The 54,687-nt window shown below is 63.7% G+C and carries 45 protein-coding genes and 2 pseudogenes; 15 read left to right on the forward strand and 32 right to left on the reverse strand.

Annotated features, from left to right (window positions below; genetic code table 11):
- Positions 1–30 precede the first annotated feature (30 nt).
- Genes ACF8MI_RS06820 through ACF8MI_RS06840 form a run of 5 tightly spaced genes read right to left on the reverse strand, consistent with a single transcriptional unit; the run spans position 31 to position 5,363 of the window.
- Complete coding sequence (locus tag ACF8MI_RS06820) at positions 31–1,095, reverse strand: 2,3-butanediol dehydrogenase (RefSeq protein WP_223625067.1); 1,065 nt, start codon at positions 1,093–1,095, stop codon at positions 31–33.
- A 53-nt stretch (positions 1,096–1,148) separates the two neighbouring features.
- Positions 1,149–2,255, reverse strand: a complete 1,107-nt coding sequence (locus tag ACF8MI_RS06825) for an acetoin dehydrogenase dihydrolipoyllysine-residue acetyltransferase subunit (protein ID WP_200929052.1) — start codon at positions 2,253–2,255, stop codon at positions 1,149–1,151.
- Positions 2,252–3,274, reverse strand: a complete 1,023-nt coding sequence (locus ACF8MI_RS06830) for an alpha-ketoacid dehydrogenase subunit beta (RefSeq protein ID WP_010951829.1) — start codon at positions 3,272–3,274, stop codon at positions 2,252–2,254. The genes ACF8MI_RS06825 and ACF8MI_RS06830 overlap by 4 nt, the downstream gene beginning before the upstream one ends.
- A gap of 33 nt (positions 3,275–3,307) precedes the next feature.
- On the reverse strand, positions 3,308–4,285 hold the full coding sequence (locus ACF8MI_RS06835) for a thiamine pyrophosphate-dependent dehydrogenase E1 component subunit alpha (RefSeq protein WP_060499574.1): 978 nt from the start codon (positions 4,283–4,285) through the stop codon (positions 3,308–3,310).
- A 22-nt stretch (positions 4,286–4,307) separates the two neighbouring features.
- Complete coding sequence (locus ACF8MI_RS06840) at positions 4,308–5,363, reverse strand: ATP-NAD kinase family protein (protein ID WP_060499517.1); 1,056 nt, start codon at positions 5,361–5,363, stop codon at positions 4,308–4,310.
- A gap of 283 nt (positions 5,364–5,646) precedes the next feature.
- On the opposite strand from ACF8MI_RS06840, the gene ACF8MI_RS06845 reads away from it, so the two are divergent.
- A complete protein-coding gene (locus ACF8MI_RS06845; RefSeq protein WP_060499516.1) occupies positions 5,647–7,500 on the forward strand; it encodes a sigma-54-dependent Fis family transcriptional regulator in 1,854 nt (617 codons plus the stop codon).
- Between the two features lie 71 nt (positions 7,501–7,571).
- On the opposite strand, the gene accC is transcribed toward ACF8MI_RS06845, so the two are convergent.
- The 6 genes from accC to ACF8MI_RS06875 form a co-directional block, all read right to left on the reverse strand.
- Positions 7,572–8,927 (reverse strand): acetyl-CoA carboxylase biotin carboxylase subunit, encoded by a 1,356-nt coding sequence (accC, locus tag ACF8MI_RS06850; protein WP_016715394.1) that lies wholly within the window; start codon positions 8,925–8,927, stop codon positions 7,572–7,574.
- Positions 8,928–8,944: 17 nt separating this feature from the next.
- Positions 8,945–9,409 carry an acetyl-CoA carboxylase biotin carboxyl carrier protein gene (gene accB / locus ACF8MI_RS06855; protein WP_016715395.1) on the reverse strand — a complete coding sequence of 155 codons (465 nt, stop codon included), beginning with the start codon at positions 9,407–9,409 and terminating at the stop codon, positions 8,945–8,947.
- Between the two features lie 99 nt (positions 9,410–9,508).
- A complete protein-coding gene (gene aroQ / locus ACF8MI_RS06860; RefSeq protein ID WP_003255330.1) occupies positions 9,509–9,964 on the reverse strand; it encodes a type II 3-dehydroquinate dehydratase in 456 nt (151 codons plus the stop codon).
- Positions 9,965–10,143: 179 nt separating this feature from the next.
- The gene (locus ACF8MI_RS06865) at positions 10,144–11,916 is read right to left on the reverse strand and encodes a protein-disulfide reductase DsbD (RefSeq protein WP_200929053.1); all 1,773 of its coding nucleotides are present in this window, start codon (positions 11,914–11,916) and stop codon (positions 10,144–10,146) included.
- 210 nt (positions 11,917–12,126) lie between these two features.
- On the reverse strand, positions 12,127–14,088 hold the full coding sequence (locus tag ACF8MI_RS06870; protein WP_200929054.1) for a methyl-accepting chemotaxis protein: 1,962 nt from the start codon (positions 14,086–14,088) through the stop codon (positions 12,127–12,129).
- 129 nt (positions 14,089–14,217) lie between these two features.
- Positions 14,218–15,576, reverse strand: coding sequence for a diguanylate cyclase (locus ACF8MI_RS06875; RefSeq protein WP_060499513.1), 1,359 nt, complete (start codon positions 15,574–15,576; stop codon positions 14,218–14,220).
- Between the two features lie 248 nt (positions 15,577–15,824).
- Between ACF8MI_RS06875 and ACF8MI_RS06880 the strand changes: the two genes are divergently transcribed.
- The 4 genes from ACF8MI_RS06880 (at position 15,825) to speA (ending at position 20,094) form a co-directional block, all read left to right on the forward strand.
- On the forward strand, positions 15,825–16,892 hold the full coding sequence (locus ACF8MI_RS06880) for a DUF2333 family protein (protein ID WP_060499512.1): 1,068 nt from the start codon (positions 15,825–15,827) through the stop codon (positions 16,890–16,892).
- A gap of 2 nt (positions 16,893–16,894) precedes the next feature.
- Entirely contained in the window at positions 16,895–17,431 is a 537-nt protein-coding gene (locus ACF8MI_RS06885) for an NUDIX hydrolase (RefSeq protein WP_060499511.1), read from the forward strand.
- Positions 17,432–17,657: 226 nt separating this feature from the next.
- The gene (locus ACF8MI_RS06890; protein WP_025754639.1) at positions 17,658–18,029 is read left to right on the forward strand and encodes a translation initiation factor Sui1; all 372 of its coding nucleotides are present in this window, start codon (positions 17,658–17,660) and stop codon (positions 18,027–18,029) included.
- A gap of 151 nt (positions 18,030–18,180) precedes the next feature.
- The gene (gene speA, locus ACF8MI_RS06895) at positions 18,181–20,094 is read left to right on the forward strand and encodes an arginine decarboxylase (protein ID WP_016715402.1); all 1,914 of its coding nucleotides are present in this window, start codon (positions 18,181–18,183) and stop codon (positions 20,092–20,094) included.
- 80 nt (positions 20,095–20,174) lie between these two features.
- Here speA and ACF8MI_RS06900 read toward each other — a convergent pair whose 3' ends face one another.
- Entirely contained in the window at positions 20,175–21,512 is a 1,338-nt protein-coding gene (locus tag ACF8MI_RS06900) for an MATE family efflux transporter (RefSeq protein WP_060499510.1), read from the reverse strand.
- 182 nt (positions 21,513–21,694) lie between these two features.
- Between ACF8MI_RS06900 and ACF8MI_RS06905 the strand changes: the two genes are divergently transcribed.
- On the forward strand, positions 21,695–26,596 hold the full coding sequence (locus ACF8MI_RS06905) for an alpha-2-macroglobulin (RefSeq protein WP_200929055.1): 4,902 nt from the start codon (positions 21,695–21,697) through the stop codon (positions 26,594–26,596).
- A 104-nt stretch (positions 26,597–26,700) separates the two neighbouring features.
- On the opposite strand, the gene ACF8MI_RS06910 is transcribed toward ACF8MI_RS06905, so the two are convergent.
- A complete protein-coding gene (locus tag ACF8MI_RS06910; RefSeq protein WP_016715405.1) occupies positions 26,701–26,994 on the reverse strand; it encodes a hypothetical protein in 294 nt (97 codons plus the stop codon).
- Between the two features lie 77 nt (positions 26,995–27,071).
- Between ACF8MI_RS06910 and pbpC the strand changes: the two genes are divergently transcribed.
- Positions 27,072–29,426, forward strand: coding sequence for a peptidoglycan glycosyltransferase PbpC (gene pbpC / locus ACF8MI_RS06915; RefSeq protein ID WP_164524099.1), 2,355 nt, complete (start codon positions 27,072–27,074; stop codon positions 29,424–29,426).
- A gap of 60 nt (positions 29,427–29,486) precedes the next feature.
- Positions 29,487–30,142 (forward strand): annotated as a pseudogene (locus tag ACF8MI_RS06920) (ShlB/FhaC/HecB family hemolysin secretion/activation protein); the annotation flags it as partial.
- Between the two features lie 38 nt (positions 30,143–30,180).
- Here the strand turns inward: ACF8MI_RS06920 and ACF8MI_RS06925 are convergent.
- From ACF8MI_RS06925 to ACF8MI_RS06960, 8 genes are all read right to left on the reverse strand, one after another.
- Positions 30,181–30,954, reverse strand: a complete 774-nt coding sequence (locus ACF8MI_RS06925) for a response regulator transcription factor (RefSeq protein WP_060499507.1) — start codon at positions 30,952–30,954, stop codon at positions 30,181–30,183.
- Between the two features lie 119 nt (positions 30,955–31,073).
- Positions 31,074–31,544: a prepilin peptidase gene (locus tag ACF8MI_RS06930; RefSeq protein WP_104833519.1), complete on the reverse strand. Its 471-nt coding sequence runs from the start codon at positions 31,542–31,544 to the stop codon at positions 31,074–31,076.
- 204 nt (positions 31,545–31,748) lie between these two features.
- The gene (locus tag ACF8MI_RS06935; RefSeq protein ID WP_060499505.1) at positions 31,749–32,318 is read right to left on the reverse strand and encodes a DUF4136 domain-containing protein; all 570 of its coding nucleotides are present in this window, start codon (positions 32,316–32,318) and stop codon (positions 31,749–31,751) included.
- Positions 32,319–32,337: 19 nt separating this feature from the next.
- Positions 32,338–32,973, reverse strand: a complete 636-nt coding sequence (locus tag ACF8MI_RS06940; protein WP_104833518.1) for a DUF4136 domain-containing protein — start codon at positions 32,971–32,973, stop codon at positions 32,338–32,340.
- Between the two features lie 21 nt (positions 32,974–32,994).
- On the reverse strand, positions 32,995–33,744 hold the full coding sequence (locus ACF8MI_RS06945; protein ID WP_060499503.1) for a methyltransferase domain-containing protein: 750 nt from the start codon (positions 33,742–33,744) through the stop codon (positions 32,995–32,997).
- The gene (locus tag ACF8MI_RS06950; RefSeq protein WP_060499502.1) at positions 33,741–34,046 is read right to left on the reverse strand and encodes a MazG-like family protein; all 306 of its coding nucleotides are present in this window, start codon (positions 34,044–34,046) and stop codon (positions 33,741–33,743) included. The genes ACF8MI_RS06945 and ACF8MI_RS06950 overlap by 4 nt, the downstream gene beginning before the upstream one ends.
- A 55-nt stretch (positions 34,047–34,101) precedes the next feature.
- Positions 34,102–34,953, reverse strand: coding sequence for a MaoC/PaaZ C-terminal domain-containing protein (locus ACF8MI_RS06955; RefSeq protein ID WP_060499501.1), 852 nt, complete (start codon positions 34,951–34,953; stop codon positions 34,102–34,104).
- Between the two features lie 2 nt (positions 34,954–34,955).
- Positions 34,956–36,308 (reverse strand): 3-oxoacyl-ACP reductase, encoded by a 1,353-nt coding sequence (locus ACF8MI_RS06960; RefSeq protein WP_104833516.1) that lies wholly within the window; start codon positions 36,306–36,308, stop codon positions 34,956–34,958.
- Positions 36,309–36,426: 118 nt separating this feature from the next.
- Here ACF8MI_RS06960 and ACF8MI_RS06965 point away from each other — a divergent pair, with 118 nt between their 5' ends.
- On the forward strand, positions 36,427–37,707 hold the full coding sequence (locus ACF8MI_RS06965; RefSeq protein WP_060499499.1) for an acetyl-CoA C-acetyltransferase: 1,281 nt from the start codon (positions 36,427–36,429) through the stop codon (positions 37,705–37,707).
- Between the two features lie 54 nt (positions 37,708–37,761).
- Positions 37,762–38,541 (forward strand): helix-turn-helix transcriptional regulator, encoded by a 780-nt coding sequence (locus ACF8MI_RS06970; RefSeq protein ID WP_060499498.1) that lies wholly within the window; start codon positions 37,762–37,764, stop codon positions 38,539–38,541.
- Between the two features lie 64 nt (positions 38,542–38,605).
- Here ACF8MI_RS06970 and ACF8MI_RS06975 read toward each other — a convergent pair whose 3' ends face one another.
- The 5 genes and pseudogenes from ACF8MI_RS06975 to ACF8MI_RS06995 form a co-directional block, all read right to left on the reverse strand.
- Positions 38,606–39,373, reverse strand: a complete 768-nt coding sequence (locus tag ACF8MI_RS06975) for a methyl-accepting chemotaxis protein (protein ID WP_371058977.1) — start codon at positions 39,371–39,373, stop codon at positions 38,606–38,608.
- Between the two features lie 90 nt (positions 39,374–39,463).
- Positions 39,464–40,549, reverse strand: a pseudogene (locus tag ACF8MI_RS06980) (cache domain-containing protein); the annotation flags it as partial.
- A gap of 167 nt (positions 40,550–40,716) precedes the next feature.
- A complete protein-coding gene (gene cueR, locus ACF8MI_RS06985) occupies positions 40,717–41,127 on the reverse strand; it encodes a Cu(I)-responsive transcriptional regulator (protein ID WP_060499496.1) in 411 nt (136 codons plus the stop codon).
- Complete coding sequence (locus ACF8MI_RS06990; RefSeq protein ID WP_200929056.1) at positions 41,124–43,523, reverse strand: heavy metal translocating P-type ATPase; 2,400 nt, start codon at positions 43,521–43,523, stop codon at positions 41,124–41,126. The genes cueR and ACF8MI_RS06990 overlap by 4 nt, the downstream gene beginning before the upstream one ends.
- Before the next feature lie 52 nt (positions 43,524–43,575).
- Positions 43,576–43,962, reverse strand: coding sequence for a hypothetical protein (locus ACF8MI_RS06995; protein ID WP_060499494.1), 387 nt, complete (start codon positions 43,960–43,962; stop codon positions 43,576–43,578).
- Between the two features lie 131 nt (positions 43,963–44,093).
- Here ACF8MI_RS06995 and ACF8MI_RS07000 point away from each other — a divergent pair, with 131 nt between their 5' ends.
- Together ACF8MI_RS07000 and ACF8MI_RS07005 are read left to right on the forward strand one after the other, a co-directional pair.
- The gene (locus ACF8MI_RS07000; RefSeq protein WP_060499493.1) at positions 44,094–44,291 is read left to right on the forward strand and encodes a heavy-metal-associated domain-containing protein; all 198 of its coding nucleotides are present in this window, start codon (positions 44,094–44,096) and stop codon (positions 44,289–44,291) included.
- A gap of 104 nt (positions 44,292–44,395) precedes the next feature.
- Positions 44,396–45,577, forward strand: a complete 1,182-nt coding sequence (locus tag ACF8MI_RS07005) for a multidrug effflux MFS transporter (protein WP_200929057.1) — start codon at positions 44,396–44,398, stop codon at positions 45,575–45,577.
- On the opposite strand, the gene ACF8MI_RS07010 is transcribed toward ACF8MI_RS07005, so the two are convergent.
- On the reverse strand, positions 45,528–45,725 hold the full coding sequence (locus ACF8MI_RS07010; RefSeq protein WP_082426406.1) for a hypothetical protein: 198 nt from the start codon (positions 45,723–45,725) through the stop codon (positions 45,528–45,530). The two genes, ACF8MI_RS07005 and ACF8MI_RS07010, sit on opposite strands and share 50 nt — an antisense overlap.
- A 458-nt stretch (positions 45,726–46,183) precedes the next feature.
- Between ACF8MI_RS07010 and ACF8MI_RS07015 the strand changes: the two genes are divergently transcribed.
- Positions 46,184–46,897, forward strand: coding sequence for a helix-turn-helix transcriptional regulator (locus tag ACF8MI_RS07015; RefSeq protein ID WP_104833513.1), 714 nt, complete (start codon positions 46,184–46,186; stop codon positions 46,895–46,897).
- Positions 46,898–46,916: 19 nt separating this feature from the next.
- Here the strand turns inward: ACF8MI_RS07015 and ACF8MI_RS07020 are convergent, their stop codons facing one another.
- From ACF8MI_RS07020 to ACF8MI_RS07040, 5 genes are all read right to left on the reverse strand, one after another.
- Positions 46,917–47,864, reverse strand: coding sequence for an adenosine deaminase (locus tag ACF8MI_RS07020; RefSeq protein WP_104833512.1), 948 nt, complete (start codon positions 47,862–47,864; stop codon positions 46,917–46,919).
- An 86-nt stretch (positions 47,865–47,950) separates the two neighbouring features.
- Positions 47,951–48,637, reverse strand: coding sequence for an SDR family oxidoreductase (locus tag ACF8MI_RS07025; protein WP_060499489.1), 687 nt, complete (start codon positions 48,635–48,637; stop codon positions 47,951–47,953).
- A gap of 369 nt (positions 48,638–49,006) precedes the next feature.
- A complete protein-coding gene (locus tag ACF8MI_RS07030; RefSeq protein WP_060499488.1) occupies positions 49,007–49,591 on the reverse strand; it encodes a YigZ family protein in 585 nt (194 codons plus the stop codon).
- Between the two features lie 9 nt (positions 49,592–49,600).
- Entirely contained in the window at positions 49,601–50,263 is a 663-nt protein-coding gene (locus ACF8MI_RS07035; RefSeq protein WP_019099774.1) for a TetR/AcrR family transcriptional regulator, read from the reverse strand.
- A gap of 90 nt (positions 50,264–50,353) precedes the next feature.
- Positions 50,354–51,271: a LysR family transcriptional regulator gene (locus tag ACF8MI_RS07040; RefSeq protein ID WP_016715426.1), complete on the reverse strand. Its 918-nt coding sequence runs from the start codon at positions 51,269–51,271 to the stop codon at positions 50,354–50,356.
- A gap of 118 nt (positions 51,272–51,389) precedes the next feature.
- Here ACF8MI_RS07040 and ACF8MI_RS07045 point away from each other — a divergent pair, with 118 nt between their 5' ends.
- Positions 51,390–52,736 (forward strand): aspartate aminotransferase family protein, encoded by a 1,347-nt coding sequence (locus tag ACF8MI_RS07045; protein ID WP_060499487.1) that lies wholly within the window; start codon positions 51,390–51,392, stop codon positions 52,734–52,736.
- Between the two features lie 73 nt (positions 52,737–52,809).
- Positions 52,810–54,303, forward strand: a complete 1,494-nt coding sequence (locus tag ACF8MI_RS07050; protein WP_014861053.1) for a CoA-acylating methylmalonate-semialdehyde dehydrogenase — start codon at positions 52,810–52,812, stop codon at positions 54,301–54,303.
- Positions 54,304–54,687 lie beyond the last annotated feature (384 nt).

Below are 54,687 nucleotides of genomic sequence, written 5' to 3' on the forward strand. Positions count from 1 at the left end.
AGTACCTGTGGGAACAAGGTGTTGCAGCAGTCAGCGCACGCCAGGCGAAACGATGATCTTCACGTTCTCCTCTTTGTTGTTCACCAGTTCCTCGAAGCCCAGTTCGACAATCTGCTCCAACCCGATCCGCCCGGTCACCAGCGGGCGAATATCCAGCCGGCCATCCGCAATGAAGGCAATCACATCGGCAAACTCGCCGTTGTACGCCAACGCTCCCAGTACCTGCTTCTCGGTGGATACCAATTCGAAGAAGTTGAACTCGCTAGGCTCTTCAAAAATACCCACCAGCACGCACTTACCCGCCTTGCGGATGGTGTCGATGGCCAGCTTGGCCGTGTGCTTGTTGCCGATGCACTCAAAGCTCACATCGGCCCCCAGCCCGGCGGTCAGTGCACGGATTTCCGCCAGCGCGTCGCACTGGCTAGGGTCCAGCACCACGTTGGCGCCTACCTCTTTGGCCTTGGCCTTGCGCGCCGAGGACATTTCCAGCGCAATCACTTGCGCCGCGCCCGCAGCCTTGGCGCACATGATGGTACACAGGCCGATGGTGCCTGCACCCACCACCACAACCGTTTGCCCAAGCAGGCTGCCGGCCTTTTTCACCGCGTGCATACCCACCGCCAGCGGCTCGATCAGTGCCCCCGCCTCTGGCGGGAAGCCTTGCGGCAAGCGGTACAGCAGGTTGGCGGGTACGTTGACCAGCTCGGCAAAGGCGCCATTGTTCATCAGGCCGGTGAACGCCAGGCGCTCGCAGATGTTGTACAGGCCGTGGGTGCAGTAATAGCAAGTACCACAATGCTGGCAGGCGTCCGCCGCCACCGGGTCACCTACCGCAAAACCCTCCACGCCTTCGCCAAGCTTGGCGATCTGGCCGCAGAATTCGTGGCCGAGGATGCACTGGCCCTGGATGCCGGTCAGCGGGTGCGGTGCCTCCACCGGGATGAACACCGGGCCGGCGACGTATTCGTGCAGGTCGGAGCCGCAGATGCCGCACCAGTCCACCTTGATCTGCACCCAGCCGGGTGCCGGGTCGGCTGGTAGGGGTACCTGTTCGACGCGAATGTCATTGCGGCCATGCCAGACGGCGGCGCGCATGTGGGTGTGGCTCAGGTCATTCATTGTTGTTCTCCAGGCTCACGGGAAAGGGCTTAGTGCTTTCGCAGGAATGCGAGCACCTGCTGGTTGACCTGTTCGGCCGCCTCCATCTGCACCATATGCCCGGCCTCTGGCAGCACCAGCACTTCGGCCTCCAGGCCCTCTGCGTGGCTGGCCGGGATAATCGCGTCCTTGCCGCCCCATACCACCAGTGCCGGATGCTGCCCCAGCACGCCGCGCAGTTCATGGCGCTGGCGGTCACCCTCGGCAATGGCCGATGCCAACTGGCGCAAGGCGTTATCAACACCTTCCAGGCGCTTGAACTTGAGCATGTCTTCCAGCATCTGCCGGGTGACCAGTGCCGGGTCGGCGAACAGCTGCACCATCTGCGGTTTGAGGGCGTTGCGGTTTGCGGCGGCAACAAAGCCTTGCAGGTACTGCCCATTGATTGCCTCACCCAGGCCGGCACTGGCGATCAGGCTCAGGCTGGCCACCCGCTGCGGCGCCAGGCGCGCCACGTTCAGGCTGACCGCGCCACCCATGGAGTGGCCGGCCAGGTGGGCTTTGGCGATATCCAGGTGGTCGAGCAGGGCCAGTACGGTTTCGCTCAGTTCATCCAGGTCGCCCCGTTGCAGGGCCTTGGCCGACTCGCCGTGCCCCGGCAGGTCGAGGGCGATCACCCGGCGGTCGGCTGCCAGCGCCGGGTGGTTGAACAGCCAGTTGTTGAGGTCGCCGCCGAAGCCGTGTACCAGTATCAGCGGCGTACCGCCTTCGCCCAGTTCGAACCAGCGCAACAGGCGGCCGCCCACTTCAGCCTTCTGCGGGGCCGGCCCTTGTGCCTGATCGGCGCCTCCTTCGGCGACGAACTCGGCCTGGAAGCGCTGTACCACCGCGTCGATCTCGGCGTCCTCGGCTTCGCCTTCCACCACCACCGCCAGTAGCGCGCCGACCGGCAAGGTTTCATCCGGTTTGGCCACCTGGCGGCGCAGTACGCCACTGAACGGGGCTTCGACGCTGCTGCTGATCTTGTCGGTCTCGACGTCCAGCACCTCGTCGCCCTTGTTGATTTCGTCGCCTTCCTGCTTGAGCCAGGCGTCCACCCGGCCCTCGGTCATCGAAAGGCCCCACTTGGGCATGGTCAGGGTATGGATCTGGCTCATGCGGCACTCCTTGCAGCTTCGATCACCTTGCGCACGGCAGCTTCGATCTTCGCCGCGTCAGGGATGTACAGGTCTTCCAGGGCATCGGAGAACGGCACCGGGGTGTGCGGTGCGGTGACCATTTCGATCGGGCCCTTGAGCGCGCCGAAGGCCTTCTGCGCCACCAGCGCGCTGATGTCGGTGGCCATGGAGCAACGCGGGTTGGCTTCGTCGATCACCACCAGGCGGCCGGTTTTTTCCACGCTTTCCAGAATGCTGTCTTCGTCCAGCGGGCTGGTGGTGCGCAGGTCCAGCACCTCGCAGTCGATGCCCTGGCGGGCCAGGTTGTTGGCAGCCTCCAGCGCCACATGCACCATGCGCCCGTAAGTGACCAGGGTCACATCGTCACCATCGCGCAGGAAGTTGGCCTCGCCGAACGGTACGGTGTACACCTCTTCCGGCACCTCCCCCTGCATGCTGTACAGCAGCTTGTGCTCGCAGAAGATCACCGGGTCGTTGTCGCGGATCGCCTGGATCAACAGGCCTTTGGCATCGTAAGGCGAGGACGGGCACACCACTTTCAGGCCCGGGATGTGCGTCCACAGCGAGGTGAGCATCTGCGAGTGCTGGGCCGCCGCACGCAGGCCGGCGCCATACATGGTGCGCATCACCAGCGGGGTGACTGCCTTGCCGCCGAACATGTAGCGGAACTTGGCGGCCTGGTTAAGGATCTGGTCCAGGCAGCAGCCGGCGAAGTCGACGAACATCAGCTCGCACACCGGGCGCAGGCCCTGGGTGGCGGCACCGACGGCGGCCCCGACATAGCCGATTTCCGATAGCGGCGCGTCCAGCACGCGGCCCGGAAACTGGTGGTACAGGCCTTTGGTCACGCCCAGCACGCCACCCCAGGCGTCATCCTCGCCCGGGGCGCCGGCACCGCCGGCCACGTCTTCGCCAATGATGAACACCGTACTGTCGCGCCGCATTTCCTGGGCCAGGGCTTCGTTGATGGCCTGCTGGTAGCTGATCTTTCTTGCCATGGTGGTTCTCCTGTTGTTCTTGTAATCCGCGGCTCAGGGGTAGGCGACGTAAACGTCGGTGAGCAGGTCGGCGGGCTGTGGCTTGGGATCGGACTTGGCGCGGCGCACGGCGTCCTCGATAAGGTCTTCGATGCGGGCGTCGATGGCGTCCAGTTGCTCGGCAGTGAGCAGGCCGGCTCGGGTGGTCTTGTTGCGGAACTGCATGAGGCAATCGCGGGATTCGCGCAGGTTCTTCACTTCATCCGGGGCGCGGTAGGTTTGCGCATCGCCTTCGAAGTGGCCGTAGTAGCGGCTGAGCTTGACCTCGATCAGCGACGGGCCTTGCCCGGAGCGTGCGCGCTCGATGGCCGCGCCAGCGGCCTCGTACACCGCAAAAAAGTCGAAACCATCGATGGTGACACCCGGCATGCCGAAACCGGCGGCGCGGTCGGCAATATGGTCGCAGGCTACGGACCAATTGGAGGCAGTTGCCTCGGCATAGCCGTTGTTTTCGGCCACGAAGATGCAGGGCAGGTTCATGATCGACGCCATGTTCATGGCCTCGAACACCGCACCTTCGTTGGAGGCGCCATCGCCGAAGAAGGCCACCGATACATCGTCGCGGCCTTTGATCTTGGCGGCCAGCGCCGCCCCGGCTACCAGCGGGGCGCCAGCGCCGACGATGCCGTTGGCGCCGAGCATGCCTTTTTCCAGGTCGGCAATGTGCATCGAGCCGCCCTTGCCGCCACATACGCCGGTCTTCTTGCCGTAGATCTCGGCCATCATGCCGTACACGTCCACGCCCTTGGCGATGCAGTGGCCATGACCACGGTGGGTTGACGCGATGCAGTCGCTGTCGCGCAAATGGGCCATGACCCCGGCGGCCGAGGCCTCTTCGCCAGCGTACAAGTGGACAAAGCCTGGGATCTCGCCGGTGGCGAATTCCACATGCAGGCGTTCTTCGAAGGCACGGATGGTGCGCATCACTTCATAGGCATGCAGCAGTTGTTCGGGACTCAGTTGATTGGACATCTTGTTGTTCTCCAGGGTTGTCTCAACGCGGGGATGCAGGGTGCAGCCGGTGGCCGCGCGGTACGGCCAGCAGGTGATGGCGGGCGGCATGCGCCAGTACGGCCTCGACATCCACGCTCAACGGGCCTTGGTGGTCGAGGGTGACGGTGGGCGTGTCGTGCTCGGCGAATTCGATCTCGCGTTCGCCGTCCAGGGCCAGGGTGCCGCTGGTCAGGCTCAGGCGATGGGCAACGCCAGGTGTCAGCGGGCCGCTGGCGGTGATGCCGCAGGCTTGCAGCAGGCCGGGCGCCAGCGGCGCGAGCAATGCTTGTTCGGCGCCGGGGTAAAGGCGTACCCAGGCGCCGTGCGGGTCTTGGCGTGACACTGGGCACCACAGGCCGCACAGGGCCGAGAGGCCGATGGCATGGGGTTCGGCGAAGCAGGCGAAGACTTCGCTCAGGTCCTCGCTGCGGCTGAGCGCACGGGCGCCGATGAAGCGCTGTGGCGACACGGCCACTTCGACCAAGGCCCATTCGGCCAGCTGTTGCTCGGGCACGCTTACCAGCAGGCGCTTGTTACGGCGCAGGCCGATGCTGGCGGGTACCAGGCCGCTGGCGAACAGGCCACCGGCAAGGCCAGCGCTGGTGGCTTCGCGCAGTTCGGGGAACGCATTGTTGGTGCCGGTGGACAACGTCAGCAGCGGCACGTCACCGGCCTCGGCAGCGACTGCCTTGTGGGTGCCATCGCCACCGAGCACGGCGATCATCGCCACGCCGCGCTCGACCATGCACCGGGTGGCCAGGCGAGTGTCGGCAACGGTCTGGTTCAGCGGCAGGTCGAGTATTTCGAGGTCAGGCCAGTGCTGGTTTCGGGCGCCCGGGCCCTGGCTGGCCTTGAGCACGGCAGCGGCGATGCCGGTCATGTCGCTGGGCAACAGCACCTGGCCGATACCGGTGGCACCGAAGGCCGCCAGCAGGCGCTGGATGGCCGAGGCCTTGTCGGTGCTGGAATAGAGCCCGGCATTGGCGGTCAGGCGGCGCAGGTCGCGGCCAGAGGCAGGGTTGGCAATGATCCCGACAATCGGGGCGGGTAGCGGCATGGCGCACCTCGTATTTTTGTTTGCCAAGGCAGGAGCAAGCGCGGTGCCAGCTTTCTTTTATTTGGCTGAAGTGGCCGGGATAGAAGGCTTTGATTGCGTTCTGGCATGCCTGTGCCACGGTGCTGGCGAGACGCCGGGTGCCAGTGCCAGGCCGGCATTGCCGAGACGCTGAGACGCGGCGTCTCAAGCCAGCCGGTAATCACACAGTGCTTGTCGGGGCATGCCCAGAGGCGCTTAATGGCCGGACAACGATAAAAACAGCAACGAGAACCGGAGGGCCTGAATGCTTGCCGCGAACTCCCGAGCCCATGTCGACTGCGTCAGCAGGGTGTTGAAGAATGCCGACCGCCTGCCGCAGGCGCCGGTGCCACCGCTGATTCTCGATTCATGGCGCCGCTCCATGGACCTTTACCGCCTCGACCCGGGGTCCCAGCAGGGGCCGCGTATCCTTTCCCAAAGCCTGCTGAACGAGTGCCGCGAACGCGCCGAACTGTTCCTGCGCATCGCCAGCGATGCTGTGGCTCGCCTGCACGAACGGGTACGCGGTGCCGACTACTGCGTACTGCTGACCGATGCCCAGGGGCGCACCATCGATTACCGGGTCGAGTCGGCCATCCGCAACGACTGCCGCAAGGCCGGGCTGTACCTGGGCACCTGCTGGTCGGAAGGCGAGGAGGGTACCTGCGGCGTGGCGGCGGTGTTGACCACCAAGGCCCCGGTCACCGTGCACAAGCGCGACCACTTCCGCGCTGCGTTCATCGGCCTGACCTGCACGGCGGCACCGGTATTCGACCCGCTGGGCGAGTTGTTGGGCGTGGTGGATGTGTCAGCCTTGCAGTCGCCAGACGACCGCCGTAGCCAGCACCTGATCCGCCAACTGGTTGAGCAGACCGCCCGCGAGATCGAAAACGCCTTTTTCATGCACAGTGCCCAAGGCCACTGGGTGATGCGCGCCCACGGCACGCCGGGTTATGTGGAAAGCCAGCCGGACTACCTGCTGGCCTGGGATGCCGATGGCCGCCTGCAGGCGATCAACAGCCTGGCGCGGCAACGGCTGGTGGAGCGCCTGGGGCGCTTGCCCGAGCATATCGGTGAGCTGTTCGACATCGACCAGCTACGCCGGGTGAGCGCGGCGTCGGCCCAGCGCCTGCCGGGTCTGGGGGGGCTCTATGGTCGGGTCAGCGCCCCACGGCAACGCCAGCGCGCGCAGCCGTTGCGCCAGGCCCAGGACGCACGCATCGAACAGCACCTGCGCCTGGCCACGCGGGTCAAGGACTGCAATCTGGCGGTACTGGTGCAAGGGGAGACCGGGGCTGGCAAAGAAGTGTTCGCCCGCCAACTGCACCAGCAAAGCCAGCGCCGGGATGGCCCGTTCGTCACGCTGAACTGTGCGGCCATTCCGGAAAGCCTGATCGAGAGCGAGCTGTTTGGTTACGTGGCTGGGGCCTTTACCGGGGCCTCCAGCAAAGGCATGCAAGGGCTGTTGCAGCAGGCCGATGGCGGCACGCTGTTCCTCGACGAAATCGGCGACATGCCGCTGAACCTGCAAACGCGCTTGTTACGGGTGCTGGCCGAAGGTGAAGTGGCGCCGCTGGGCGCCGCACGGCGTGAGCGTGTGGACATCCAGGTGATCTGCGCCACCCATCGCGACCTGGCCGCGATGGTTGAGGACGGGCGTTTTCGTGAAGACCTGTACTTCCGCCTGGCCAATGCCCGCTTCGAGTTGCCGCCGCTGCGGGAGCGTGAGGATCGGTTGGGGCTGATTCATCAGCTGCTGGCCGAGGAGGCCGATGCGTGTGCTGTCGAGGTGGTGTTGGCAGATGATGCGCTGCAAGCATTGCTGGTTTACCGTTGGCCGGGAAACTTGCGCCAGCTGCGGCAGGTGTTGCGCTATGCCTGCGCGGTGAGTGAAGGCGGGCAGGTGCAATTGCAGGACTTGCCGCAGGAGGTGCGCGGTGAAGCGGTTGCTTCGCCTGAAAGCAGCGTGTCTTGCCCGGCCCGGCAATTGTTGCTGGATGCACTGATTCGCCATCGCTGGAAGCCGGCCGATGCGGCGCGGGCGTTGGGGATATCGCGGGCGACGCTGTATCGGCGGGTGCATGAGCACCGCATCGAAATGCCGCGCATGAAGGGATAGGCCCTCAGGCCCTGACAGGCAATAAAAAACCCCGGCGCAAGGCCGGGGTTCTGGTGCATCACACTACTCGATCAATGCTCGTTGGCCAGCTTGTGTTCGAGGTAATGAATGTTGACGCCGCCTTTGCAGAAACCTTCATCACGCACCAGGTCGCGGTGCAGCGGGATGTTGGTCTTGATGCCGTCGACGACGATTTCGTCCAGGGCATTGCGCATGCGCGCCATGGCTTCGTCGCGGTCCTTGCCGTAGGTGATCAGCTTGCCGATCAGCGAGTCGTAGTTCGGCGGAACCGAATAACCGCTGTACAGGTGCGAATCGACGCGTACGCCGTTGCCGCCCGGGGCGTGGAAGTGCTTCACCTTGCCTGGGCTCGGGATGAACTTCTTCGGGTCTTCGGCGTTGATACGGCATTCCAGCGAGTGGCCACGAATCACCACGTCTTCCTGGCGGTACGACAGCTTGTTGCCAGCGGCGATGCTCAGCATCTCCTTGACGATGTCGATACCGGTCACCATCTCGGACACCGGGTGCTCAACCTGCACACGGGTGTTCATCTCGATGAAGTAGAAGCGGCCGTTTTCGTACAGGAACTCGAACGTACCCGCACCACGGTAGCCGATCTCGATGCACGCATCGACGCAGCGCTTGAACACTTCCTGACGGGCTTTCTCGTCGATGCCCGGGGCTGGTGCTTCTTCCAGTACCTTCTGGTGACGGCGCTGCAGCGAGCAGTCACGGTCGCCCAGGTGAATGGCGTTACCCTGGCCGTCGGACAGTACCTGCACTTCCACGTGACGTGGGTTGGTCAGGAACTTCTCCAGGTACACCATCGGGTTGCCGAAGGCTGCACCGGCTTCGGTACGGGTGAGCTTGGCCGAGGCAATCAGGTCCTCTTCCTTGTGCACCACGCGCATGCCGCGACCACCACCACCACCGGCGGCCTTGATGATCACCGGGTAGCCGACGTCACGGGCGATCGCCAGGGCGACTTCTTCGTCTTCCGGCAGCGGGCCATCGGAGCCCGGTACGGTCGGTACGCCCGACTTGATCATCGCGTCCTTGGCCGAAACCTTGTCGCCCATCAGGCGAATGGTGTCGGCTTTCGGGCCGATGAAGGCGAAACCGGATTTTTCAACCTGCTCGGCGAAGTCGGCGTTTTCTGCCAGGAAGCCGTAGCCCGGGTGAATCGCGGTGGCGCCGGTGACTTCGGCGGCAGCGATGATTGCCGGGATATGCAGGTAGGAATCCTTGGACGATGCAGGACCGATGCAGACCGACTCGTCTGCCAGGCCCAGGTGCATCAGTTCACGGTCGGCGGTGGAGTGCACAGCGACGGTTTTGATGCCCAGCTCTTTGCAGGCACGCAGGATCCGCAGGGCAATTTCCCCGCGGTTGGCGATCAGGACTTTTTCGAGCTTCCCAGACATCGTTGGCTCTCCGCGATTCAAACGACGGTGAACAGCGGCTGGTCGAACTCAACCGGCTGGCCGTCTTCTACCAGGATGGCGTCGATGACACCGCCAACATCGGCTTCGATGTGGTTCATCATCTTCATGGCTTCGACGATGCACAGGGTGTCGCCTTTCTTCACGGTCTGGCCCACTTCAGCGAAGTTTGGCGAGGTTGGCGAAGGCTTGCGGTAGAAGGTACCTACCATTGGCGAGCGGATCACGGTGCCTTTCAGGGCCGGGGCGGCGGCAGCGGCTTCGGCGGCTGGAGCGGCAGCGGCAACCGGGGCGGCAACAGGTGCAGCAGCGGCTACCGGAGCCGGTGCGAAGTACTGTTGGGCAGCCGGGGTTTTGCTGTGACGGCTGATACGGACCGACTCTTCGCCTTCCTTGATCTCCAGTTCGTCGATGCCAGACTCTTCCAGCAGCTCGATCAGTTTCTTGACTTTACGGATATCCATTAATCATCAACTCCCAAAGGTTCGGTCAGGGGGCGAAATACAAAAAAACGTAACTGAACGTTTCTCTAGAACCCTGGCCCACTGAGGCCAGGGTTTTCATCATTTGGGCTGTGCGTTGGCAGCCAGTTGTTCCAGCGCGGACTCCAGGGCCAGGCGATAACCGCTGGCGCCCAGGCCGCAGATCACCCCTACGGCAACATCAGAAAAGTAGGAGTGGTGACGGAACGGTTCGCGTTTGTGCACGTTGGACAGGTGCACTTCGATGAATGGGATGCTCACCGCAAGCAATGCGTCACGTAATGCGACGCTTGTGTGGGTGAAAGCAGCCGGATTGATCAGGATGAAGTCCACACCCTCGTTGCGTGCGGCGTGAATACGGTCGATCAGTTCGTACTCGGCATTGCTCTGCAGGTATTGCAAATGGTGGCCTGCGGCGCGGGCACGTTGCTCCAGGTCCTGGTTGATCTGGGCCAGGGTCACGGCGCCGTAGTGGCCTGGCTCGCGGGTACCGAGCAGGTTGAGGTTGGGGCCGTGGAGCACCAGTAGCGTTGCCATCTGCGGATTCCTTGGATTTGTAGGGCAATTCGACACAGCGCGGCGAGTGTGCCGCAAAGCGACGGCAGGTGTCCAGTTCCCGGCAGTAGCCAGCACGATGTCCGAGATTCGCGCGAAGTATGTGACCAAATAATTAAATCTGGTCACCTATTTCAGGATTTTTCCCGGCACGGGGGAAGTTATAGACCGACTTTGCTGCGCACGCGTGTCAGAATTTGCGCAAATTCACCGGCGTTTATCTCGCCAATCACCCGATCGGCGGTCATTTCGCTGCCGTTCGCGGCAAAGAAGAGCAAGGCGGGGGGGCCGAACAGCTGATAGCGGTCGAGCAGCGTGCGTTGCTCGGCATTGCTCTCGGTGATGTCGAAACGCAGCAACTTGAAGCCGGTCAGCTGCGTTTGCACCTGTGGCGCGTTCAGCACTTCATGCTCGATCACCTTGCAGCTGATGCACCAGTCGGCGTACCAGTCCAGCAGCACGGGCTGGCCGGCCGCTTTGGCTTGGGCCAGCGCCGCGTCCAGTGCGGCGGGGGTGGTGATGGTTTGCCAGGCATCCGCCTTTGCCGCCGGGTTGTTGCCGCTGGCCGCCAGTGTTGCAACCGGCAGCGGGCGTAGCGGGTCGCCTTGGCCACTCAGCGCGCCATACCAGCACGCCAGGGCGTAGACCAGCAAGCCCAGGCCGAGCAGTTGGGCCAGGCGCTGGCGTGGGCTTTTTACGACGAACTCCAGGGCGCCGAGGAACAGCGCTACGCCAGCGGCGAGGAAGCCGACCAGCAGCAAGGTCACCGGGCCCGGCAGCACGCGGCTGAGCAAGCCGATGGCCAGCCCCAGCAGCAGGACACCGATGGCGTTTTTCACGGTATTCATCCAAGGGCCGCTTTTGGGCAGCCAGGCTGCGCCACCGGTGGCTACCAGCAGCAATGGCGCGCCCATGCCGAGGCCCAGGGCAAACAGCTTGAGCGCGCCGCCCACGGCATCGCCGCTGGCGCTGATGTATAGCAGGGCACCGGCCAAGGGGGCGGACACGCAAGGCGAAACCAGCAGGCTGGAAAGCACGCCGAGCACGGCCGCGCCGAGCAGCGAGCCACCCCGGGTGTGGTTGGCGACGTTGTTCAGGCGGTTGCTCAGGGCCTGCGGCAGCTTGAGTTCGAACAGGCCGAACATGGCCAGGGCGAACACCACGAAGAACAGCGCGAACGGCACCAGCACCCAGGCCGATTGCAGGCGCGCCTGCAGGTTAAGGCCGGCACCGAACAGGCCCATCAGCGCGCCAAGTACGGCGAAGCTGGCCGCCATCGGCAGCACGTAGGCCAGCGACAGTGCCAGCCCGCGCAGGCCGCCGACCTGGCCACGCAGCACCACGCCAGACAGGATCGGCAGCATCGGCAGCACGCACGGGGTGAAGGTCAGGCCAACCCCGGCAAGGAAGAACAGCAGCAGTGATTTCCAGTTCCAGGCGTGTTCCGCAGCGCCCGGCGTATTTGCGCCGCTTTCGCCCTCGATGCTCAGGCGTTCGGTTTCCGGTGGGTAGCACAGGCCCTTGTCGGCGCAGCCCTGGTAGCCCACCAGCAGGGTGAAGGCACGTGGGTCGGTGCGCGGCAGTTCGACGTCGACCACGCCGTGGTAAACCTCGACGTCGCCGAAGAACTCATCGTGTTTGGCCTCGCCTTTGGGGATATTGGGCGTGCCCAGGGCAATGTCGGCCGGCTCGGTGCGGAACTGGAAGCGGTGGCGGTAAAGGTAGTAGCCCTCGGTGGCGACGAAGCGCAGCTTGAGGGTGTGCGCATCGGCCTGGATCAGGCTGAGCTTGAAGGCCTCGTGCACCGGCAGGAAGTCGGCGTTATTGGACAGCGAAGCGGCCCCGAGGGTGGCGCTGGGGCGGTTGTCGAGCAGGCCCGTGGCGAAGGCAGGGCTGGCCAGCAGCAGGAACAGCAGGAAAAACAGGCGGCGCATGGCGGACTCGCGAGGTGGAACGTGCCGGGCATGATAGCGGAGTTGGTGGGGGATGGGGCCATGTGGGCTTAGGGGGCGACACATGGCCGCTGAAGATACTATGCCTGTGTCGGCCGTTTCACGATCCCTGTGCGGGCGACGCGATGGATGGCACCGGCTGCGCCGGTGTTCCCGGGCATGCCCGCTCCCACAGGTATCGCGCATGCTTCCTCATACCCTGAACGCCCCCACCGCCCGGTTCAGCTCGCCGCCCAGGCTCAGCAACTGCTCCCCTTGCTCACGCCCCTCGCCAATGCGCTGCAGGTTGTCTTCACCCAACTCATGAATCCGTTCGCTGTGGTCACGAATCTCACTCACCGCGCCGCTCTGCTGCGCCGTGACATCGGCAATCCGCACGGCAGTATCCGAGATGGTGCGAATGGCACAGACAATCTCATCCAGCGCGCCATCCGCCGCTTGGGCCTGGTTGGCTGTGGCCTCGGCATGCTCAAGCTGCGCACGCATCCCTGCCACCGAACTTCTCGCGGCTTGCTGCAGGCGGTCGATCAGTGCCTGAATCTCGCCGGTAGCCCCCGTGGTGCGTTGCGCCAGCGAGCGCACCTCATCGGCAACCACGGCAAAGCCACGGCCCATCTCACCCGCACGCGCCGCTTCGATGGCGGCGTTCAGCGCCAGCAGGTTGGTTTGCTCGGCAATCGAGCGGATCACCGTCAGTACCCCGCCGATGGTGGCCGACTCTTCCGCCAGTTGCTCGATCATGCGGGCGTTGCCTTGCACTTCATCAACCAGTTCACGCAAACCTGACAGGCTCTGGCCGATCACCGCCTGGCCTTGCTCCACCGCACGCCCGGCATCGCGGCTGGCGTCGGCGGCGGCGCTGGCATCACCTGCCACTTGCTGGATGGTCGCTTCCAGTTCGCCCAGGGCGTCGCGGATCTGCCCGGTATCGCCCGCCTGGCGTTCGGCGCCGTCGTGCAGGGCGGCGCTCATACCGGCCAGCGCGTGGCTGCTGCCCGCCACCTGTTCGGCGTTGTGGCGGATGGTGCCGACCAGTTCCACCAGGTACTGGCGCAGGCGGTTGAGCGACTCCTGGATGTCGCGCAGTTCGCGGTTGGTCTTGCCCAGGGTGATACCTTGGGCGAAGTCGCCTTCGGCCCACCGTGACAAGGCGGGTGCCAGGCCGGTGAGGGTACGCGTCAGACGGCGCTGCAGGGTGTCGATCAACAAGGCGATCAGCAGGATCAGGCCAATCATCAAACCCTGGATGATGCGCACCTCGGCGGCAATTTTCGCATGCTGGCCACGCACTTCGGGTTCCAATGCTGCGATGGCTAGCTGCACGGCCTCCAGGCGTTGATGAGTGCTGGCGGCCAGGGCGCCGCGGCGTTCGATTTGTTCGCGGGTACGCTGCAATTCAGCCGGGTAGCGGCTCAGCAGGCTTTGCAGTTCACGCTTTAGGCCAACCGCGATGTCTTCCTGCTGGGCATTGGCCTGGGTCTCAAGGCCCATCATCGCGGCGAAGTCGTCGGCACCGGACTCGGCGGCGCGGGTTACGCCAAGCAAGGGCAAGGCATCGATGGCTTGAGCCTGGGCGCGGATCAGTTGCAGCTCGCGCTCCACCTCGTCGGCAAGCTCCGGGCGGCCGCTGTTGACCAGTTTGTCCCGGGCCAGCGAAAGGCGGCTCAGGTGCACAGTGGCATCGAGCAATGGCAACAGGTAGCGGTTGGCATCGGCGTTGCCGCTGTCGCGAGCGTAGCCGGCCAGTTGTTCGACGTTGGCTCCCAGCTCCCGCTCGGCCTGCAGCAGCAGGGCTTGTGGGTCGCCGGCCAGTTTGCCAGCGGCCAGCAGCTCATTGGCAGTAAAAGCCTGCAGGCTGTCCAGGCTGGGGCGCAGTTTTTCGGCCAGCTCAACGGGCCAGTCGGCCAGGGCGGCCTGCAATTGCTGGTCGCCCTCCATGGCGGCGGCATGGCGAAGTGCGTCGCCGCTGGCCAGGTACGCCTGGATGTTGCGTGCCGTCTGGTTCTGAAACTGCTGAGACAGGCCCAGGTAACGCTCCATCATCTGGTAGGGGCGCTCGAGGGCGCGCTGCGACCACCACAAGGTGGCGCCCAAGGCGAGACACACGGTCACCAGCAACAGGGTGTTGAAATTGGTCAGCCACTTCAGGCGCATAGCCGCGAACTTCCTGCGCAGGTGAGTAGAGGTAGGCGCCTGAAGTTATTGCGATTTTGTGACCGGGTGATGACGACAAGGGGCTGGCGTCAGAAAAAAGTGGCACAGTGCCTGTATTGCTAAAACTGCTCAGGGTTCTACCCGCACTACACAGTTACGCCCGGCATGCTTGGCCCGGTACAGCGCCTCGTCCGCCGCACTGGCCATGGTCAGCGCATCGAGCCCGTCATCCAGCTGCACCACGCCGGCACTGAACGTGCACTGCAAATCCCGGGGTTGCGCCGGGTAGAGAATCTCGGCAAAGCGCCGGCGGATTTCGTCCAGCACCTTGTGTGCTGCGTCCAGCGCGGTGTTGGGCATGACAATGGCGAACTCCTCGCCACCGTAGCGGCCGATGAAATCGGTCTTGCGCAAACGCTGCTTGAGAAACAGGGCCAGGCTCTTGATCACCCGGTCGCCCATGGGGTGGCCATGGCGGTCGTTGATCTTCTTGAAATGGTCGATGTCGAGCATGGCAAAGCTCAACGGTTGCTGTTCACGGCGGGCGCGGAAGCTGCAGTCTTCCAGCAGTTGCAGGATGTGGGTGTGGTTGTACAGCCCGGTCAGGCTGTCGCGCACCATACGCGCCTTCAGGTGCCGGGCACGGGCGGCGCGGTTGCGCACGGTGGTGATCAGGTGGCGTGAGCGAAACGGTTTGGTCAGGAAGTCATCACCACCTTCGCTCATGGCGTCCAGCTGTTTGTCCAGGTCGTCTTCGGCAGACAGGTAGATGATCGGCACGCTCACGTAGCGGTCGCTGTGGCGAATCACCTTGGCCAGCTCCGGGCCGGTACAGGCTGGCATGTACAGGTCGAGAATGATCAGGTCGGGCTGGAAGTCGGCAAGCTCCGCCATGGTACGGATCGGGTCGGTCAGGCTGCGGGTCACCATACCGGCACCGGCCAGCACGCGCTCGGTGTACAGGGCCTGGGTGCGTGAGTCGTCGATGATCAGCACGCGCAGCGGGTCTTGCTGGGTGATGTGGGTCAGTAGTTCGACTTTTTCCAGCAGGCTGGAAGCTTCAAGGCTGCCGGTCAGAAAATCCTGGCCACCCGCGCGCACGGCGGCCAGGCGGGTCGGAGTGTCGGCTTCGTGGTGGCTGAAGAACAGCAGCGGAACAGGTTGCGCCAGCGCCTGCTGCACCCGGGCGGCCAGCAGCAAGCCTTGGCCTGCACCGGTGAAGTCGACGTCCATGATGATGGCCGAGGGTGGATATTCGTTGATTGAAGCGCAGAGCGCCGCAGCGCTGGGCAGCGCTTGCACCACCAGGCCGAAGAATTCCAGCTGCTGGGCCAGGCGCTGGGCGCGCTCGTGGTCCTGCAGCAGGATGTACACCGGTTTGCGCAGGGGCGGCAGCAGCACCTGGTCGAGCGGGTCATCCTTGCGCAGGCCGCTACGCGTCAGCTGCTGGGCGGGGCACTGCGGGCTCGGCTCGACTGCTTTGCTCATGTCCTGGCTACTTATAGGTTGGGGTGTGCAGGGGCAATGATGGCTCTATGCTAGCAGCTCTTTCCGAATACGTGAGTGCCCTGCATCAACAAAGCGGCCAGAACGAATATTCAGTTGCTGACCGATTGGTCGCTTATGCGTACGGGGGTGTCTGCTTTATAGTGCTGCCACACGGGCTTGCCGTGGCACCCTGGCGCAGGCCTGTGGTCCAAGCCCCTGAACCGTCGTGACTGATTAAGGACAAAGCCATGCTGGACTGGAAAAACCGCGAGGCCAAAGCCGAGCCCCGCGAGCGTGTCGATGGCCGCGGCGCTGCTGCCCGTAGCTACCTTGGCGGCCTTTGGAGCCGTGCCCTGGGGACCCTGATCGGGTTGTACCTGCTGGTGTGTATCGGCCTGGGCTGGTACTGGAGCCAGGAGCCTGCGCTGTTCCCGGTGCAGCAGAATGCCCAAGCCGCTGCCGAGCGCACCGGCCAGCAGATGGTGGTGGGTTATACCACCCTCGAAACCCTCAAGACCGTGGCCGGCACCTTGCTGAACAAGCCGGGCGGCTACATTTCCAACGACCGCTTCCCGCCCGGGCTGTGGATGGACAACATGCCGAGCTGGGAATACGGCGTGCTGGTCCAGGTACGCGACCTGTCCCGCGCCTTGCGCAAGGACTTTGCCCGTTCGCAGTCGCAGTCCACCGAAGACGCCGACCTGGCCAAGGCCGAGCCGCGCTTCAACTTCGACAACAAGAGCTGGATCTTGCCATCGAGCGAGTCGGAGTTCGAAGAGGGCATCAAGTCGCTGGGCCGCTACCAGACCCGCCTGGCTGCCGGCGACAAGGGCGCGATCTTCTACACCCGTGCCGACAACCTGAACAACTGGCTGGGTGACGTGGCCACCCGCCTGGGCTCGCTGTCGCAGCGCCTGTCGGCCAGCGTTGGCCGGGTGAAGCTGAACTCCACGCTGAAGACCGAGTCGGTGGTTGCCGGCCAGGCGCCGCAGGTGGATGAAGAGCTGGTGGAAACCCCATGGCTGCAGATCGACAACGTGTTCTACGAAGCCCGTGGCCAGGCCTGGGCGCTGTCGCACCTGCTGCGCGCCATCGAGGTGGACTTTGCCGACGTGCTGGCGAAGAAGAACGCCACAGTCAGCGTGCGTCAGATCATTCGTGAGCTGGAAGCCTCGCAAGAGCCACTGTGGAGCCCGATGGTGCTCAACGGCAGTGGCTTCGGCATGTGGGCCAACCACTCGCTGGTCATGGCCAACTACATTTCCCGGGCCAACGCTGCGGTCATCGACCTGCGTCAGCTGCTGTCGCAGGGTTGATAATGGCCATCAGCCCAAACGAGGCCGCCCACCGGGCGGCTTCCGACCGCGAACTGGTCACCTGGGTGGACGAAGCCGACCAGGTGCTAGGGGCGTTGCCGCGTGCTGAGCTGCGCGAGCGGGTTTTGATCGGGCGTTGCACGTTCATTCTGCTGTTCAACAGTGCCGGTGAGTTGTGCGTGCACCGGCGGACCTTGAGCAAAGCGCTGTACCCGGGGTACTGGGATGTGGCGGCGGGCGGCATGGTGACTGCCGGTGAGGGTTATGCCGAGTCGGCGGCGCGTGAGCTGGCCGAGGAGTTGGGCATTGAAGGGGTGGAGCTGCGGTTTCACGAGCGGTTCTATTTTGACCAGCCCGACAACCGTTTGTGGTGTGCGGTGTATTCGGCGGTGTCGGATGCGCCGTTGCGTTTGCAGCCGGAAGAGGTCATCGAGGCGCGTTTCGTCAGCCTTGAGTTGGCTGAAGAGGAAAGCCTGACGAAGCCTTACTGCCCGGACTCCTTGGCGGCGCTACAGCGCTACAAGGCCAGCCTGAAGTAAAGTTGGGGCTGAAAAGCAGCCCCATTGGCCGGATGGTCGCAAAACATTCGCAAAATGCCGCAATCCAGTACTTAGCAACCGCCCCATTTATCGTTAAACTGCGCGCCCTTTTCGGGCTGTCGCAGGATCTTGCGGCAGTAGCGCCGCCCCTGCCAGAGTGGGGCTTCGCGGTCGGCCTCTACCCCAAGGCACGACCAGTTTTTGTCCTCAGCACAGAGGAACAAAAGTGGCCAAGAAAGCTTCTTCCTTTTCCGCCCTTGGCGGTCTCGTGTACTCCACCGATGCCGGTCGACACTGCCCCGACTGTGGCCAGCCGGTGGACGCCTGCATCTGCAAGCAACAAATCATCCCCGAAGGCGACGGCATTGCCCGTGTGCGCCGTGAGAGCAAAGGCCGTGGCGGCAAGACCGTGACCACCGTCACCGGCGTGCCGCTGCCGCTCGACCAGCTCAAGGAGCTGGCGACCACGCTCAAGCGCCGCTGTGGTACCGGTGGCGCCCTGAAGGACGGAGTGATCGAGATCCAGGGCGACCATGTCGAGCTGTTGATCGGCGAGCTGACCAAACAGGGTTTCAAGGCGAAAAAGTCCGGCGGCTGAGGCCATCGGGCGATTTTTTGCCCAGCGCTTTCTAAACTCGTTCCCGTGGTCAAGGTCTATGCCTGGGCACGGATGAATCGTCATTTTCAGCTTTTACACTCGCTCCGCTGCCTGCGGGGCAGTGTCTTCGACTTATCTATAGGGGACTTGAATGTCCGTACGACGCACACGCAAAGACGATGGTAGCCAATGGACCGTGGCCGACAGCCGCAGTGTTTATGGCATCCGCCATTGGGGCGCTGGTTATTTCGCCATCAATGAAGCCGGGCGCGTCGAAGTGCGCCCCAACGGCCCCAAGAGCGCGCCGATCGACCTGTTCGAACAGGTCGACGAACTGCGTCAGAGCGGCCTGTCGCTGCCACTGTTGGTACGCTTCCCCGACATTCTGCAGGACCGCGTTCGCCAGCTGACCGGCGCGTTCGACGCCAACATCGCGCGCCTGGAATACCAGAGCAAGTACACCGCGCTGTACCCGATCAAGGTCAACCAGCAAGAAGCCGTGGTGGAAAACATCATCGCCACGCAGAACGTGTCGATTGGCCTGGAAGCCGGCTCCAAGCCCGAGCTGCTGGCCGTGCTGGCGCTGGCGCCAAAGGGCGGCACCATCGTCTGCAACGGCTACAAGGACCGCGAGTTCATCCGCTTGGCACTGATGGGCCAGAAGCTGGGCCACAACGTGTTCATCGTCATCGAGAAAGAGTCGGAAGTGGCTCTGGTGATCGAAGAAGCCGCCGAGCTCAAGGTGAAACCCCAGGTCGGCCTGCGCGTGCGCCTGTCGTCACTGGCTTCGAGCAAGTGGGCCGACACCGGTGGTGAAAAGTCCAAGTTCGGTTTGTCTGCCGCTCAGTTGCTCTCTGTGGTACAGCGCTTCCGCGATGCTGGCCTGGATCAGGGCATCCGCCTGCTGCACTTCCACATGGGCTCGCAGATCGCCAACCTGGCCGACTACCAGCACGGCTTCAAGGAAGCCATCCGTTACTACGGCGAGCTGCGTGCGCTGGGCCTGCCGGTGGACCACATCGACGTGGGCGGTGGCCTGGGGGTGGACTACGACGGTACCCACTCGCGCAATGCCAGTTCCATCAACTACGACATGGACGACTATGCCGGCGTGGTGGTGGGCATGCTCAAGGAGTTCTGCGACGCGCAGGGCCTGCCGCACCCGCACATCTTCTCCGAGAGTGGCCGTTCGTTGACCGCGCACCACGCCATGTTGGTGATTCAGGTCACCGACGTCGAGAAACACAACGACGACGTGCCGACCATCGAGAACAAGGAAGCCCTGCCCGAGACGGTGCAGTGGCTGGTCGACCTGCTGGGCCCGACCGACATCGAGATGGTGACCGAGACTTACTGGCGCGCCACCCATTACATGGGTGACGTGGCGGCGCAGTATGCCGATGGCAAGATCACCCTGGGCGAGAAAGCCCTGGCCGAGCAGTGCTACTTTGCCGTGTGCCGCCGCCTGCACAATTCGCTCAAGGCCCGCCAGCGCTCGCACCGCCAGGTACTGGACGAGCTGAACGACAAGCTCGCCGACAAGTACATCTGCAACTTCTCGGTGTTCCAGAGCCTGCCGGACACCTGGGCCATCGGCCAGGTGCTGCCGATCATCCCGCTGCACCGCCTGGACGAAGAGCCGATGCGCCGCGCCGTGCTGCAGGACCTGACCTGCGACTCCGACGGCAAGATCAACCAGTACGTCGACGAGCAGAGCATCGAGACCAGCATGCCGGTGCATGCGGTGAAAGAGGGCGAGGACTACTTGCTGGGCGTGTTCCTGGTGGGTGCCTACCAGGAAATTCTGGGGGACATGCACAACCTGTTCGGTGATACCGACTCGGTGAACATCTACCAGAATGCCGACGGTAGCGTGTATCACGCCGGTATTGAAACCCACGACACCATCGAAGACATGCTGCGCTATGTGCACCTGTCGCCGGAGGAGTTGATGACCCACTACCGCGACAAGGTGGCCAGTGCCAAGATCACTGCGCGTGAGCGGACCCAGTTCCTGGATGCGTTGCGTCTTGGGTTGACGCGGTCTTCCTATCTGTCGTCTTGAGTGCTGTAGCGCCTATGAGATCGCGCGCCGCCCGCGCGATCTCAAAGGCGCTGCAACACCCACGGCATACCCTTCCAGCATTACCGAACCCACTCACCGCTCTGCTGCAACCGCCACCCCACCCATCCCAGCGTCACCGCCCGCAACCCCATGAACCCGAGAAACGCCAACCACAACCCATGGTTGCCGAATCCGCTCATGCCTACCGCCATCGGCAGTGCAATCGCGACTGACACCAACATCGCATTGCGCATCTCCCGTGCCCGGGTCGCACCGATGAACAAACCGTCTAGCAAATAACTCCACACCGCAATCAACGGCAGCAGTGCCAGGTACGGCAAGTACGGATAAGCCGCCGCCCGCACGCTCTCGATATCGGTCTGCAAGTCAATAAACAGGTGCCCACCCAGCAAGAACAGTGCGGCAAATCCCAGGCTGGTAATCAGCGACCAGCCACACGCGACCACCAGCGAGCGGCGCAGGGTATCCCGGTCGCGGGCGCCGATGGCGTGGCCGCACAGGGCTTCGACCGCATGCGCCAGGCCGTCGAGTGCGTAGGCGGTCAGCAGCAGGCCGTTGAGCAGCAGGGCGTTGGCCGCCACGGTGGCCTCGCCCAGGCGTGCGCCTTGCACGGTAATCAGCAGAAACACGAGTTGCAGCGCCAGGCTGCGCAGGAAGATGTCGCGGTTGACCGACAGCAGCGGTCGCCAGGCCTGCCAGCGCTTGAGCGCTGCCCACACGATCTGCCCTGGGTAAGCCCGCAGTGCCGGGCGGGTCAGGGCCAGGCCGAGCAGGGCAGCACTCCATTCTGCAATCACCGACGCCCGCGCCGAACCCAGCACCCCCCAGTCCAGCCCCAGAACGAACCACAGGTTCAGGACGATGTTCAGCAGGTTGGTGGTCAGCAGAATAGCCAGCGGTGCCCGGGCGTTCTGGGTGCCCAGGAACCAGCCGACCAGCGCGTAGCTGGCCAGTGCCGCAGGCAGGCCCAGCAGGCGGGTATGAAAGAAGTCTTCAGTGGATTGCTGAAGGGCGGCGCTGGGTTGCATCGCCTGCAGTGCCAGCTGGCTGAACGGCAGGGCCAGCAGGCCAATCAGCAGGGCGAAGCCGACCGCCAGCAGCAGCCCTTGGACCAGCACCTGACGCAGCGCTGCGCCGTCACCTCGGCCGGCGGCCTGGGCGGCGAAACCGGTGGCGCCCATGCGCAGGAAGCCCATCAGACCGACCATGAAGGTGAACAGTGTGGCGCCCACGGCCACGGCGCCCAGCTGGTGGGCGTGGGGGAGGTGGCCGATGACCGCGCTGTCGACCAAGGCTACCAAGGGTACGGAGATGTTGGACAGGATCATCGGAGCGGCCAGCGCCCAGACCTTGCGGTGGGTGGGGCGGTGGCGCCAGTCGGTGGTCAGTTGCGACATTGGAGTCCTTGGTCAATTGGGGGCCGCTTTGCGCCCCCGCTTCAACGAATGCGCTAGTGTAACGATCAGGCAACCATTTAGCGCGACGATGGTCTCAGCTTGCGCGCAGCGCCGGGTGTTGCACCCAACCTTGCGCTATAGTTGCTGCCCTCACGTACACGCTGCCAAAGAGTTCCTATTCCATGTTCAACAAAGGATTGTTGCTGGCCTGCGCGCTGGCCTTGCTCAGTGCCTGTGACTCTTCCACGCCAGACAAACCTGCGCCGGCGCAGAAGCCAGTCGCTACAGCGCCCGCCGAAGCCGCTGCACCCAAACGCGAAGACCCCGCCGTGCTCGCCAAGCGCTACGAGGGCCGCGAACTCACGGTGCTGGACGTATCCGAAGTGCAGCTCGATGGCGCGGCCACGCTGTCGATCAGCTTCTCCGCACCGCTGGATGCCAAGCAGGACTTTGCCACCAAGGTACACCTGGTCGACACCGTCAAAGGCAAGCTCGACGGCGCCTGGGAACTCTCTGACAACCAGATGGAACTGCGCCTGCGCCACCTGGAACCACAGCGCAAGCTGGTGCTGACCGTGGACAAGGGCCTGCTCGCGGTCAACGGCAAGCAACTGGACAGCGAGTCGGTCACCCGGCTGGAAACCCGCGACATGCAGCCGACCATCGGCTTTGCCAGCCGTGGTTCGCTGCTGCCCACGCGCCTGGCCGAAGGGCTGCCGGTGATTGCCCTTAACGTCGACAAGGTCGATGTCGAGTTCTTCCGGGTGAAGCCGGAAATGCTCTCCACCTTCCTGGCCAGCTGGGGGCGCAACAGCAGCCTGTACTACTACCAGTCCAAGGAAACCCTGGACATGGCCGAGCTGGTCTACAGCGGCCGCTTCGACCTCAACCCCGCCCGTAACACCCGCGAAACCGTGCTGCTGCCCATCGCCGGCATCAAGCCACTGCAGGATCCGGGCGTGTACCTGGCAGTGATGCGCGCCTCGGGCACCTATGACTACTCGCAGCCGGCGACCCTGTTCACCCTCAGTGACATCGGCGTGTCGGCACACCGTTACCGCGACCGCCTGGACGTGTTCGCGCAGGCGCTGGAAGGCGGCAAGGCGTTGAGCGGCGTCAATCTCGAAATCCATGACGAGAAGGGCAAGTTGCTGGCGCAGGCCAGCACCGATGGCAAAGGCCACGCCCAGCTGCCGATCACCCCCAAGGCCGATACCCTGATCGCCACCCAAGGTGTGCACACCACCCTGCTGCGCCTGAACACCGCCGCGCTGGACCTGGCCGAATTCGACATCACCGGCCCCCAGGCCAACCCGCTGCAGTTTTTCATCTTCGGCCCGCGTGACCTGTATCGCCCAGGCGAAACCGTGCTGCTCAACGGCCTGCTGCGCGACCAGGACGGCAAACCCGTCAAAGCCCAACCCGTCAGCGTTGAAGTGCGCCGCCCGGATGAGCAGGTCAGCCGCAAATTCGTCTGGGAAGCCGACAGCAATGGCTTGTACCAATACCAGCTGCAACTGGCCACCGAAGCCCCGACCGGGCGCTGGCAGTTGCTGCTCGACCTGGGCGGCGGGCGCAAGCAGGTGTATGAGTTCCTCGTCGAAGACTTCCTGCCTGAGCGCCTCGCCCTGGAGCTGAAGGGCAGCAGCACGCCACTGTCGCCGGATGAAGATGCGCGCATCCAGGTCAATGGCCGTTACCTCTATGGCGCCCCGGCTGCCGGTAATCGCCTGAGTGGCCAGGCTTATGTGCGCCCCCTGCGCGAGGCGGTGCCCGCTCTGCCGGGCTACCAGTTCGGTTCGGTCACCGAAACCGAGCTGAATCAGGATCTGGAACTGGACGAAGTCACCCTCGACCAGGCGGGCAAGGCGGTGGTCGATATCGAAAGCCGCTGGGCCGAAGCCCGCTCGCCGCTGCAACTGACCGTGCAAGCCAGCTTGCAAGAGTCGGGTGGCCGTCCGATCACCCGGCGCCTGGAGCAGCCGATCTGGCCAGCCGAGCGCTTGCCGGGCCTGCGTGGCCTGTTCGATGGCGAGGAAACCGACAGTGACGGGCCGGTGGAATTCGAGGTCCTGGTGGCCGACCGCGATGGCAACAAGCTGGCGGCCGATGACCTCAAGGTGCGGTTGATTCGTGAGCGCCGCGACTACTACTGGAACTACTCGCAGAACGACGGCTGGAGCTACGCCTACAACGAAAAATTCCTCACTCAGAGCGAAGAGACGGTCAGCGTCAAGGCCGGCTCCACTGCCAAGCTGAGCTTCCAGGTTGAATGGGGCCCTTACCGCGTCGAGGTGGAAGACCCGCAAACTGGCTTGGTTTCCAGCGAACGCTTCTGGGCCGGCTACCGCGCCCAGGACAACGCTGAAGGCGGTGCCGTACGCCCCGACCAGGTCAAGCTGGCGCTGGACAAACCGTCCTACGCCGACGGTGCCACGGCCAAGGTTACCGTCACCCCGCCTGCCGCAGGTAGCGGCTACCTGATGATCGAGTCCAGCGATGGCCCGCTGTGGTGGCAGGAAATCGACGTGCCCGCCGAGGGCAAGACCTTCGATGTGCAACTGGACAAAGCCTGGGCCCGCCACGACCTGTATATCAGCGCGCTGGTGATCCGCCCGGGTGAGCGCAAGGCCAACGCCACGCCCAAGCGTTCGGTGGGTGTGCTGCACCTGCCGCTGGACCGCGCCGAGCGCAAGTTGGCGGTGAGCCTGCAGGCACCGGAGAAAATGCGCCCGAAACAGCCGCTGACCGTGAAGGTAAAGGCCGCCAATGCGGATGGCAGCGTGCCCAAGCAGGTGCATGTGCTGTTGTCGGCGGTGGACGTGGGTATCCTCAACATTACCGACTTCAAAACCCCCGACCCGTTCGCCAGCCTGTTCGGGCGCAAGGCCTATGGAGCCGACCAGCTGGACATCTACGGCCAGCTGATCGAAGCCGGGCAGGGCCGCCTGGCCAGCCTGGCGTTCGGTGGTGACGCGGCCATGGCCAAAGGGGGCAAGCGCCCTAATACCACGGTGACCATCGTCGCCCAGCAGAGCCTGCCGGTGACTCTGGACGACAAGGGCGAGGGCGAGGCCACGGTCGATATCCCCGACTTCAACGGCGAGCTGCGGCTGATGGCCCAGGCCTGGACCGAAGACCACTTCGGCATGGCCGAAGGCAAGACCGTGGTGGCCGCACCGCTGATCGCCGAACTGTCGGCGCCGCGCTTCCTGGCCGGAGGCGACCGCACCAGTCTGGCGCTGGATTTGGCCAACCTGTCGGGCCGCGCTCAGCAGCTGAACGTTGAAATCACCACCGAAGGGCAACTGAACCTGGCGGCCAACGCTGTGCAAAGCGTTGCCTTGGCCGAAGGCCAGCGCTCGACGCTGATGATCCCGGTGCAGGCCCAGGGCGGCCTGGGGCAAGGTAAGGTGCATGTGCGGGTCACAGGCCTGCAACTGCCAAACGAGCCGACCACCGCGTTCGAGCGGGAGTGGACGTTGGGCGTGCGCCCGGCCTACCCGGCGATGCTCAAACACTACCGCGTGGCCCTGAAAGACCAGCCATGGACACTGCCCGAAGCAGACCTGGCGGCCTTCGAGCCTGCCGGCCTGGAAGCCAGCCTGGCCTTGTCGAGCCGGCCACCGCTGAATCTGGCGGAGCAGATTCGCGCCCTGGAAGCCTACCCCTACGGTTGCCTTGAGCAGACCACCAGTGGCCTTTACCCGTCGTTGTACGCCGATGCCGAGAGCCTCAAGCGCCTGGGCATCAAGGGCGAGCCGGCGGACGTGCGCAAGCGAAAGATCGAGATGGGCATCGAGCACCTGTTGGGCATGCAGCGCTACAACGGCAGCTTTGGCCTGTGGAGTTCGGACAGCGAAGAAGAGTACTGGCTGACTGCCTACGTCACCGACTTCCTGCTGCGTGCCCGTGACCAAGGTTACGGCGTGCCGGCTGAGGCGCTGAAGAAGGCCAGCGAGCGCCTGCTGCGCTACCTGCAAGAGCGCAATCTGATCGAAGTGGACTACAGCGAAAACGCCGACCACACCCGCTTCGCCGTGCAGGCCTATGCAGCGCTGGTGCTGTCACGCAGCCAGCAGGCGCCGTTGGGTGCTTTGCGTGGCCTGTTCGAGCGCCGTGCCGATGCGCGTTCCGGCTTGCCGCTGGTACAACTGGCAGTGGCACTGGACAAGATGGGCGACAAGCCGCGAGCCGAGCAGGCTTTGCAGGCGGGCCTTGGCATTAGCCGTGGCAAAGGCTGGATGGCGGACTACGGCAGCGCACTGCGCGATCAGGCGTTGATCCTGGCCTTGTTGCAGGAGAGCAATCTGGCCAGCAGCCAGGTCGACCAGCGGCTGTTCGCCTTGTCGGACGAACTGGCGGCCAACCGCTGGTTGTCGACCCAGGAGCGCAATGCACTGTTCCTGGCCGGCCGTGGTCTGTTGGGCAAGCCGGAAGGCAAGTGGCAGGCCCGCCTGGACACCGCTGGCGAGGTGCGCGAGTTCAACAATGCCGAAGCCGGCATGAAGCTGGAAGGCCCGTTGCTGGCTTCGCCGCTGAGCGTGCAGAACGAAGGCAGCGAGACGCTGTACCAGCAGCTGACCTTGTCCGGTTACCCCCGTCAGGCGCCTGCCGCCGGCGGCAATGGTATGCAGATTCGCCGTGAATACCTGGGCATGAATGGCCAGCCGTTGGACCTGCATAACCTGCGCAGCGGCGACCTGGTGCTGGTGCACCTGGCGCTCAAGGCCGAAGACCGCGTGCCGGATGCCTTGGTGGTGGACTTGCTGCCTGCAGGCCTGGAACTGGAAAACCAGAACTTGGCGCAGAGTGCTGCCAGCCTGGACAACGCCAGCACCGCGGTGAAGGAATGGCGCGAGTCGATGCAGAATGCCAGCGTGGTGCACCAGGAGTACCGTGATGACCGTTATGTTGCCGCGCTCAAGCTCGACGGCTACGGCACCACCCACCTGTTGTACCTGGCGCGGGCGGTGACCCCGGGCACCTATCGCGTGCCGCCGCCGCAGGTTGAGTCGATGTACCGGCCGAACCTGCAGGCCGTGGGGGATGGGCAAGGGGAGATGACCGTAAAAGCCCGGTAATTTGGGAGCTACAAGCTACAAGCTACAAGCTACAAGCTACAAGCCGAGTGGCATACACATGCCTTCTTGCAGCTTGCAGCTTGCAGCTTGCAGCTTGCAGCTGCTCAGTGAATCACCCAGCTCATCACCCACAACCCCAGCACCAGCCAGATGATCCCGAGGATGATCGAGGCGCGCATGAACGCGCGGATGGCCGAGTACAGCAGCATCAGGCCGACGATCAGGGCCAGGATGCTGAGCAGCGAGGTGTCCATGCCCAGTGTGCGCGCCAGGCCGTCGATGAAATTGCCGCCAGCATTGGCCAGCAGGTTGAACAGCCCGCTCAATGCGTCGACGATGAAGCGGATCAACGACCCCAGTGCCTGGCCCAGCCACTCGAAAAAACCTTCTACATGCATAGTTGTTTCCTGATGAACGATTCGGCGAGGTTGCCGTTCCCAAGCGTTTGGCCATCACCTGGCCAGGTCGGTTCCCGATGCCAAGCTTAGCGCGGCCGTGCACGCGTGCGGGCAAGTGGTTGCGTGCCACGGTAATCGGCTTGCTGGTGCTGTGTGGCCTGGTGTGGCTGGCTGACCGCATCTGGCCGCTGCCCATGCCGGGCGACGACCTGGCCCGGGTGGTGGTGGCCGAAGACGGCACGCCGTTGTGGCGCTTTGCCGATGCCGAGGGTGTCTGGCGCTACCCGGTCAGCCCTGACGAAGTCTCTCCGTTGTACCTGCAGGCCTTGCTGACTTACGAGGACCGTTGGTTCTACCGCCATCCCGGGGTCAACCCGCTGGCCCTGGCCCGAGCCGCCTGGCTGAACCTGCGCGGCGGACGCGTGGTGTCGGGCGGCAGCACGCTGTCGATGCAGGTGGCACGGCTGCTCGACCCGCATGAACGTACCCTGTCTGGCAAACTGCGCCAACTGTGGCGTACGGCGCAGCTGGAGTGGCATCTGTCCAAGCGCGAAATCTTGCAGATCTACCTTGACCGCGCACCCTTTGGCGGCACCTTGCAGGGCGTTGCCGCAGCCAGCTGGGCGTACCTGGGCAAATCACCCATGCACCTGACCCCGGCCGAAGCAGCGCTGCTGGCGGTACTGCCACAGGCGCCCAGCCGGCTACGGCCGGACCGCCATCCCGCGCGTGCCCAGCGTGCCCGCGACAAGGTGCTGCAGCGTCTGGCCGAATACCAGGTATGGCCTGCGCAGCAGATCCGCGAGGCAGCCGAAGAGCCGCTGGTTCTGGCACCACGCCAGGAGCCCGCCTTGGCGCCCTTGCTCGCCAGAAGGCTGAACAGCGCCGACAGCCCACCGCTGATCCGTACCACCCTCGATGCCGCGCTACAGCGGCGCCTGGAGGATTTGCTGCTAGGTTGGCGCTCACGGCTGCCGGAGCGCACCTCCGCCGCGATCCTGGTGGTTGAAGCGCAGACCATGGCGGTGCGTGCCTACCTGGGCTCGATCGACCTGGCTGATGAGCGTCGCTTCGGGCATGTCGACATGGTGCGTTCGCTACGTTCGCCGGGCTCTACGCTCAAGCCGTTTCTGTACGGCATGGCGCTGGATGATGGCCTGATCCATTCTGAATCGCTGCTGCAGGACGTGCCACGCCGCTATGGCGACTACCGGCCCGGTAACTTCTCCATGGGCTTCAGCGGGCCGGTGTCGGCCAGTTCGGCGCTTGCCCTGTCACTCAACTTGCCGGCAGTGCAATTGCTGGAGGCCTACGGCCCGAAACGCTTTGCCGCGCAACTGCGAATGGCGGGTATGCCGCTGATACTACCGCCGCTGGCCGAGCCCAACCTGTCGTTGATCCTCGGTGGCGCCGGTAGCCGGATGGAAGACTTGGTGGGTGGTTATGCAGCCTTCGCGCGCGGTGGCAACAGTGCGAGGGTACGCTTGCAACCGCAGGATCCATTGATTGAACGGCGCCTGCTGTCGCCTGGCGCGGCATGGATCATCCGGCGCATTCTCAGTGGCCAGGCGCGCCCGGACCGCGACCCGCATGCCGAGTTGGTGCAGCGCCCGCAACTGGCCTGGAAAACAGGCACCAGCTATGGCTTTCGCGATGCCTGGTCGATTGGCGTGAGCCCGCGCTACCTGATCGGCGTGTGGATCGGCCGCCCCGATGGCACGCCGGTACCCGGCCAGTTCGGCCTGGCCTCGGCGGCGCCACTGATGCTGCAGGTGCATGACCTGCTGAGCAACCGCGACAGCCAGCGCGGCATCAGCGTGCCGGTGGAGCGAGTACCGGCGAATATCGGGGTGGCGGCGATCTGTTGGCCGCTGGGCCAGCCGATGAGCAAGCAGGACCCCAACTGCCGGCGACAGCGTTTTGCCTGGACCCTGGATGGCACCACGCCGCCAACCCTGCAAGCTGCCGATCAGCCGCTGGGCCTGGGCCTGCGTGAGCGCGTGTGGGTCAACGAGCAGGGGCTGCGCGTGGATGGTAGCTGCCCAAGCGCCAAGGCCCGTGACATCGCGTTGTGGCCGGCCCCGCTGGAGCCTTGGCTACCCCGTGTCGAGCGGCGGGCGTTGCGCCTGCCGGCCATCGACCCGGCTTGCCCGCCGCAGGTGCCGGCCAGCGCACCGCCGCTGTCGATCGTCGGCGTGCGCCCCGGCGACAACCTGCGCCGCCCGGCCACCAGCAGCGAGCCGTTGCAACTCTATGTATCGGCCTTGGGTGGCGGCGGGCGGCGCTGGTGGTTCCTCAATGGCCAGCCCTTGGGCGAAACCCAGGGGCAGGACAGCCTGCTGCTTCGCTTGCCGCAGGCCGGACAGGCCGAGCTCAGTGCGCTGGATGAAAGCGGCGAGACGGCGCGGGTGGCGTTCCAGGTCAGCGAGTAGGCGTTCGACGGCATTCGGGCCAGCACCGACGCTTGCAGATAACGGGTGTGACCGGCTAAGGCCGTACAGGGGCACGTGTATGCGGTCAGCGAACATGTCGAAGAGCGGCAGTCTTCGTCACGGGACTACGACACTTCAGTGCGCGCGCTGTCCTTCGAGGGCGACTGGCGCAAAGTGGAAGGTAGTCGCCTGCGCATTGTCAGTGCCGGGGTCTACCAAGGCCTCGATTACCTGGGTGCCCGCAGCGATGCCGACTACGACATGGACTTTTTGCGGTTCAGATTGTCGGGGCTGCAAGTGACCCGCTGTCAGCGAGTTGGCAGTGTGTGGTGTCTGGCGCGTTGTACTGGAGTGATGACCGGCTGCTCGATAGCGAACGGGTGGGGTTTGGTGGGCAGAGCTTCGGGCGTGGCTATCCCCGTGATCAGGCCGACGGAGACAAGGGTTGGGGTGTGGCTTACGAGGTGAGCTACAGCATGCGGGGTAGCAGGTTGGCGCTGGTACAGCCGTATTTGGCAGTGGATGCGGCGCAGACGTGGCATAACCGGGAATCGGTGGAGGATGCCCACCTGGCTTCGGCGGCACTTGGTGTACGGTTGGAAGATGGGCGGCTTTTCAATGTTGCGTTGGAGGTGGCAAAACCGCTGGCGGATGTGGCCTTGGACAGTCTGGACCGTGCCCCCCGCTTGACCTTGAGTGTTGGCCTTCAACTGTAGGGGCTGCAGAGCAGCCCCGGTGATGCTGAGTCAATCACTCAATGGGTAGTAAACCGCTGGTGAATCGGTGACGAACTGGGCGTCAGCGCCAGTGCCAACTGGGTGCGGTTGTGCATGTGGGTCAGGCGCAGTACCTGCGACACATACAGCTTCACCGTGTTTTCGGTAATGCCCAGCTCACAGGCAATCTGGTAGTTGGTCTTGCCCTTGCTCACCAGCCGCGCCACTTCAAGTTGGCGCGGCGACAGCTTCTCGAACCCTGCCGGTAGCTCGCTCTCACTGTCTTCCACATCGCTGGCGCGTCGGTGGGTGCCTTGGCCACGGGCTTTTTCCAAGTCCTGGTACAGTTCCTCCACCGAGTCGGCCAGATCCTGCAACCGCTGGTTCAACCCGCCCAAGGCGCGGACGTTGCGCTGGCGCTCTTGCAGGGCCTCATCCTGGCGGCGCACGCCCTCGAGCAGCTCATCGAGGTTCATGGGCTTCTGGTAGTAATCGGCAAAGCCTTCACGCAGGGCACGGATCACATCCTGTTTATCCGCGCGCCCAGTCAGCATGATGGCTTCGAATATGCGCTGCCCGGTGATTTCCTTGAGCGCGCGAACCAGTTCGATACCATCGCGCTCGGGCATGTGCAGGTCGCAGATGATCAGGCCAATGGCCTCGTCGGCCATGTAGCGCTCGAGGGCTTCGTCGGTGGAATGGGCCGGCAGGCAGTGGTAACCCTGGGTTTCAAGAAACTCACACAGCTGTTCGACGATGACTGGCTGATCATCGACCACTAAAATCTTCACATCACTGAAAGGTCTGGACACGATCAACTCCCTGTTCGTATGCGGCCCTGCTCCCGGGCCAGACGCTCTGGCAGCTTAAAAATAGTCCTACGTTGCGATTTTGTACAAGGCATGTACAAGGTATCGGACCATAGGTTGACTCATTGGATCCATACCGCCGTTAGAAGAAAACCTGTTAGCACATAGGGTACGAAGGCCTGTTTGTCGCCCATTTCTTCAGTCAGGGTTTGCAACCGCTTCTTCACTTTGGGGTTGAGCAGGGTCCACAGGCGTCGGCGGGTGAGCAGCCACACCAGCACACTGACGCCGGCGCCGATGAAGGTGCCGAGCACGTATTGCGGGCTGGTGGCGAGGGCCAGTGCGCCCATCAGCTTGACGTCGTCGGCACCGAAGCGGCCGAGCATGTAGCCAGGCAAGGTCAGCAGCATGACGATGGCCAGCGCCCAGCCGGCATCGGTGGCCTCGGCGCCGATCCAGCTGCGACCGGTGGCGAACAGCCAGACCAGAGCGCCCGTTGCCACACCCAGGGTCAGCAGGTTGGAGATCTGGCGTTGACGCACATCCTGTTCGGAGCACAAGGCAAGCCACAGCAGGAGAACAATGCTTTGCATTGGCAGGTCGCCTTTCCCAAAAGTTGAACACTTCTACCCGGTCAGTCAGGTTTCCTTAAGTGAAGATAGACGGGAACCTGCGAGGAAGTGGGCGGGAACGGGAAAAAGGCGTGGTCGAAATGGATTTTGTCGTTCTTGACACCGTTTAAGTGGGGGAGCAGCCTTGGGGCGCGAAAAGGTGCTCCCACTATTAAGGGCTGAGGCTTATTTCTTGCTACCCGGCGGGTAGTTGGCCAATACCTTGTTCACAGTATTGCGGATGGCGCTGTTGCGTTCTTCCGGGCTTGGCGGGTAGTTGTTCATGATTTGCTCGGCACTGCCGCGCCACACCAGCTTGCCGTCACGCCCGTCGAACATGTCCACCTGAATGGTCGCGACCTTGTAGTCGACACTGCGGGTTTCGTTGTACATCGGGCCACCCCAGTAACCGCCCCAATAACCACCCCAGCCACCGCCGTAGTGGGTGGTGATCTGCTGCTGGCGCTGCTCGACGATCAGGTAGGTGCGGACCGTCAGGTCAGGCCGTGCTCCACCCTGGACGGGGCGCAGCCCACGCTGGTCGAGCTGGTCGGCCACCGCCTGGCGGATGCGTTGCTCGGTAAGGTCGCTCTTGATGCGGGGGTCGTCCGGGCGGTACTGCAGGCCCGGTTCCTGCCACGCCCAGCTGCGGTAAGCGGCAAAGTCACGGCTGGCATCGAAATCCTGCTGGACGTTGTTGCTGGAGCAGGCTGCAAGCAGTAACACGAATGACAGTAGAACGAGACGGCGCAACATGATGGTTCTCCGTTAGCGATTAACTGGGAGGATAGCCGCTGAGCGCCTTGTGCACAGAGTCGCGCAGGGCGCCTTCGCGTTCACGCGGCGAGTCCTTGTCGCTGCCGCTTTCGGCGCTGGCGCTCCATACCGGTTGACCGCTGCGGGCGTCGTACAGCTCGATGCGCACTACCATCACCTCCACTTCGTAGGTGCGCACGATGGGCACGCTGGCATAACCCCCGTAGCCATGGCGATAGCCACCATAGCCCACGCCACCGTAGGGGTAGGGGCCGTAGTACGGGTCGTAGGTGTCGTAGTCACGCACCTGGCGCAAGCGTTTTTCCAGGCGCATGTCGGCGCTTACCAGCAGATCGCCGGTGGCACCTCGGGCGGGGCGCAGGCCATGCTGGTCGAGTGCCCCGCTGACAGCATCGGCCAGTTGCGCCGGGTCGGCGTTGGCCGAGCCACTTGGCAACTGGCCATTGCGCCAGCTCCAGCTGCGGTAGCGCCCATAATCGCGGGCGGGTGCCGGATAGGCACTGGCGTCGAAGGTGGTGGCCGCCTGGGCGGGGGCCGGAGGCAGCGGGCGGCTGCTGGCCACATACGGGTTGCTGCCCTGGCAGCCAGCCAGGGCGAATGGCAGCAGGGCCAGGCACAACAGACGGTACGGCATGAATTCCTCCGGCAGGGTGGGTTAGCGGGGGCGGCACACCCAGTGCAGGTAGCGGCCAAGCCCGGCGAAGGCGGGGTGGCGGCGGTAGGCCAGTTCCATTTCCAGCAGGTCGAGCAGCTCGGCCTTGCCCTGGAACTCCTTGGGCATGTAGTCGTGGAACACCCGCACACCGCTTCCGCTTTCAACTTGCCACATAGGATCAAGTTGCGCCTTGAGCTCGCGTGGATCAAGCGGTTTCTGTGGGGTCAGGCTCTGCTTTTCACCTTCCAGCCGGTTGCTGCGCAACTTGCGGAAATGGCCCTTGAGCAGGTTGCGATAGACCAGGGCGTCGCGGTTGTAGAAGGCCAGTGACAGCCACCCGGAAGGTGCCGTGAGCTGGTGCAGCACGGGCAGGATGCTCTCAGGCTCTGCCAGCCATTCGAGTACGGCATGGCACAGCACCAGGTCGTAAGGTTCGGTGAGCTGGCCGAGCAGGTCTTGCCAGGGGGCCTGGATGAACGTGGCAGTCTGGCCTGCCTCGGCAAAGCGCGCGCGGGCGCCATCGAGCATGGGCGCGGCAGGCTCGGCCAAGGTCAGGAGATGACCACGCTGGGCCAGCCACAAGGCCATGTGGCCCAGCCCGGCACCGATGTCCAGAATGCGCAGCGGCCGATCGGGCAGTGCCTCGGCCAGGTCGGCTTGCAGCACGGCCAGGCGGATCGCACCCTTGGCACCGCCGTAGATCTTCTCGGCAAAGCGGGTGGCCAGTTCATCGAAGTGACGGTCGTTCATCGGGAGAAGCGCCTCTCACTGTCGGCCAGCTTGGCCCGCACCACCTGGTCCATGTCCAGGCCCAGCTCGCTGCACAGCAGCAACAGATAGAGCACCACATCACCGACCTCCTGGCCGGCGTGGGCCAGTTTGTCGGCAGGCAGCTGGCGCGATTCGTCTTCGCTCAGCCACTGGAAAATTTCTACCAGCTCGGCCATTTCGACGCTGGCGGCCATGGCCAGGTTCTTCGGGCTGTGGAAGCCGCGCCAGTCGTTGTTGTCGCGGATCTGATGCAGGCGTTGGGTGAGTTCTTGCAGATTCATCGGGGTCTCCTAATGCTGCATAGCTTCTGCCCAGGCCCGATGCAAAGCAAGTGGCCTACACCCGATCCCACCGCCCGACCATATGCAATACCTCCCCATGCCCATCCAGCCGTAGCTGACCTGCAGGGCCCGCCGCACTGGCACTGAGCACCACCTCCGACGGCAACCGTACCGGTTTGCGGAAGTCCACTTCAAAGGCATATCCACTGTGCGGCAGGTGCCCACGCAATGCCGCCAGGGCCATGGCCTTGCTCCACATGCCATGGGCAATGGCTGTAGGAAAGCCGAACAACCGGGCACTGACAGCACTGAGGTGGATAGGGTTGTAGTCCCCGCAAACCTTGGCATACCGCCGGCCGATGTCACTGTCGGCGTACCAGCGGGAGGCCTCGGGCAATGCATCAGGCTCAATATCGGCAAGCGCGCTTGCCTCGCCTTCCAGCTTCAACCCACGTACCAGCATGCGGCTGGTCTCACGCCAGAGCAGGCCAATGCCGTCTTCGGCCTCGGTGACCAGGTCGAAGGTGCCGCCCTTTGCATGCGGTTGCAGGTTGTGCGCATACACCGCAACGCGCAGCCCTTCGATACCGCCAAGCGGGCGCAGCACTTCGATGCGGTTGTACAGATGCACCAGGCCGAGCAGTGGGAAGGGGAAGTCTGGAGCGGTCATCAACTGCAACTGCAGGCTGAACGCCATGACATGTGGATAGGTCGCCGGCAGGCGGCCATCGTCGGGAAAGTGGCAGAGCTTGCGGTAGGCGCTCAGGTTGCCCGGCTGAACCCGGATGAAACAGCGTAGGCCATCGTCCGGCAGATGGTCACCGCTGATGGTGCGCTTGCTGGCGGCGCGCAGGTACAGGCTGGCGCGCGAAGCCGGGCTGTGCAGGTCATGCCAGTGTCGGCTCATGCTCAGGCCCCCATCAATGCCTGGCCGCACACCCGCAGCACCTGGCCGTTGACTGCCCCGGAGCCCGGTTGGCTGAGCCAGGCAATGGCTTCGGCGACGTCCTGCGGGCGCCCGCCCTGGCCCAACGAGCTCAGGCGCCGGCCGGCCTCTCGCAGGCCCATGGGCATGGCGGCGGTCATGTGGGTTTCGATAAAGCCGGGTGCCACGGCATTGATGCTGCCGCCACGTTCGGCGAGGCGGGGCGCCCAGGCCTGGGCCAGACCGATCAGCCCGGCCTTGCTGGCGGCGTAGTTGGCTTGCCCACGGTTGCCGGCAATGCCGCTGACCGAGGCCAGCAGGGTGATACGTGCGTTTTCCCCCAGCGCGCCACTGTCATACAGCGCCTGGGTCAGCACCTGTGGGGCCTTGAGGTTGACGGCCAGCACCGCGTCCCAGTAGTCCGGGGTCATGTTGGCCAGGGTCTTGTCACGCGTGATGCCGGCGTTGTGCACCACGATGTCGATGCCGTCGGGCAAGGCTGCCAGCAGTTGCGTGGCAGCGTCGCTGGCGCAGATATCCAGCGCCAGTGCCTTGCCACCCAGGCGTGCAGCGAGGGCGTCGAGATCCTGGCTGGCCTGTGGTACATCCAGCAGCAGCACGTCGGCGCCGTCCCGTGCCAGGGTTTCGGCGATAGCGGCGCCGATGCCGCGCGCTGCGCCAGTGACCAGGGCACGACGGCCGGCCAGTGGGCGGGTCCAGTCCTCCACCTGGCTGATACAGGCTTCCAGGCGCAGCACCTGGCCAGAGATGAAGGCGCTCTTGGGCGAGAGGAAAAAGCGCAGTGCGCCTTCCAGCTGGTCATCGGCGCCGGGGGCGACATACAGCAGCTGGGCCGTCGCGCCGTTGCGCAGCTCCTTGGCCAGCGAACGGCTGAAGCCTTCAAGTGCCCGTTGGGCAACGCTGGCCAACAGGTTGTCGAGGCTTTCCGGTGCGCGCCCCAGCACCACGATATGCGCGCAAGGCGCCAGGCTACGCAGCAGGGGCTGGAAAAATTCGCGCAACTGCTTCAAAGCATCGCTGTCGGACAGATGACGGGCATCGAATACCACGGCCTTGATTTTCGGCCCCAGGCCGGCCACCCAGGCTTCAGCCTGCAAATCGTCGGCATTGAAGCTGTAAACCTCGTCAGTCAGGCGTGGGGCGATGGCTTCGACCTGTTTCGCCATTGGCCCGCCGCCCAGCACCAGCGCCCCTTCCACCGGGCGTAGGCGGCCGGCCTGCCAGCGCTCCAGCGGCGCCGGGCGTGGCAGGCCAAGGGCATCCACGAGGCGGCGGCCGAGGTTGGAGTTGGCAAAACCGAGGTAGCGATCGCTCATGAGTGGGTCTCCGCAAAGGCAAGCTTGAAAGTGTGGACCAACTTTGTGGCGAGGTCGTTCGCCCACGGTAAAAACACCTAGGCTGTACGGATCAAATTGTTTCAGGAGGAAAAAGCGCATGCGTTCACTTCGCCGGGTCGCAATCCTGGGCGGCAACCGAATTCCCTTCGCCCGCTCCAACGGCGCTTACGCCACGGCCAGCAACCAGGCGATGCTCACTGTTGTCCTTGAAGGATTGATCGAACGCTATCGCCTGCATGGGCTGCGGCTGGGGGAGGTAGTGGCTGGCGCGGTGCTCAAGCACTCGCGCGACATGAACCTGACCCGCGAATGTGTGCTGGGTTCGCGCCTTTCACCGCAGACCCCGGCCTATGACCTCCAGCAAGCGTGCGGCACCGGGCTAGAATCGGCGTTGCTGGTGGCCAACAAGATAGCCCTGGGGCAGATCGACAGTGGTATCGCCGGCGGCGTGGACACCACCTCCGACGCACCGATTGCCGTCAACGAAGGCCTGCGCCACATCCTCCTGCAAGCCAACCGTGGCAAAAGCCTGAGCGAGCGGCTCAAGCCCTTTCTCAAGCTAAGGCCTCACCACCTGAAACCCGAACTACCACGCAATGGCGAACCGCGCACCGGGCTGTCGATGGGCGAGCATTGCGAGCGCATGGCCCAGGCCTGGCGCATTGGCCGTGGCGAACAGGACGCGTTGGCGCTGCTCAGCCACCAGAAACTGGCTGCCGCGTATGCCGAGGGTTGGCAGGATGATTTGCTGACGCCGTTTCTTACGTTGACCCGCGACAATAACCTGCGCCCCGACCTGACCCTTGAGCAGTTGGCGAAGCTGCAACCCGCCTTTGACCGCAGCGGGCAGGGCACGCTGACAGCCGGTAACTCCACCCCACTGACGGACGGTGCCTCTATGGTGTTGCTGGGCAGCGAGGAATGGGCCGCGCAGCAGGGGCTGGAGGTGCTGGCTTATCTGGTCGATGGCGAAACCGCTGCGGTGGACTTTGTGACCGGTCGCGAAGGGCTCTTGATGGCGCCGGTGTATGCCGTGCCACGCTTGCTGGCGCGCAATGGCCTGACCTTGCAAGACTTTGACTACTACGAAATCCACGAAGCCTTCGCTGCCCAGGTGCTGTGTACGCTCAAGGCCTGGGAAGATGCCGACTATTGCCGTGAACGGTTGGGGCTGGAGGCGCCGCTTGGGGCGATTGACCGCAGCAAGCTCAATGTAAAAGGCAGTTCGCTGGCAGCGGGGCACCCGTTTGCGGCCACCGGAGGGCGCATATTGGCCAACCTGGCCAAGCTGTTGGCCACGGCAGGGAAGGGGCGGGGGTTGATATCGATTTGTGCGGCAGGTGGGCAGGGGGTGACGGTGATTGTCGAGCGCACCTGACATGCTCTTGCGCCAGCTGTTAGGCTTGTCCCGTCAGAACTACAAGAAGCCACCATGCCGATCATCGGACACCCCCGCGCCATACCGGCGCTGGACCACCTGCCCAGGCCCCTCTATGCCCGTGCCGAAAGCCTCGGCGCCGGTTCCTGGACCACCCGCCACCAGCACGACTGGGTGCAGTTTTCCTATGCCATCAGCGGCGTACTTGGCGTGTACACCCGCGACGGCAGTTACTTCGCGCCACCCCAGTGGGGGGTGTGGATTCCTGCTGATGCCGAGCACGAAGTGGTGACCTCGATGCAGGCCGAAATGCGCAGCCTGTATGTACGGCGTGATGCCTGCCCGTGGGCGCCGCAGCAATGCCGGGTGCTGGAAGTAACCCCGCTGGCACGCGAGCTGATCAAGCAGTTTTGCCTGTTCCCGGCGGACTACCCCGAAGATGACAGCGCCGAAGCACGCCTGGTGGCGGTGCTGCTCGACCAGTTGCGCACGTTGCCCGAGGTGGGTTTTTCGCTACCGTTGCCACGGCACCCAGGGTTGCTGGCGCTGTGCAACGGTTTGATTGCTGCACCGGACCAGCCGCAGACATTGCAGCAGTGGGCGCGCGAGCTGGGTTGCTCGGAGAAGACGCTGATGCGGCTGTTCCAGCGGGAGACCGGGTTGAGCTTTCGCAACTGGCGGCAGCGCATGCGGCTGTTGTCGTCGCTGGCGTTGCTGGAGGCGGGGGAGAATGTGACCGAGGCGGCGCTGGGGTGTGGGTATGACTCGACTTCGGCTTACATTGCGGCGTTCAAGCAGTTGTTTGGCGCCACCCCGGGGGAGTTGAAGCTTTAGTGTCTGGTTGCCTGTACCGGCCTCTTCGCGGGTAAACCGCGAAGAGGCCGGTACAGGCAGTACATCAGGTGCGGAACCTGCGCACCAGCGCATCCAGCTCATTGGACAACCCGGCCAGGCTCTCCGAGTCCACCCGCGCCGCCTGGGCCAGTTCGGCCACCAGTTGGGCATCGCCGTGAATCTGGCTGATGTGCCGGTTGATGTCCTCGGCCACCTGGTGCTGTTCCTCGGCGGCGGTGGCGATTTGCGTGTTCATGTCGCGAATCACATCCACCGATTCCCGGATTTGCCCGAAGCTGTCGCGTGCCAGGCCAATGCGGCTCACCGATTGCTGCGATACCTCCAGGCTGGCATGCATCTGCGCGGCCACTTCGGCCGTGCGGTTGGCCAGGTTACCCAGCAGGCCATCGATTTCGGCAGTGGAGTCGGCAGTGCGTTTGGCCAAGGCCCTTACTTCATCGGCCACCACGGCAAAGCCACGGCCTTGCTCACCGGCGCGGGCGGCTTCGATGGCGGCGTTGAGGGCTAGCAGGTTGGTCTGCTCGGCAATCGAGCGGATGGTGCCGAGGATCGACTGGATGGCATTGCTGTCCCGCTCCAGTTGCTGGATCGACTGCGCCGACTGCTCGATTTCCTGGCTCAGGCGGTCAACGCTGTGTACCGCCGCATCGATCTGCTGCTGGCCTTCGCGGGCCTGCTGCTGACCGCTGTCGGCCGACTGCGCTGCCTGGCTGCAGGAGCGCGCCACTTCGTTGGCGGTGGCGACCATTTCGTGGAATGCGGTTGAAACCATGTCCACGGCTTCGCGCTGGCGGCCTGCGGCTTCGGCCATGTCGCTGGAGACACGGGTCGAGCTGCTGGAGGTGCTGAGGATTTTGCCGGCGGCAGCGCCAATGTGCTGGATCAGGCTGCGGATGGCGCCCAGGAACTGGTTGAACCAGCTGGCCAGTTGCGCGGTTTCGTCGCGGCCGCGGATTTCCAGGTTACGGGTCAGGTCACCTTCACCTTGAGCAATGTCTTCCAGGCCGTTGGTAACGCTGTTGATCGGGCGCACGATCAGCTTGGCGAACGCCGCACCCACCACGGCAAACAACGCGGCCAGTACCACGGCGATGACACCGATCAGCCAGGTGAGCCGGGTGGTGGTCTGCATCACTTCGCTGTGTTCGATCAGGCCGATGAAGGTCCAGCCCAGTTGCTCATCGGGGTAGATGTTGGCCATGTAGCGCACGCCATTGAGCTCGACTTCGACCAGGCCTTTGCCCGCTTTGGCCAACTCGACATAACCACCGCCAAAGCTCGCCAGTTGCTTGAAGTTGTGCCCGGCGTCGCGTGGGTCGACCATCACGTTGCCGTTGCTTTCCACCAGCATCAGGTAGCCGCTTTCGCCCAGTTTGATCTGCTTGACGATCTCGGTCAGGCCCTTGAGCGACACGTCGATGTTGACCACGCCACCGGGGTTGCCCAGCTGGTTGGCCACGGCGCGCACGGTGCTGACCAGTACCGCGTCGTCGGCGGCCCAGTAGTAGGCGCCGGTACGTACGGTTTTGCCCGGGTTGGCCATGGCCAGTTGGTACCAGGGGCGAGTGCGTGGGTCGTAATTGACGAACTTCTGCCCTGCCGGCCAGCCTGTGTAGCCACCGTCGTTCACCCCGTAGGACAAGTAGGCATACGCAGGGTGTGAGTTGGCCAGGCGGGTCATGAAGTCAAGGAGCTTGCTGGCCTGCTCGCCCAGTTCGTAGGACGGCGAGGCACTCATGTACTTGTTCAGCTCGCTGCCCGTGGCGGCGACCATTGGCTGTGAAGCCATGTACTCGACGTTCTGGTTGATGCCCTGGAAGAAGATGTTCATCGCGTTGCTGACCTGGCGGATTTCCCGGCTGCTGCTGTCGAGGAATCCGTCGCGGGCTTCGCCACGCAGGTTGAGGACCACCAAGGTGGCCACGAGGACGATGGGCAAGCCGGCGATGACCGCGAATGCCCAGGTCAGTTTCTGTTTGATGCTCATCGACGCTCCCGGAATTTTTGTTGTCGACACACGAGGCAGGTAGCCAGTACATCGGCAGCATCCGGGTTTTATGTAGCCAGAGCGCCCGTATTTATTGGATAAAGTCGTAGTTGGTGACTATTCGGTCGCGTTTGGACGCTTTTGGCATACCAAACGCGTGTGACCGTTCAGTGGCAGCAGTTGCCGGCGGCGCCGTTGGCCAGGTCTTTGAGGATCGGGCAGTCCGGGCGGTCGTCCCCTTGGCAGTGCGAAACCAGCTCGCCAAGGGTGTCGCGCAGGCTCACCAGCTCCTCGATGCGCCGGTTCAGCTCGGCGATGTGCTGCATGGCCAGCGCTTTCACATCGGCGCTGGCCCGTTGGCGGTCCTGCCACAAGGTCAGCAGCTTGCCGACCTCCTCTAGGGAAAACCCCAGGTCGCGGGAGCGCTTGATGAAGGCCAGGCTGTGCAAGTCGTCTGCCTGGTACAGGCGGTAGCCGCTGTCGCTGCGTGTGGCCGGTTTGAGCAGGCCGATGGATTCGTAATAACGGATCATCTTGGTGCTGAGCCCGCTGCGGCGGGCGGCCTGGCCGATATTCATGACGCCTCCTGGGTGGTGCTGGTGGGTTTCCACGCCTTGAGCCACAGCGCGTTGCTGACCACGCTCACGCTGGACAGGGCCATGGCGGCGCCGGCCAGCACCGGGTTGAGGTAACCCAGCGCGGCCAGCGGGATGCCGATCAGGTTGTAGATGAATGCCCAGAACAGGTTCTGACGAATCTTCGCATAGGTCTTGCGGCTGATCTCCAGCGCTGCAGGCACCAGGCGAGGGTCGCCGCGCATCAGGGTGATGCCAGCGGCCTGCATGGCCACGTCGGTACCGCCACCCATGGCAATGCCGATGTCGGCGGCGGCCAGTGCCGGGGCATCGTTGATGCCATCGCCCACCATGGCGACCACGCCGTCCTGCTTGAGCGCGGCCACGGTCGCAGCCTTGTCGGCTGGCAGCACTTCGGCATGTACATCGTCGATGCCCAGCGCGTCTGCAACCACTTTGGCGCTGCCGCGGTTGTCGCCGGTCAGCAGGTGGCTGCTGATATGTTGGGCATGCAGGGTGTCGATGGCCTGCGCGGCGCCGGGCTTGAGGCTGTCACCAAAGGCGAACAGGCCCAGCACGCGGGGTTGCGCGCCCCGTTCGATCAACCACGACAAGGTGCGCCCCTCGGCTTCCCAGGCCTGGGCCTTCGCAGCCAGGTCGCCGGGCTGCAGCCCGCTTTCGTCCAGCAGGCGGCGGTTACCCAGGGCCAGCTCACGGCCTTCCACACTTCCTGCGATACCGCGCCCGGTCAGCGACTGACTGTCGGTAACCACCGGCACGTCCAGCCCCTGTTCGGCACAGGCATCCAGCACTGCCTTGGCCAGTGGGTGTTCGCTACCACGTTGCAGTGCGCCGGCCAGGCGGTGGAGGTCGGCACTGCTGCCAGCCTGCGCCTGGCTGTGAACCACCCGAGGGCTGCCGGAGGTGAGGGTGCCGGTTTTGTCGAAGACCACGCGGTTGACCGCATGGGCACGCTCCAGGGCTTCGGCGTCCTTGATCAGGATACCGTGGCGTGCAGCGACCCCGGTGCCCGCCATGATTGCCGCAGGCGTTGCCAGGCCGAGGGCGCAGGGGCAGGCGATGACCAGCACGGCGACGGCGTTGATCAGCGCGGTTTCCAGCGGTGCGCCGGCCAGCCACCAGCCGACCAGGGTGATCAGGGCCAGCACCAGCACGGCGGGGACGAACACCTGGCTGACCCGATCGACCAGCTTCTGTATCGGCGCCTTGGCGGCCTGGGCGTCTTCCACCAGGCGGATGATACGCGCCAGCACGGTTTCGGTCCCCAGCGCCTGGGTGCGCACCAGCAACCGGCCTTCGCCATTGATGGCACCGCCCGTGACGCTGTCGCCCGGCTGCTTGGGGACTGGCAGGCTCTCGCCGCTGATCAGGGCTTCGTCGGCATGGCTGCTGCCGTCCTCGACTACACCATCGACCGGGAAGCGCTCGCCGGGTTTGACCAGTACCAGGTCGCCCAGGCGCAGCTGGGCAATGGGCACGTCTTCTTCCTGGCCCTCGACGACACGCACGGCACGCTCCGGACGCAGTGCCTCAAGGGCGCGGATGGCGCTGGCGGTCTGGCGCTTGGCACGGTTTTCCAGGTACTTGCCCAGCAATACCAAGGCAATGACCACGGCCGAGGCTTCGAAGTACAAGTGCGGGGCCAGACCGGCGGGGGTTTGTGCCCACTGGTAAAGGCTCAGGCCATAGCCGGCGCTGGTGCCCAGGGCCACCAGCAGGTCCATGTTGCCGGCACCGGCGCGCACGGCCTTCCAGGCGGCTTTGTAGAAGCGTGCGCCGAGAATGAATTGCACCGGCGTGGCCAGCAGGAACTGTGCCCATGCTGGCAGCATCCAGTGCAGGCCGAAGGGCTGCACCAGCATTGGCAGTACCAGCGGCAGGGCCAACAGCAAGGCGGCGCCGACCGCCAGGCGCTCATTGCGCAGGCGGCGCTGGGCAGCGCTTTGGCCGTCCTTGGCCGATTGCGGCAGGCCGGCGCTGTAGCCGGCTTTGTGCACAGCATCGATCAGCAGGTTGTCATCGAGGGCTGCGAGCACGTCGAGGTGAGCGCGTTCGCTGGCCAGGTTGACGCTGACGTGCTCGACCCCAGGCAGCTTGCCAAGGGCACGCTCAACGCGGCCGGCGCAACTGGCGCAGGTCATGCCGCCAATCTGCAGTTCGACAGTGCGGGTGGGCACGCCGTAGCCGGCTTCGCGCACGGCGTCGACCAGGGCGGGCAGGCTGTTGGCCGGGGCCTGGACCCGAGCCTGTTCGGTGGCGAGGTTGACGCTGACCTGTTCAGCGCCGGTGACCTTGCGCAGGGCGCGCTCGACCCTGCCGGCACAGCTGGCGCAGGTCATGCCGGAGATCGGCAGGTCATAAGTGGTGGATGCGGGCATGGCTCTCCTCCTTGGACAGGCCTCCAGCATCAACCTTGCCATGCAGGTAAGGTCAATAGCCCAGGCCGGCTCGCTTCAACTCCAGGCCATATTGCCCCATGGCGATGCGGTATTTGTTGATCTGGCCCGCCTGCAAGTTCAAACGTGTACTGCGCTGGTCTTCGATGCCCGGCGCGCAGCCTTGCACCTGCCCTGGCAGCAGGCGCAGGCGTACGTCCACCGAACCGGGTGGAAGGTTGAACGAGGTGGACTGCTCCTGGAACACGCGCCCGGAGAGCTGGTCGTTGAGGTAAACGCCAATTTCGCAACCGGTGGCCACTTCCAGGCGTTCCCGGGAGATGATCAGTACGCTGTAGTCCGAGTTGCCCTCGGCGCTGGCCGGTGGCACCGCAGCCAGCGCGCTCAATAGCCCGACGACGCCCAATGCTGCCCTGAACATGAATAATCTCCTGCTTGCCTGATCGTCAAAGGCGCAGCTTGGCCGACACGGGCGTAGATTTCCACCCCGGGTGTTGACCTTGCCCCGATGGCAAGCTTGAGACTCGTTGAAAACCTGAAGGAGAGATCCCCATGCAAGTGTTCAATGTACAAGGCATGACCTGTGGCCATTGTGTGAAAGCGGTGACCCGGGCGGTGCAGGAGCAGGATGCTGCGGCCAAGGTCGAGATCGACCTGGCGGCCAGACAGGTGCGGGTGCAGAGTGAGCTGGCGCCAGAGCAGATTCTAACTGCCATTCGGGACGAGGGGTATCAGGCCGAGGTGGCGTGATACGTCAGGGTTGCCTGGCGGCCCATGTGTTGCAAATGTTTTCATGCTGAGGGGGTCCACAGCAGGTAGAATCATCCACTTGCTTAGCCTGCTATGGATTCCTGATGAACCTGCGAATGGTGCTCATCCTGGGCGCACTCAGTGCGTTCGGGCCCTTGGCGATCGACTTCTACCTGCCCGCCTTCCCGGCCATGGCGCAGGCGTTCGCCACCGACGAAAAACACGTCCAGGCCACCTTGGCCGCCTACTTCCTCGGCCTGTCCATCGGGCAGTTAGCCTATGGGCCGGTTGCCGACCGCTTTGGGCGTCGCAAACCGCTGATGTTCGGCGTGACCCTGTTCACCCTGGCGTCACTGGGCTGTGCCTATGCCCCCAACCTCGACACTCTGGTGGTTGCGCGCTTTGTCCAGGCGCTGGGCGGTTGCGCAGGCATGGTGCTGTCGCGGGCCATCGTCAGCGACAAGTGCGACCCGGTGGCCTCGGCCAAGGTGTTCTCGCAACTGATGCTGGTCATGGGCCTGGCGCCGATCCTGGCACCGATGCTGGGCGGGGTGCTGGTGAACCTGGCGGGCTGGCAGTCGATCTTCCTGGCGTTGAGCCTGTTCAGCGCCGGTTGCCTGCTGGCGGTCAGCCTGGGCCTGCCGGAAAGCCTGCCTGCGCATATTCCGCGCCAGCCACTGTCTGGCGCATTGCGCCAGTATGTGCGCCTGCTGGGTGACCGGGTGTTCCTTGGCCATGCCTTGACGGGGGGGATCGCCATTGCCGGCATGTTTGCCTACATTGCCGGTTCGCCATTCGTGTTCATCAAGCTCTATGGCGTACCGGCCGAACATTACGGCTGGCTATTCGGCACCAATGCTGCCGGCTTCATACTCGTGGCGCAGGTGAATGCCCGATTGCTGGCCAAGCGCGGACCTGCTTTCCTGCTGGCGCGCGCCGTGTGGCTGTACCTGATTGCGGGCCTGGTGCTGTTGGGCGTGGCGGCTTTGCGCCACGCGCAGCTGTGGCCGCTGCTGGTGCCGTTGTTCATCTGCATTGCCAGCCTGGGCTGCATCATCCCCAATGCATCGGCGTGTGCCATGAGCGGGCAGGGCGCGCGGGCCGGCAGCGCTTCGGCATTGATGGGGTGCGTGCAGTTCAGCGTTGCTGCGGGTGCCGCTGCGCTGGTCGGGCTACTGCACGATGGCAGCGCCGTACCTATGGCGCTGGTGATCAGCTTCTGCGGGGCATTGGCGGTCAGTGTCGCGCTGCTGACCCAGCGCTTGCAGGCCAAGCCTCCCGCATGAGCGGGTGAGGTGCCTGAAGGCGGGTTTCCAGCGTTGCGACGAAGGCCCGCGCCTCGGCCTCACTGCGGAAACTGACCACGTGTTGATCGAGCTGGACCTGCCAAGGGCAGGCGGGGTTTCGGCTCGATGCACTGACGATAATTTTCATCGCGGCATACCTCCAGAATGGGGAGAGCCGCTCAAGTGTAGCGCTGGCCCTCCTGCCTGCCATGCGCTGCGTCAGTGTCCTGACTGACGGTCGAAGGGCGTAATGCCTGCAAAACTGCGAAACCTTCGCTAGCTCGCGCGCTATTTGCGGAATGTCGCTGTGGGCCGTATCTGAAATTGCTGCAAGCCTTTTTCTATCAAGATATTTCGGTGCTTCTGTCTGTGGGTATCGGCGCTTTGGTTGACCGGCTTGCGGGCAGCTTTCTGGCGCCGGCTCACTGCTTGCCATGGGTAGGCATACCCAGTGGTTTTTTGTCGCCGATGTGTCTGCGCAAGGCCGTCTGACTGGGATTTTCTGCGGCTTATACTGGCGGGCCAGGCCAGTGCCAGCGAGAGGTGCTTCCCTGCCAGGGTTGGCCATCGCATCCACTCAGTGAACTTGCAGGGAGTTACAGGGATATGAACGCAGCCAGCAGCATCAGCCAGATTGCCAGCTTGATGGCCGACCCCAAACGCAGTGCCATGTTGTGGGCATTGATCGACGGTACGCCACGGCCAGCCAATGAACTTGCGATAATGACCGGCCTGACGTCCTCGTCGGCTTGCGCGCACCTTTCGTTGCTGTCATCGGCCGGTTTGCTCCGGCATGAAGCCAGGGGGCGCAAACGCTACTTCCGCCTGGCAACCCCACAGGTCGGGGCGGCGGTCGAGGCCCTGGCCAGCGTACAGCTGGAAAGCACCAGGGGAGAGCGGGCCAAGGCGCCGGTATCACCGCTGCCCATGTCGATGCGCCGGGCACGCCGGTGTGGCGATCACCTGGGCGGGGAGTTGGCCAGTGAGCTGTATCACCGCCTGGTGGTGGCCGGCTGGCTGGAGGGCAGCGGAAGGCAGTTGATGGTGAGTGACGAGGGGAGGGCGCAGTTGGCCTTGGTCGGGGTGTACATCGATGCCCTGGCACCACACGAGCAACGCGCCTGCGTGGTTTGCCGCTGCACCGAGTGGAATGACCAGGCCCCGCATCTGGGCGGCGTGCTGGGCCAGGCTTTGTTCAGGCTATTTCTGCAGTCTGGCTGGATGCGTGAGGCCGAAGACTCGCGGGCGTTGCATATCTCTGCGCTGGGTATCCAGCAGATCAATCGCATCGCCCGCGTGGAGACATTGCAGGTCGGTTGAACGCAACGTCGTCGTTCAATCAGACCAGCCGGGCATCCAGGCTGTTCTGTGCCAGGCGACGGGCCTGGTCTTCGGTCATGCCCAGGTGGGTGTGCAGGGCGTGGAAGTTTTCCGTGACGTAGCCGCCGAAGTAGGCCGGGTCGTCCGAGTTGACCGTCACTTTCACGCCGCGCTCGAGCATGTCGAGGATGTTGTGCTGGCTCATGTGGTCGAACACGCACAGTTTGGTGTTGGACAGCGGGCACACCGTGAGCGGGATCTGCTCGTCGATGATGCGCTGCATCAGGCGCTCGTCCTCGATGGCGCGCACGCCATGGTCGATACGCTTGATTTGCAGCAGGTCCAGCGCTTCCCAGATGTACTCGGGTGGGCCTTCTTCGCCGGCATGGGCGACGGCGACGAAGCCTTCGCTGCGGGCGCGGTCGAATACACGCTGGAACTTGCTCGGCGGGTGGCCCATTTCCGAGCTGTCCAGGCCAACGGCGATGAATGCATCGCGGAACGGCAGGGCCTGGTCGAGGGTTTTTTGTGCTTCCTCTTCGCTCAGGTGGCGCAGGAAGCTGAGGATCAGGCCACTGCTGATGCCCAGTTGCTGGCGGCCGTCCTTCAGTGCTCGGTTGATACCGTTGAGCACCACTTCAAAGGGGATGCCACGGTCGGTGTGGGTTTGCGGGTCGAAGAACGGTTCGGTGTGAATCACGTTCTGCGCCTTGCAGCGTTGCAGGTAGGCCCAGGTCAGGTCGTAGAAGTCCTGTTCGGTACGCAGCACATCGGCGCCCTGGTAATACAGGTCGAGGAACTCCTGCAGGTTGTTGAAGGCGTAGGCGCCCCGCAAGGTCTCTACATCGGCCCAGGGTAGGGCGATCTTGTTGCGCTCGGCCAGGGCGAACAGCAGCTCGGGCTCCAGCGAGCCTTCCAGGTGCAAGTGCAGCTCGGCCTTGGGCAGGGCGTTCAACCAGTCATACATATAGGGGGATCTCGATCAGGTACGGTTGCCGCCATTCTACAGGGGCTGGCCGGGCATTGCGCCCGGCCACGCTGCGACCCGGTGAATCACCAGACCAAGGGTTCGCCCTTGTAGTTGATGAAACGCAGGCCACCCTTGCCGCTTTGCGCCTTGATCTGGTCGAGCATGCCGCGGGTGCTGGTGAGTACGTCGATCTCGGCGTTTTCGCCGCCCATGTCGGTTTTTACCCAGCCTGGGTGCATGGCCAGCACGCACAGGTCGGGGCGCTGCTGCTCGACGACAAAGCTGTTGATCATCGAGTTCAACGCCGCCTTGCTGGCCTTGTACAGGCAAATTTCACCGCCGTCGGGGATGGTCACGCTGCCCAGGATCGAGCTCATGAAGGCCAGTACGCCGCTGCCCTCGCGTACCTGGTCGACGAGGCGCCGGGCCACACGAATCGGTGCAACGGCGTTGGTCATGAACAGGTCGCCGATGTTTTTGTTGTGTACGGTCTCCAGGTCTTGTGGCAGGGGGCCCATGACACCGGCGTTGACGAATACCAGGTCGAACACCTGGCCTTGCAGGCGTTGCTTCAGGCCGTCGAGCTGGGCGGTGTCGTTCATCTCCAGCTGCTCGATGTGCACGCCGGGCACGTCCGCCAGGGCGCCGGGCTGCTGCGGGTTGCGGACAGTAGCAGTGATGTTCCAGCCGTCTTCGTTCAGGCGCTGCACCAGGCCCAGACCAAGCCCCCGAGAGGCGCCGATGATAAGTGCGGTTTTTGCGTTAGCCATGTGAACGCGCTCCGTGGTCGGTGATAAAGAAAGGTATTGAGAATAATCCACAGCGGCAGTGACTGCCTTGTCTATAGCTGTATAAAAAACGATCAACTGCGTGGGGGCCCTGCCTGTCCGGGCGCCTCGCCTGTTGGCGCACGGGTTATCCACAGGCTGTTCCACAGTTATTGTGTGCAAGCCGAGTACGATGCGGGCAGACCCGTCTAGCCTTGGGTTGGGGATAACTATCTAGCTTTCAGCAATTTGCGACTGTCATCAAGCTGTGATCAAAATATGATCAAAGTCCTGCAGGCCCTGAAAACAGCAGGCTGCAAGCGACTGCCCCAAGCTTATCCACAGGCGGGCCCACAGTTGTTGTGGGCAATGTCAGCGCGCTTCTAGCAGGATGCGCCCACGGCTCAGGTCGGCCAGTTGCTGCTGCAGGTGTGCCAGGTGGGCGTCGCCGAGCGCAATTAGCAGGTCCACGCCGTTGGCGGTGAATTGCTCATCCAGGACGAGGCCATCAACCTCTGCCAGGCGCAGTTTCACCAGTGCCAGTTCGCTGAAACTGCAGCTGCAAGTGAATTCGCTACGCTGCACCAACAGCCGTTTGGGCGCCTGTTGCAGGCATTTGTTGGCGCCGCCGCCATAAGCCCTGGCCAAGCCGCCGGTACCCAGTTGTATGCCGCCATACCAGCGGATCACCAGCACCACGACCTGGTCGCAGTCTTGTGCTTCGATGGCCGCCAGGATCGGTCGCCCGGCAGTGCCGCCAGGTTCACCGTCATCGCTGCTGCGGTACTGGGCGCCAAGCTTCCAGGCCCAGCAGTTGTGGGTGGCGGCCAGGTCGCTGTGGCGTTCGATGAAACTCATCGCGTCCGCAGCGCTGCTGATCGGCCCGGCCAGGGTGATGAAGCGGCTTTTGCGGATTTCCTCGCGGTATTCGCAGAGGTCGAGCAGGGTAGAAGGCATAAATGACGTTCAGGCAGCCGGCTTGATGCCGCAGCCCTTCAGAATGATGTGGATAAGGTTGTTGCTCGCGTCTTCCATGTCCTGCTTGGTCAGGCGGCTGCGGCCGGTCACCTGGCAGATCTGGGTGGCGAAGTCGGCGTAGTGCTGGGTGCTGCCCCACAGCAGGAAGATCAAGTGCACCGGGTCGACCGGGTCCATCTTGCCGGCTGCGATCCAGGCCTGGAACACGGCGGCTCGGCCGCGGAACCACTCACGGTAGTCGGCACTGAAATATTCGGTCAGGCAGGTGCCGCCGCTGATCACTTCCATGGCGAAAATCCGCGAAGCTTGCGGGTTGCGCCTGGAAAACTCCATCTTGGTACGGATGTACTGGCTCAGGGCCTCGCCGGGGTCGTCATCGACGCTCAAGGCGTTGAAGGTGCTGTCCCACAACTCGATGATGTTGCTGAGCACGGCAATGTACAGGCCCAGCTTGTTGGTGAAGTAGTAATGCAGGTTGGCCTTGGGCAAGCCCGCCTTGAGGGCGATGGTGTTCATGCTGGTGCCCTTGAAACCATGGCGGGCGAACTCGTCTTCGGCGGCCTGGATAATGGCCTGTTCGTTCTTCTGGCGGATGCGGCCCGCGGGCTTGCCCGAGGCAGAGAGGCGATGCGCAGGGACTTCTAGGGTCATGGACGATTCCGTACGGGTCAGTGGCTGCGGCAGTCGGACAAGATTACCTGCCTGTGCCGAAGTGACAAGCGTTTGCGGCAGAGACTGGCATCAACGTGTCGCAGCCAGGCTGTCGAGAAAGCTTTCCAGCACCAGGTTCGGCCGCCGGCCCTTGCGCGTTACCCAGCTCAGGCTCAGGTCATAGAAGCGCTGTTGAGGCTTGAGGGCACGCAAGCGGCCCTGCTGCACCCAGAAGGTGGCGTAGTGATCGGGCAGGTAGCCGATGTAGCGCCCGGTGAGGATAAGGAACGCCATCCCTTCACGGTCCGAAGCACTGGCCGTGCAGTTCAGCGCCTGGTAATGCGCCTGGATGTCGGCCGGCAGGCGGAACGTCGGCGTAATGGCTTCCTGGCTGTTCAGGCGTTCGTCGTCGATCTGCTGGTCATCGGCATAGAACAGCGGGTGGCCAACGGCGCAGTAAAGCAGCGAACGTTCGCTGTACAACGGCTGGTATTCAAGGCCCGACAGCGGGCTGGTCTGAGGTACTACACCCACATGCAGGCTGCCGTCGAGCACGCCGTGTTCGACCTGGCTGGGGGCAATCATGCGGATCTGGATGCGCACATCGGGGCCTCGGTCCTTGAGTTCGGCCAGGGCGTGGGTGATGCGCATATGTGGCAGAGTGACCAGATTGTCGGTCAGGCCAATGTTCAGCTCGCCACGCAAATGCTGGTGCAGGCCATTGACCTCGGTGCGAAAGCTTTCCAGCGCGCTGAGCAGTTGCAGGGCCGAATGGTAGACCTCGCGGCCTTCCTCGGTCAGCGAAAAACCGGCGCGGCCACGTTGGCACAGGCGTAGGCCAAGGCGTTGCTCCAGGTCGTTCATCTGCTGGCTGATGGCCGAGCGGCCAATGCCCAACACGTTTTCGGCGGCCGAGAAGCCGCCGCACTCGACAACGCTGCGGTAGATCTTAAGCAAGCGGATGTCGAAGTCGCTGACCTGGGCGAGTGGATCGGGGCGTCGGCTCATTAGTTTAGTCTTGGGCTGTCTGAAGATTAGAAATGTAGGCTTTTTCAGACTTTATCCGCGTGCCAATTTAGCTGCAACAACATCCATCGTTGCCTAATCGTCTTCCGAGGAACCGCCGATGAACATGCCCGAAACCGCTACCGCCGGTATCGCCAGCCAGCTCAAGCTGGATGCCCACTGGATGCCCTACACCGCCAACCGTAACTTCCAGCGCGACCCACGGCTGATCGTGGCGGCCGAAGGCAACTACCTGGTCGATGACCGAGGGCGCAAGATTTTCGATGCCTTGTCTGGCCTGTGGACCTGCGGCGCCGGGCACACCCGCAAGGAAATCACCGAGGCAGTGGCCCGCCAGATCGGTACCCTCGATTACTCACCGGCCTTCCAGTTCGGCCACCCGCTGTCGTTCCAGCTGGCCGAGAAGATCACCGAGCTGACCCCGGGTGACCTGAATCACGTCTTCTATACCAACTCCGGTTCCGAGTGCGCCGACACCGCGCTGAAAATGGTGCGTGCCTACTGGCGCCTGAAAGGCCAGGCCACCAAGACCAAGATCATCGGCCGTGCCCGTGGTTACCACGGCGTGAACATTGCCGGTACCAGCCTGGGTGGCGTCAACGGCAACCGCAAGCTGTTCGGTCAGTTGCTGGATGTCGACCACCTGCCTCACACCGTGCTGCCAGTGAACGCCTTCTCCAAGGGCATGCCGGAAGAGGGCGGTATTGCCTTGGCTGACGAAATGCTCAAGCTGATCGAGCTACACGATGCGTCCAACATCGCTGCGGTGATCGTCGAGCCGCTGGCCGGTTCGGCCGGCGTACTGCCGCCGCCGAAGGGTTACCTGAAGCGCCTGCGTGAAATCTGTACCCAGCACAATATCCTGCTGATCTTCGACGAAGTGATCACCGGCTTCGGCCGCATGGGGGCGATGACTGGCGCTGAGGCCTTCGGCGTGACCCCGGACCTGATGTGCATCGCCAAGCAGGTCACCAACGGCGCCATCCCGATGGGTGCGGTGATTGCCAGCAGCGAGATCTACCAGACCTTCATGAACCAGCCGACCCCGGAATACGCCGTGGAATTCCCGCACGGCTACACCTATTCGGCCCACCCGGTAGCCTGTGCCGCCGGTATCGCCGCGCTGGACCTGCTGCAGAAGGAAAACCTGGTGCAGTCCGCCGCCGAGCTGGCGCCGCACTTCGAGAAGCTGCTGCACGGCGTGAAGGGCACCAAGAACATCGTCGATATCCGTAACTACGGCCTGGCCGGCGCCATCCAGATCGGCGCTCGCGACGGTGATGCCATCGTCCGCCCGTACGAAGCGGCGATGAAACTGTGGAAGGCGGGCTTCTACGTGCGCTTTGGTGGCGACACCCTGCAGTTCGGCCCAACCTTCAACACCACGCCGCAGGAACTGGACCGCCTGTTCGACGCAGTCGGCGAAACCCTGAACCTGATCGACTGATCTATCCAATTTTGATGCCCGGCGTGTGAACGCATCACGCGCCTGCTTCTACCTTCTTTATCTGGAGTTTTGCATGAGCATTGTTCAGCACCTGATCCACGGCGAGCTGGTTACCAAGGGTGAGCGCACCGCCGATGTCTTCAACCCGTCCACTGGCCAGGCTGTACGCAAGGTCGAGCTGGCCAGCCGCGCGACCGTGCAGGAAGCGATCGACTCCGCCAAGGCAGCCTTCCCGGCCTGGCGCAACACCCCGCCTGCCAAGCGCGCCCAGGTGATGTTCCGCTTCAAGCAACTGCTGGAGCAGAACGAAGCCAAAATCTCGCAGATGATCAGCGAAGAGCACGGCAAGACCCTGGAAGACGCAGCCGGTGAACTGAAGCGCGGCATCGAGAACGTCGAGTTCGCCTGCGCGGCGCCAGAAGTGTTGAAAGGCGAGTACAGCCGCAACGTCGGCCCGAACATCGACGCCTGGTCCGACTTCCAGCCACTGGGCGTGGTCGCGGGCATTACCCCGTTCAACTTCCCGGCCATGGTGCCGCTGTGGATGTACCCGCTGGCCATCGCCTGCGGTAACGCCTTCATCCTCAAGCCTTCCGAGCGTGACCCGAGCTCCACGCTGTTCATTGCCCAGTTGCTGCTGGAAGCCGGCCTGCCAAAGGGCATCCTGAACGTGGTGCACGGTGACAAGGAAGCAGTGGATGCGCTGATCGAAGCGCCAGAAGTGAAAGCACTGAGCTTTGTCGGTTCGACGCCGATCGCCGAGTACATCTATGCAGAAGGCACCAAGCGCGGCAAGCGTGTACAGGCCCTGGGTGGTGCCAAGAACCATGCGGTGCTGATGCCGGATGCCGACCTGGACAACGCCGTCAGCGCACTGATGGGCGCGGCCTACGGTTCGTGCGGCGAGCGTTGCATGGCCATTTCGGTGGCCGTGTGCGTGGGCGACCAAGTGGCCGATGCACTGATTGCCAAGCTGGAACCACAGATCAAGGCGCTGAAGATTGGTGCCGGTACCTCGTGCGGCCTGGACATGGGCCCTCTGGTGACTGCGGCTGCCCGTGACAAGGTGGTGGGTTACATCGATGATGGTGTTGCTGCCGGCGCCAAGCTGGTGGTGGACGGGCGCGGCTTCCGTGTGGCTGGTAATGAAGATGGTTACTTCGTGGGCGGCACCCTGTTCGACAAGGTGACCCCAGAGATGCGCATCTATAAAGAAGAGATCTTTGGCCCGGTGCTGTGCGTGGTGCGCGTGAACAGCCTGGAGCAGGCCATGCAGTTGATCAACGATCACGAGTATGGCAACGGTACCTGCATCTTTACCCGTGACGGTGAAGCGGCGCGCCTGTTCTGCGACGAGATCGAAGTGGGCATGGTGGGGGTGAACGTACCGCTGCCGGTGCCGGTGGCTTACCACAGCTTTGGTGGCTGGAAGCGTTCGCTGTTCGGTGACTTGCATGCCTATGGCCCGGACGGGGTGCGTTTCTATACCCGTCGCAAGGCAATTACCCAGCGTTGGCCGCAGCGTGCCAGCCATGAGGCATCGCAATTCGCTTTCCCTAGCCTTTAAGGCAGGTAACTGAAGCGGGGAGGCCGGTAGGCCTCCCCGCTTTGTTTTTCAGCGATATTAAAGTTTCTTGAAATTAAGGGTTGACGCGCTTTCGAATCCCCTTATAATGCGCCCCACTTCCAGCGACATCGGAACGAAAAACTCCTTGAGATTCAACGAGTTAAATAGTTAAGGTAAAGTTGAAAGGGCTACGATCGAATGATCGCAAGCGGTTGAAATGGTGGTTGACAGCGGTTTTAAACGCTGTATGATTCGCCTCCCGCTACGAGAGATCGCAGCGAGCCAAGTGTTTGAAGCTAAACGAGTTTCTCGCAAAAAACTTCAAAATAAACGCTTGACAGGCTCTGAGGAAAGCGTAGAATTCGCGCCTCGGTTGAGACGAAA

This window comes from Pseudomonas sp. yb_9 (assembly GCF_043103635.1).
Lineage (GTDB): Bacteria > Pseudomonadota > Gammaproteobacteria > Pseudomonadales > Pseudomonadaceae > Aquipseudomonas > Aquipseudomonas monteilii.

Bases quoted from the DNA above. Each gene is read 5' to 3' on its own strand.
- ACF8MI_RS06820 (WP_223625067.1), bottom strand. From the start codon at position 1,095: ATGCGCGCCGCCGTCTGGCATGGCCGCAATGACATTCGCGTCGAACAG.
- ACF8MI_RS06825 (WP_200929052.1), bottom strand. From the start codon at position 2,255: ATGAGCCAGATCCATACCCTGACCATGCCCAAGTGGGGCCTTTCGATG.
- ACF8MI_RS06830 (WP_010951829.1), bottom strand. From the start codon at position 3,274: ATGGCAAGAAAGATCAGCTACCAGCAGGCCATCAACGAAGCCCTGGCC.
- ACF8MI_RS06835 (WP_060499574.1), bottom strand. From the start codon at position 4,285: ATGTCCAATCAACTGAGTCCCGAACAACTGCTGCATGCCTATGAAGTG.
- ACF8MI_RS06840 (WP_060499517.1), bottom strand. From the start codon at position 5,363: ATGCCGCTACCCGCCCCGATTGTCGGGATCATTGCCAACCCTGCCTCT.
- ACF8MI_RS06845 (WP_060499516.1), top strand. From the start codon at position 5,647: ATGCTTGCCGCGAACTCCCGAGCCCATGTCGACTGCGTCAGCAGGGTG.
- accC (WP_016715394.1), bottom strand. From the start codon at position 8,927: ATGTCTGGGAAGCTCGAAAAAGTCCTGATCGCCAACCGCGGGGAAATT.
- accB (WP_016715395.1), bottom strand. From the start codon at position 9,409: ATGGATATCCGTAAAGTCAAGAAACTGATCGAGCTGCTGGAAGAGTCT.
- aroQ (WP_003255330.1), bottom strand. From the start codon at position 9,964: ATGGCAACGCTACTGGTGCTCCACGGCCCCAACCTCAACCTGCTCGGT.
- ACF8MI_RS06865 (WP_200929053.1), bottom strand. From the start codon at position 11,916: ATGCGCCGCCTGTTTTTCCTGCTGTTCCTGCTGCTGGCCAGCCCTGCC.
- ACF8MI_RS06870 (WP_200929054.1), bottom strand. From the start codon at position 14,088: ATGCGCCTGAAGTGGCTGACCAATTTCAACACCCTGTTGCTGGTGACC.
- ACF8MI_RS06875 (WP_060499513.1), bottom strand. From the start codon at position 15,576: ATGAGCAAAGCAGTCGAGCCGAGCCCGCAGTGCCCCGCCCAGCAGCTG.
- ACF8MI_RS06880 (WP_060499512.1), top strand. From the start codon at position 15,825: ATGCTGGACTGGAAAAACCGCGAGGCCAAAGCCGAGCCCCGCGAGCGT.
- ACF8MI_RS06885 (WP_060499511.1), top strand. From the start codon at position 16,895: ATGGCCATCAGCCCAAACGAGGCCGCCCACCGGGCGGCTTCCGACCGC.
- speA (WP_016715402.1), top strand. From the start codon at position 18,181: ATGTCCGTACGACGCACACGCAAAGACGATGGTAGCCAATGGACCGTG.
- ACF8MI_RS06900 (WP_060499510.1), bottom strand. From the start codon at position 21,512: ATGTCGCAACTGACCACCGACTGGCGCCACCGCCCCACCCACCGCAAG.
- ACF8MI_RS06905 (WP_200929055.1), top strand. From the start codon at position 21,695: ATGTTCAACAAAGGATTGTTGCTGGCCTGCGCGCTGGCCTTGCTCAGT.
- ACF8MI_RS06910 (WP_016715405.1), bottom strand. From the start codon at position 26,994: ATGCATGTAGAAGGTTTTTTCGAGTGGCTGGGCCAGGCACTGGGGTCG.
- pbpC (WP_164524099.1), top strand. From the start codon at position 27,072: ATGCCAAGCTTAGCGCGGCCGTGCACGCGTGCGGGCAAGTGGTTGCGT.
- ACF8MI_RS06930 (WP_104833519.1), bottom strand. From the start codon at position 31,544: ATGCAAAGCATTGTTCTCCTGCTGTGGCTTGCCTTGTGCTCCGAACAG.
- ACF8MI_RS06935 (WP_060499505.1), bottom strand. From the start codon at position 32,318: ATGTTGCGCCGTCTCGTTCTACTGTCATTCGTGTTACTGCTTGCAGCC.
- ACF8MI_RS06940 (WP_104833518.1), bottom strand. From the start codon at position 32,973: ATGCCGTACCGTCTGTTGTGCCTGGCCCTGCTGCCATTCGCCCTGGCT.
- ACF8MI_RS06945 (WP_060499503.1), bottom strand. From the start codon at position 33,744: ATGAACGACCGTCACTTCGATGAACTGGCCACCCGCTTTGCCGAGAAG.
- ACF8MI_RS06950 (WP_060499502.1), bottom strand. From the start codon at position 34,046: ATGAATCTGCAAGAACTCACCCAACGCCTGCATCAGATCCGCGACAAC.
- ACF8MI_RS06955 (WP_060499501.1), bottom strand. From the start codon at position 34,953: ATGAGCCGACACTGGCATGACCTGCACAGCCCGGCTTCGCGCGCCAGC.
- ACF8MI_RS06960 (WP_104833516.1), bottom strand. From the start codon at position 36,308: ATGAGCGATCGCTACCTCGGTTTTGCCAACTCCAACCTCGGCCGCCGC.
- ACF8MI_RS06965 (WP_060499499.1), top strand. From the start codon at position 36,427: ATGCGTTCACTTCGCCGGGTCGCAATCCTGGGCGGCAACCGAATTCCC.
- ACF8MI_RS06970 (WP_060499498.1), top strand. From the start codon at position 37,762: ATGCCGATCATCGGACACCCCCGCGCCATACCGGCGCTGGACCACCTG.
- ACF8MI_RS06975 (WP_371058977.1), bottom strand. From the start codon at position 39,373: ATGGCCGAAGCCGCAGGCCGCCAGCGCGAAGCCGTGGACATGGTTTCA.
- cueR (WP_060499496.1), bottom strand. From the start codon at position 41,127: ATGAATATCGGCCAGGCCGCCCGCCGCAGCGGGCTCAGCACCAAGATG.
- ACF8MI_RS06990 (WP_200929056.1), bottom strand. From the start codon at position 43,523: ATGCCCGCATCCACCACTTATGACCTGCCGATCTCCGGCATGACCTGC.
- ACF8MI_RS06995 (WP_060499494.1), bottom strand. From the start codon at position 43,962: ATGTTCAGGGCAGCATTGGGCGTCGTCGGGCTATTGAGCGCGCTGGCT.
- ACF8MI_RS07000 (WP_060499493.1), top strand. From the start codon at position 44,094: ATGCAAGTGTTCAATGTACAAGGCATGACCTGTGGCCATTGTGTGAAA.
- ACF8MI_RS07005 (WP_200929057.1), top strand. From the start codon at position 44,396: ATGAACCTGCGAATGGTGCTCATCCTGGGCGCACTCAGTGCGTTCGGG.
- ACF8MI_RS07010 (WP_082426406.1), bottom strand. From the start codon at position 45,725: ATGAAAATTATCGTCAGTGCATCGAGCCGAAACCCCGCCTGCCCTTGG.
- ACF8MI_RS07015 (WP_104833513.1), top strand. From the start codon at position 46,184: ATGAACGCAGCCAGCAGCATCAGCCAGATTGCCAGCTTGATGGCCGAC.
- ACF8MI_RS07020 (WP_104833512.1), bottom strand. From the start codon at position 47,864: ATGTATGACTGGTTGAACGCCCTGCCCAAGGCCGAGCTGCACTTGCAC.
- ACF8MI_RS07025 (WP_060499489.1), bottom strand. From the start codon at position 48,637: ATGGCTAACGCAAAAACCGCACTTATCATCGGCGCCTCTCGGGGGCTT.
- ACF8MI_RS07030 (WP_060499488.1), bottom strand. From the start codon at position 49,591: ATGCCTTCTACCCTGCTCGACCTCTGCGAATACCGCGAGGAAATCCGC.
- ACF8MI_RS07035 (WP_019099774.1), bottom strand. From the start codon at position 50,263: ATGACCCTAGAAGTCCCTGCGCATCGCCTCTCTGCCTCGGGCAAGCCC.
- ACF8MI_RS07040 (WP_016715426.1), bottom strand. From the start codon at position 51,271: ATGAGCCGACGCCCCGATCCACTCGCCCAGGTCAGCGACTTCGACATC.
- ACF8MI_RS07045 (WP_060499487.1), top strand. From the start codon at position 51,390: ATGAACATGCCCGAAACCGCTACCGCCGGTATCGCCAGCCAGCTCAAG.
- ACF8MI_RS07050 (WP_014861053.1), top strand. From the start codon at position 52,810: ATGAGCATTGTTCAGCACCTGATCCACGGCGAGCTGGTTACCAAGGGT.